Raw genomic sequence first — 57,226 nt, forward strand, 5'->3', positions numbered from 1 at the left:
CGGGGAAATTTACTTCGACGAAAATGAGGAGTATCTATCCGACGCTGACAGCGGGCGTCGCGAGGTAATGCATGAACTGCTCGAAGCGCATCTGCGTCAGCGGTAAATCGCGAAGTCGATCATTGATAGTCTGTCGATGTTCGGGCTGCGCAAGCACCGCGTAGAGATCACTGAAGTTCAGCTCTTTCAACGCGATCGCTTGGTTGGTTGCTGGGTCGAAGAGTTCCACCGACAACTCCAACAGCATCTCGCGATACGCGGTCAGATGGTTCACAACGGAGATGCCCATCAGCACGGGCGTCACACTGTTTTCAACCTGCTCACCGATCCCTGCTGATCCTCCGCTTCCTTTTGCCAGAAACTCCAGCGCGGTCCACCAATTCACGAGTTTGTTCTCGAAACTTGTCGTATCCGCGCCGGTACGATAGAGGCGGAAGGCAGCGAGCACACGTTCCCGCCCCTCGGATGCGAAGCGCTCGCCGGTGACCAAGCGACCGACGTTTTGAGCAAATACGTCTAGTTCCGCTGCGCTGATCGAAGACTGAGGGTTCGGAACCACCTTGGGAATCGGCAGCAATCGTAGATCACCCCCTGTCGCCGGCGCGATGACGAACTGGTCGGACACCGTAATGTTGGCGCGGTCGTACTCGAATCGCACCAGATCAAGGACGCGATTGATGCGCTCATGGAGCAGTTGACCGGCGGTACGCGCGTCGATCGCGTCGGCTTCACCTTGGGCGAAGAGCCGATGCCCCTGTTCTTTCATGCCGGGGAAAACCGAGACGCCCTCAGGTGCGCCCTGATGGAACGCGATGTCGCCGATCTTCGCGGGAAAGGACCTTGAGTCGGTCACGCCGTCGATCGCAAAGCTTGCGCGCCACGTCCGCCTCTCATCAGTAATAAACCGCGTGAGCAGATCAAACTTCTTGGCGAACACGTAAGCTTTCTTCGGGGGCTTCAGCGGAACGAGCACTTGCCGATAGAGCTGAAACAGTCCCTCAATGCTCTGGCCTCGGGCAATGAGCCGACTGATCAGGCTCCCGGTAAGCGATCGGATCTCTTGGAATCGATCGGACTCTGGGCGCGTGTCTGGGGCCAGTGTGGCGTCTTTAAGCCCACGGATCACCTCGTCAACGTAGTGCTGATGCAGCAGATGCAAATATTCGCGCAGATGCGATTCGAGCAACGCACGCCCTTTTTCGAAGGCACCCTTGTCCGCCTTGTCACCGAAGGACTTGGCAAGCAACGCTCCAATATTTCGCGTTGCGTCCTTGAAGACCGGCCGCGTCAGGACTGCCTCGTTCTCGAGGATGCCAATCGCCTCCCGCGCGACCATCCGGACATCCGCAGTGCTCGCGTGAGACAAATTCATGAGGCGCGTGAGCTCTTCAAGGATATTACCGCGTGCATGACGCGCACCCGGTGTGAGTCCAGCGAATAGGCGTAGGTCATGTTGAACCACACGCTCACAAACACGGACTGTTCGCGGGTCAGCGGAAATTTTGCTATTCTCGGATCGTGCTTCATGCGTTCAGTCGGTTTTTTTGCCTCTCGTCGAGCGGCGAACACTTGCGTCGTTTTGCCCGCACGGCGAGGTCGGTTTCGGTTGACCAGGGAACTTTGGGCGGTTAGAGTACGTCCTACCCAAGCAAGCCCGTCTGGCAGTTGTTGACGGCACGGTTACTAAGGGGTCAGGGGTGTGGGTCTGGGCGGTGTCCCGCTACATTTTCTGTTCCCCAACCCTTTCAAAGGCCCGCCAATCGGCGGGCCTTTTGCATTTGTTGGATGAAATTGTGCCAGAACGAGGGCAACGCGGAGGGCCGTTTCGACACGCCTCTCTCTGCTGTCCGCCGTGAAACAGACGCAAGCGTCATGGCGCAGCCCCTTTGGTTTTCCGTTGGTAGTAGCCGGCGATCTCTTCCAGCATCCGCTTCTTTTCCGCCTGCACGTAAATCGTCGTCGTTTGCAGGGAGGCATGACCGAGCACCTTCTGCACCACATCGACCGGGACCTCGTCGGCGACGGACTGGGTGCCGAAGGTGTGCCTGAATGCATGCGCGTTGACCTGGCCGAGCCGCATCCGGTCTTCCGGATCAAGCGTGTCCATGGTCTCAACCAGCTCGTTCAACATCCGGCAGATCAACCGGTTCAGGCCATCGGCCGTGTAACCCGCCTCGTTCGACTGGATGGGTCCGAGGCCTTGCCCCGCCCGATGCCGTTGCTTCGATGCTTCGGTCCAAGGAATGAAGATCGGCGCGATCAAGGGTCCGCGCGGGACATCACCCTCGATGTCCGCGTCGAACAGCTTCCGTCGATCCGCCCAATGCGCGCGCAGGGCGTCGAGTGTCGCGGCACTCACCGGAACCGTTCGCTCGCGCTGCCCCTTGCCGACGACGGTCAGTTCCCACACCGGTCGATCGAGCGTCCCGTAAATCGATGATTTCAAACTGTCGCACCGGGCGTTCGCCGCTTCTTCACGTCGTAGGCCAGAGTCGCCCAACAGTAAAATTGCCGCCCGCACGGCGCGCCACTGAACGGCGCCTTGGTCAGCCGAACGCGCATCCAACTCGACCCGCAGCTTGCGCCACAACGCGGCCGGCAAAGCGCGCTCGATTTTCATGGGGCTCGCGCGCTTGACCACCACCGGATCGTTGACCGCCTTCCAGGGATTGCCGGCCAGATATCGCACATCGACCCACCAGGCGAAGGCGGTGCGAAGCGCCCGAACGGCATAGCGCTGCGAGTCGGCCGACAGCGATGCCTTGCCATCAGCCGTGGCGGAGCTTGACGAGGCGAAGGGCCGCCAGCGCGGCGAGTGCCGCGCGAAGCGCTCGCCCACGAAGCGCGGATCGGGATCCTTCAGGAAGTCCTTGTATGCCTCGCAGTCATCGACCCGCAGATCGCTCAGCGCCTTGCCGCGCAACACCACCGCCCACAACAGGAAGCGTTCCAACACCTTGGTATAAGCCCGCAGTGTTTTCGGCTGATCCCGAAAGCGATTCAGATACGCGCGCACCGCATCGAGGTCGTGGTTCGCCTGGATGTAGCAGAACGCGGTGGAGCGGTTTTCACCCTTCGCGCCGGACAGCGCGTGCGGCACCGCCAACCGTTCCAGCGGCCCCAGCGTGAGTCGACCGGGTTGCTTCCCCTCCCTGCGCTCGCTCGCAAAATCCGGCACCACCTCGACGAGCTCGTCCGCGACCAGCGGCACGCCATCGTGCTCTGCCGAGTCGACGTCGAGGTCGACCGTGAGCTGCAGGGCCGCCTGCTGCTTGCGCAGCCAGCTGACGATCGCCCGCGCCCGACCGCGACCGATGCGCGGGATCGAGCGCCACCAGCTGGGCCCTCGCCGGTTGCAGAATGCGACCAGCTCACCGAGCGTCGTGATCCCCTCCCCTTTCAGGCGCCGCGCAACGCGCGGACGCAACCACGCACCGATCGCGTGATCGGCGTGCGGCGCGGCCGCGGCGAGCTGCGCGGCCTCGGTGACCATGCGGAACGTGACCGCGGTGAGCTTCGGCTGGCCGTGCTGCTTGATCGACGCGCGCAGGTGCTCGGCGAGTGCGGTCGAGCCGTGGGCTAGCGCGAGCTGCACCAGCGTGTCGCGCATGCCGGTGAGATAGCGCTCCATCGCCGCGGGCGTCGCCGCATGCGGATCCTCGTCCGGGTCGTAATAGGTGCGCGCGATGATCGCCGGCGCGATGCGCTGCACGTACGCGCGCAGCGCCGTGAAATCCTTGGTCGTGAAGCCGCGCGGGATCGCGACGTCGGCGACGTCGGTGACGGTGTTGCCGGAGAGAGTGCCTTTTCCGGAGGAGGCGCGACGCTCAGCCATATCCGCCCTCTGCGTCTTCATCGGGTTCGTCAGCGTCATCATCATCGTCGTCGCCGGGGCCCGCATCGGTGTCGGCGTCGGAATCGGCGTCGTCAGCCCCGCCCATCTGCGGCATCCGATCCGCGTCCGGCGGACGGACGTGCACGCCGAGGTCGGCGAGTAGCGCGTGGGTCTCCGCGAGAAACACGTCGGGCCAGGTCGCGCACAGAAATTCGAAGGCCACGCGCGCGTCGCGCAGCACCTCGGCCAGTCGCGTGTTCTCCGCCGTGCGCGCGGTGACGTCGAAGTCAGTTTCGGCGCGCGCGCCATACATCACCCGCTGCACCAGCGCGACCGCCCCGTCATTGGCGATGCAGTCGATCACCGGGAGAAAACGCGTCTCTTTATATAGAGCGGCGCCGTAAGTCTCGGCGAGCGCGATCACGACCGCGAGTTCCATGCGCGTCGGCCTGAGCGGCAAGCCTCGCGGCAGCGATGGCACCGCGTGGTGGTGGGCCGTGAGCCCGGCAGCCGCAGCGGTGCGTTTCAACGTGATCGCCTCGTCGACGTTGAGCACGACGCGGGCGACCGCGACGCTCGGCGCCTCGGTCGGCCAGCGGTGCGAATCGTCGTGATTCGGGTCGTGATCGAGGTGACGATCGGCGTCGGGCGAACCGTGTCGCGCGCGCTGGCCGTTTTTCTCGTCATCGTCTGCAAACCCTTGTGCCACGGGCCCTCCCCTGTCGCGCGTCTTGGAACAACGCCGATTTTACTCTTGAAACGCTATCCCGATAATAGACATTATAAGGATTGCCAATCAAAACTAGTGTGGCCGTGTTTCGATTGTCACCGCGGCTAATGAATGCTTGAAGGCAGCACAGCTGAGGGTACACGCATACGCGCGGCACCGTGCGGTCTTCCATGTTCGCTGACGACGCCCGATCAGGGGCACGAACTTGCGGATCGCGGTGTTCGTCGATATGTGGAGCAGGTGCGACACGCCCAGGCTCTCGGGCGTGTCGATCGTGAGTTGTGACGAACCTTCTCAGCCGAACCTTCCAGCCACTGCCTCAGCTCAACGACCGTAGAGGACTGGACCTCGCCCGCGGATTTTGCACAACGCTGCGGGCGCTATGTCTGTTGAATGCGTCAGTGATTGCCTCTTCCATGCGACCGCCGGCAATCAAGCCATCATGCTTGGATTGCTCAATCAGGTGTTCAACTGTCGGGCCGCGCATCTGACCGTTACAGAGAATTCCTCGTCCTCGTCAGCTTCGATGTTGAATAGATACAGCGACACTGTTTGGGTCGCATACACTCCCCGTCCGCGTAGGTTGAGAGATACTCCAGTCGTTCTAAGAAACGGGCGGCCACGCCCACGCCTATTGCAAACTCCATTACCGCGGCAAAACGCTCCGGGGCCATGATTCTGAGATCCATTGCAATCCCTAAGTATAGGTGACGTGTTGACTACAGAGTCGCTTGGTATTCGGCGAGCGACTTCTCGATTCATGGTCGCAATGGTGAGGGTGAGTCGGAAATGGCGCGCCTCTCGGTAGCTGCCGAACACGACTAGTGTTCAGGGCGGCTGAATGTCCGAGGTGTCTGAGGCTGCGTGGATTGGCCGACGGAGTCGACCGTGTGTTCAAGTCGTCCAAGGTAGTTCGCTCCGCCTTCTCGCGGCGCAAGTGTCCGGCCATGAGTCGAACCGTGCGAGGCGCTGGGCGTCATCCGGATGCGTGATTCGCGGTCGAACGACCGCAAGCACGGCGCTATAGAACTCGTACTTGTCGGTCTGCCAGGTCGTTGGTTCTGCATAGACCGAACGGGTCGGCCCCCAGAGCGACGCAATCGGTGATGCAGGCCAGGTTTTCGGTGACGGCGTTGCGAGCAACGGTGCCGCTTTACGCACGGCACTCGGATGGCTCACGAACGCTTCAGCAATCAGTTTCGCGCGCGTGAAGGCCGGTTGGAAGAAGCGCCGGCGCCCATTGCACTAGATCTTCGACTGGACGACAGTCGTTACGTCGAGGGGCTTCGAATCTGCTCGTACCGACGGAGAATGGCGTCCCGATCGTTGTTTGGCCTGTCCATGTCGTATAAGTGAGCCATTCGAGTTGCTGCGTCGTTTTTTTGATTGCTCCGCCTGTGTATTGATAGTTACAAGTTCCGTAGCGAGAAATACGAACAGTCGTCGCGGCGGGTAGACCAAGTCCGTTTCGGCCCGAAGATGCTATGTGAAACGAATTTTTTCGAGAACGCTTCAAAAAACCGTGAAACATCGGCGCGCTTTCACGCTCTTGGCCCCACCGGGTAACGGTTTGGGGGGCCTGAGTATTTGCCCCAGACTGTTTCACGCCCGCCGGCACAGCGCACGTAGCTTGCTGAGGTGCTCAGAGACGCTCATGGTCAGTTCTCGCGGGCGCGCGAGCGACGAGCGTTCAATCTCGCTCGGGCGATGAGCGACAGCCACATCAAGGTGCGAATGGTTCGCACCCTCCTCGGGCGTGATCCTCCCTTCCGTGAGTGCTGCGACAAAGCCCACAGCCCACTGCCCTGCTGCACGACGCACCACGCCGTCCAGAAGGCTTTGGACAGTCAAAGTCGTACCGGCATCGGCAACCGTGTAGCGCATTTTGCGGCCGGGGTCGAGGAACGACTGGCCGTCAAGCGCGCGCACAGTCACGTCAGCGTTTGCTCGCGCCCGGTCGGCTTCTCGTACGAGAGCCAGTGTCTCGGCCTTCGCGCGCAGCTGGTGGCCGAAGTCGGTGGTGCTCGATAGAAGCGTGCGCAGGTAGTTGATCGGGCGCTTGGCTTGCCGCAAGTGCGGCCAGCAGACTTCCACGACATCGGACAGACGCTTGCCGGACTCGCGGGCTTCGCGCATCAGTTTAAAAATCAAGAAATCCAAAAAGCCCAGGGACCGCAGACGCTGGAGGTCCTGCGGGACGTGCCCCGGTTGTCTCTTTTGAAAAGCGTTAGGGTTTAGATCCTTAGTATTAGCACCGTCTGCCACATTGGCAGACGGATGCGCAAAACGTTGCGAAACCACAAGCGCATCCTGCTCCTCCTGCGGGTGGCCTGTGGTCTCCTCGCGGGTGTCTTCGATCAGTCCGAGAAGCATCGTAGCCTTGGGCGTGAGATGCAGATAGGCGCGTCCGAACAATCCTGCTTCGACGTAGCGACGCTGCGCGGGGCGCTCGATCAGGCCCGCTTGCTCCAGATCGGCAAGGCTGCGATAGAAGGTGCGCTCGGACTGCATGGCGCGTTCGCTAAGAAGTGTGCGACGGGCAAAGATTTCAGCGAAGGGCTTTTGCGCATCGACGGTCCGTGCCAGTGCGGCGAGTACTGCTCGCGCCCGGGTGGAGATGCCGTCGAGCTGAGCCGCTCGATGAACCGCGCGAAGGATAACCCAAGGCAGATTCGTATTGTCTGTAGAAAAGGCATGGGTTTCAGAAGGGTGTGAGTCACCCTCGCCAGCCGCACAGGGTGCGAACGCGATACGCATGTCAGCGTCCATTTTCAGAAAATGGATGGAATTAACTTGACTGACTTTCGCGTTGCGCTACACTCCGAGTTGTCTAGGCTCTTTACCGATTTCCAGTCGGTGAGTGTCGCGGGGCGCGGTTTCCAGCCAAGCCCTCATTCAAAAGCCTTCGGTTGGCGCCGAAGGCTTTTGTCTTTTCTGGTCCCTACATTTCAGGCCCTCGATGTATCGTCGGGTTTCCCGACAGCAATAAAATCAAACACTTACGCTTTTGCTTCCGCGCGCGACTTGGCGATGGTCTCGAGATGCTCGCGGATCACCTTCTGAACTTCAGCCGCTTCGGCTTCGTCCTTGAACTCCAAGCGCATGACGTTTTTTACGAGTCGGACGTCGCACCACGTGGTCTTGCCTGCCTTGATCTTGAATGTCTCGGGTGTTGCAGCGGGCTTAGCCGGCGCGTCGGTGGCTCGCGCGTATTTCACGGTCTGCCCTTGATCGAGCTTTTTCTCTGCCAGGAGTTTGACCGCGGCAATTACACGCTGGCCTTTCCCCGCCTCTGTTAGTCCAGCGAGTTCTTTGACCGCACTGCTTCCGATCATCGACTTGTTCGCCTCGATCACAGAAAGCGCTTCCGCCGGCAGACGGTCGAACGCGAAAAGTTCGCTCACGAATTGCTTGCTCAATCCCGCGCGCTCGGCGACCTCTGTCTGCGACAGACCAGCGTGACCTTCCTGGAATCGCTTCAGCCCGACGTACTTCTCGTAGTCGGTCAGGTCGGACTGCATCAGGTTGGCGAAGAACGCGCCGGTGGTTGCCTCGACCTCGTCGTCCGCGGTGCCCAACACGCAACGGATCGTAGGTTTGCCGAGGTCCTTATGAGCGTCCCAGCGATGATGGCCGGACCAGATGTCCCACTCTCCATCAGCGCGCGGCAGCACCACGACCGGATGCACGAGCTTGTTGTGTCGCAGGTTCTCGCGCAACTCCGCGTATTTCTCAGGAGCCATATACCGACGACGCCCGGCGACCTCGTGAAGCTTCTCGACGGGTAACTCCCAAGCCTCACCGGAGGGTGCTGCAGATTCCAGAGCCTGGATGCGGGCTAGGGCGTCGGCGAGCTTGCTCTCAGCTTGCGCACGCCTCTCGTCGGACTCGAGAATCCGATTCTGGGCGTTAAGCAGGCGTCCCGGTGACGTCCGGGCGGCTTCTGGCACAGGAGTGTTGGATGGTGGGCTCGGAGGTGATGACGATCCAGAATCGGGTACCGTCATCTTGTCGAACAACCGATCCTTAAACCGCGACATGAGCGACCTCCCGCTTCCAAGCACGTTCGAGATGTGAGTTCACAAACTCGGTAAGTTGATCAAGCGGCTCACGAATCCGCGCGTAGCTGCCGCTGCCCCAGTCCGACTTCGTAGTGTCGTAAATGGTGCAAAGACCCGCGGCCACTGTGGTCTGCACGGAGGACTCGGGCACCACAAACGGCAACAGGCGCTCGCCATAGGCGTCGGCGAGCCACTGTCGGACTTTCCTGGATAGCTCCGTGTTACGCGCTTTGGTCAACAAAATGTTCACGAAGTCGTACTGCTTGGACTCTTCAAAGCCCGGTACGCCCGAAAGCGTCTCAGCCGCCAGATCCCAAAACTGCGTGGAACTGGCGAAGTCCAGACCTTCAGGCGGGCAGGGCATCAGAATCGCATCGGCAGCCACTAAGGAATTGAGCGTGATGTACGAGAGCGAAGGCGGGGTGTCGATGATCACCGCGTCGAACTCAGCGGCCACTGGTTCTAATCCGGCGCGCAGAATGTCCCACCACTTAAAATGAACCCGCTTCTCCAGCGCCTCTGCGATCTGTTTGGGGATCTCGAACTCGGCGTCGAACAACATCGTCGAAGCCGGCACCAAATCGAGGTTTTGCCAGTACGTTTCCTTAACCGCGTAGTGCAGTGTCGGATGGTCACGGTAAATCAGTGGCAGGATCGTGTCTTTGTCCTCGATCTCCGCATCTGGCGCATATCCACAGAGTTGGGTAGCCGAACCTTGTGGATCACAATCGATAACCAAAACGCGGCGACCGCTGAGTGATAGGGCCTGGCCCAACGCGACGGCGGTCGATGTCTTGGCGACACCCCCCTTAAAATTGGCCACCGCTATAATCCGGCCTCGAACGCCTTCCGGACGCGTCGCGCGCTTGGTCGTGCCTCGCACCCATGCGATTGCGTCGGCCAAGGAATACTCTTTGGCTCGCTTGTTCTCCGGCTGATGGCCGTTAGGCAACTCGCCCTTGCGCGACAGATACTTGAACTGATCGCGCGAGAGGTTGCAGAGTGAAATAATGTCGTTCGATGAGAAGACCGGTGCTCTTTTTCGCGGGTACGGTTCGAGCAGCAAGCCACGCCGATGACTGAACGCGCGCTGACTGCGTTCCTTGATTGACAGAAGGTCGGCGATCGATGTGGGCGCCTCGTCGATCGCAAGCGATTTGGAAATGAGGACGTCGCTCTCGGACATTAATTTCCCCTGAGTTTTGGGTGATCACCCTCAACTAGGATCAACGCATTCAAATTGAGGGTGATTTGATTCAGACGGAGCATATTCGTTAACTGGGTTTACTTCAAGTAAACTCTTAAGAGTGAACCTTTGGCGTTGCCAGCCGCTCGACGGCGGTTCTTGGGTGATCTAGCTCTTGACGTCTTTTGTCCCGTCTGCTAGCACGCTCGTTTTCTCGCCTCACAGGCTTCGGTCAAGGTGCTATAGACTTCCGGTACGTGGTCGATCTCCCAGACCCCGCAGATATGTGCGAGCTGGTGGATGATTAATCGGACGGCCGCGTCTTCGCTTGTCGAGACATTCTCTCGGTGGCAAGCGTTAATCGCGCGGACAAGCGTCCGGGTTACGCCGCTGGGGTTACTCGCGCCTTGCTGAATCAGTAGCGCATCTGCAAATCGGTTCGGTGCCACCTCATCGATTTCGCTGGGCATCTGGTCCTCTGTCTGAGTAGTGAATGGGTTACGACCGGGGTAGGGCGCTCAGTCGTATACCCTTTGGGCCAGGGATAAAAAACCGACGAGACATATAGGCCTGCTTAGCAGAAGGCGATTTCCGGACTAGGAAAAGGAGGGAGACTCGGCTCGGACAATGCCGTTATAGTCGAGCTCTTCATAGGAGCGAACATGAAAGAAGAACAAGCTGCCCGCGCCGTTCTGGCCATTCTCAAAGAGCAAGGCTTCGTGGGCGGAGATGTTGCCCACGCCGATGACATTGTTAAGCCCTGGGTAGCCTCCGGTGGCGGTGTCTCGGAACTGAACAACGCCCTTGAAATTTGTAAAAAGAGCGGCTGGCTCACGCCTGACAATCACGGATTCGTCGTCACCGCCGCTGGAACGGCTGCCTAAGGGCATCCGGCGCCGCGCTGTCATCCCTTACATAACCAGCTTCAGTACAGTCGATTACTTCAATGACGGACACACCAGCTCGTGCAGGCCTAACTCCAAGTGAACAACGACGACAAGAGGTCATCGCCATTGAGCGATTTGCGTTTAACGTCACCTTACCGATTCTTCTTGAGGTCGGCGCCGACACGGTTTTGCGGGCAACTGGGACGCTGTTCAGAATTGCGCAACGACGCTTTGTCATCACGGCGCGACACATCTTCGATAACGTAGATCATGAAAAGTTTGGATACCCCGAGAGTCCTCTACAAGGCGGGACGTCCACGTTCGGCACGGCCAATTACATCTTGCCAAAGGAAGAACATGTTGACGTTGCGGTGATCGAGCTACTGGACGAAAAGACGATCCAGTGCCTCGACACAAACTGGCAATACCTTTCGCTTGATAACGTCGCGCCTGTCTCCGGAAGCACGAGTGACAATGCCTTCTTCGTCTCCGGCTACCCGGGATCACTGACGGAGATGGATCGGGGATGGGTGAAGGGCAGGCTTGTCACCGCCTATACACAGCGCATGCGGTCTGTGCCGTCCGGGGCGGAAGACCCCATAGTCCCCGGTCTGGACCTCTTTTTTGACTACAGTGGCGAGGCGACGTCTGTAACGGGGCAACCGATACAAACACCAGAACTTCCGGGAGTGAGCGGGGCGTCTATCTGGGAGGTCGTCGACAACGTATCCGGGGTTTGGTCACCCGAGGCAGCCACACGCGTCGTGGGAGTCCAATCGGCTTATATCCACTCGAAGTACATTCGAGCAAAGAGCTGGCTGGCCGTCGCGCAAGTGCTCGAGCTGGCAGATGAGCAACTCGCGGCGGCTGTCCGTAGCAAGCTCGCCTGACGACGGCATAAAGCGCGCTCCGAAGAGCGCGCTGCAATTGCCTATAACCCACTCACGCGCCGGGGGCGGCTGGCGGCACGTCTTCGTCCTTAGACCGTGGCCTGAGTTGGCCGACGATGTAATAGGCGAGAAATGCGACCGCAACAGCAGTTAAAGTAGACGTCGGCTCCGGCGGCTTGGCCTCAAACATTTTGAAGATCGCCTGGATGAGAAAAGGCGCGCCCGGCCAAAAATAGCTTCGCTTCGCTCTGACGACTTGGACCGCGAAAAGGGCCGTGACCGTTATCATGAATATCGACCACATCTCTTAAGCTCCCTGACGCATCTCTGCACTATTCACGTCTGCTCCTTTCGACTTGGAATCAGAGTGAAATAGGACTCTGACAGAAGGGATAACGGTCACCGAAGCAGGAACTTAAGCGCTATGGTAGAAAGCGCTGACCGTGCGTTGGAGCGTGGGTCTGAGGCCGCCTTCCACTGGCCGCGCAAAGACCGAAAAGAGCTTGGAGACAAAATGAAAATCGAAGTCGTACGTCGCATGAACCTAGCAAGGCATCATCTTGAACTCGCGAACGTGAGCCTGAGATCGGCTAATGACTTGCATCTCTTTTCCGCCGTCAACTTGCTGCAAGACGCGGTCGAAGCGTTTCTGCTAGCCATTGCCGATCATGTTGACGCGCCGCTCGATAAGAATACGCCGTTCGACAAGTACTTCGTTTTGATCGATCAGAAGCTCGCCTCACCGTTGCCTTTCAAAATTCGTCTCATGCAACTTAACCAACTGCGGGTTAATTCCAAGCACCATGGTCTTCAACCAGCGCGCGATGAGTGCAACCGGCTCACGTTGACGGTGCAGGAATTTTTCGATTCGGTCTGCGGTACCGTCCTGGGCGCATCGTTCTCAACCATCAGCGCGATCGACCTTCTCTTGGATGGGGAGGCGAAGGACGCGCTAATCGCCGCGCGCGATGCGCGGGCACAAGGCGATTTGCGGGAATGTGCGATCCAGTGTCGACAGGCTTTGTACGTCGAAATCGAAGGCCACTACAGCGTCGAGGCCTTCAAGTCGGGACAGATGGTGGGGCTGCTAAGCGGCGGGTGGACGGACGCGCCACAGTACGCTCGAAACAAAGCCTATATCGACAAGTACGTGAACGATCCGACCGATTACACCGTGTACATTCGTAGTGAAATAGACCAGAAGCTCTTGAAGTACGGGGCCGATCCCACCACTTTCTGGAATGTGCACGCACTGACGCCCGAGGTGTACCGCACTAAGGACGAGTCACGTTGGATCGTGAAGAATGACTTCGCTAAGCTCGATGCAGCCGTGCTGGCGGACAACATCGAGTACATCTTCAGCTCCACGCTGGACATCATCTTGTCGATACATCGAACACGCCAGCAGATTAAGCAACTGCAACCAGGCAAATTCGTGGTCGAATTGACGCAGGACTGTGTCCCAATTTACGAAAAGGCCGACGTCAACTCGAAGCACGTGTTCGACACCCCTCGTGGCGAGACGCACGTCGAGGCCGATTTTCAAGTCGAAGGACTGAACGGGGATGGCGACTACATCCACGTCTCGTTCTTCGGCGACAAACAGATCGTCTACGGATATATCGAAGCCCGATTCGCTGTCTGACCCAGCGGCTAGAGCACAACGACACATCCCACGGATCCTCCTACATGCAGGTATCGGAGAGCAGAATGGACGAAGTGCTTGCGGCGCGATACGCGCAGATACTGGAAGAGTTCGACCCGGCGTTCTACGACCTCGACGAAGCGCGGCTTCGGAAGCTCTCCACGCCTTTTCTTGTGAACGGTCCTAGAGACGCTACCGCTCGGAAGGTCATGGTCATTGGTCGCGAGTATGGGGCAAGTGGATGGAATGTGAAAGCGCACGAAAAAGGGGCGCGCGCGTACGTCCAAGCGGCACTCGCCCGACATCGCGAAGTCTTCGACGGTTTTCTTGCCGGTAGTACCGGCCCTGGCCTTAGCTTTCCGAACTTTCTGCGCGACCTCGCAAAGTGCCTCGGCACCGCCGACGGACTTATCTACTCAAATCTGCTTTGTGTTGACTCTCGCGGCAAATCGCCCACGAGGTCGAAGTACTTCCCTAAAATCGCAGACTTATCCAAGCGTTTGCTGGACGTACAGATCGATCACTTCAGACCCGATGTGATCATCTTCGCGAACGGCACGAGCGGTGAGCAGGTGCGCATCAGACGCAAGTTCTTTCCAATCAAAGGAAAGGGAAGGGTGTTTGTGAGCCGTCGCCACTGGATGGACATCGGCATCGAGAAGGGCCAGCTCGAAGAGTTCGAACTTCACGGCAAGTTTCTATGCTACCGGATCCAACACCCCGCAAACTGGAGAGGGGATGCCGGCGTGCAGGCCGCGCGCGCACGACGACATCTGCTGGACCTCCTGTCCGCGGGAGCACCGCAAGCGCATGCAGCTGTCGACATCGCCGATAGCGAGAACGCCTGTCCCGCCAACGCCGGATAAGCCATGAAACAACGTGAGCGGCTGAAGCTCTTGGAACGACGACATGCGGCATCGCGCGCCGTCGTCGTTCATGTTGGTCGGGACATTAAACCGTCTTCGGTCGACCGACGGTCGAAAATGGTTGCAATCTACGCGCATCACAAAGCCCTATTCAAACGGCTGGAAGAGGCTTAGCGAAAAAAAAAGACGTACCTCACAAGTACGTCCATACATCCCGCTCGAGTTCGCCATAGAGCGAACTCGAGCGGGATGAGTCGAGACAATCGGCTTAGTGCACGATGCCGGTGTGACGATCGCGGGTGATGCGCAGGCTGCTCATGGCCACCAGTTTCGTGACGGGGGCGAGGTTCAAGAGTTTGCCGGGGTGATTCACACGCAGATACCGCAGATCGTTGTAGATTGTGCCCGGGCACACGCTCAGGAACGCGGCGATGCGCTTGCACGTGAATCCCTCCGCACGCATGCGGGCCGCCCAGAGACGACGCTCCTCGGGGGTGAGCCAAGGCATGCAAAGCTCATGGCCGTCCAGATAGTGACGAATCTCGGTCCGGCTGCCGATCGAGGCCGTCACGATGCGATGTTCAGAAACTGATCCAGTTCGATGATCACACGGCGCTTGCAGGCTTGTCCCTTCACGTAGCTGTCGTCGAGAAACTGCTTGATGCGGTCAGTCATGGTTTTGCGCCCTATCCTCGTTAGTCCCAGACGCGCGCAAAGCTCACCGCCGCCACGTAGCGCTTGCGGCTGCTGCTATACGTGACGTTGTTGGGAGCGAGGTTCTTGTAGAGACTGATATCGGCGCTGGCCTGCGGAATAGAGATACCGAAATACTCGACGAGCACCGAGCGATCGAATTCGCCCAGCGTGGCCAAAAGTACGTCGATCATGCGAAGACGCTGCAGCACAGCGTAGGGGAGGGTGAAGCGGCCTTTCATGGGTTGTTTCCTTCACGTCTGAATTGTTCAAGGCTTATGTGTAGGCATGGTAAAGAGCGACACCACAGCAATAGCGTGTGGTGGGAAAAACAGCAGTGCTTGGATCAGGCGGCGACGGCGCGCCGCAGTGAACCCGGCTGGGCGTTTACGGAGAAGTTGTCGTACAGGAACAGCTTGACCGCTGTCTGTGTGTCATTGGCCAGCAACTGCGTGATGGCTTTGCACAGCTGGTGCGTGAGTTCACCCGTGGGCTCGTTCGCACTGAGGTAACAGTTGCCGGGAGGATGCTGCCTCATTGATGATCAGCAGTTAGCGGCGTGTGCCTTGCTGCCACGCTCCGGCCTGTCCCTCAGCCAGCTACGGCTTCCGTATGCAGGTGGGGGCACTCTTGCAGCCGCTCGCCAGCCGGACGTCAATTCAAAGTAATCCTTGACAATCTGATGTTCATAGAAGGGCGGGCGTGAGCCCGGCGCAGCGAACCCTTGAGGCGCTTTGAATTGACAAGCTGGGACATGGCTGGATGCGGCAGAATGCAGCAACCAGCCATGCAACACAAAGCGAACAATGACGAATCAACTCTTTGAAGCCGCCCTGGGAATCAAGGCACCGTGGTACGTGCAAGGTGTCGACTTTGATACGGCCAAACGTAAGCGGTAATTCCTCCGCATCTGCGTGATCTGTTTCAATATGTTCTACGCACCAGCCAACTAAAAACTGGCCTAACGTAGCACAGATTCAATTCCAAATAACTTATACGAGAATGCTCGTACGCTCGTATAGTTTCGAGAAGAGATGAAACAACAGTGCGCCACCCGTTTGAGTGAATGGGAGATAGCCCAGCTCGTCCAGAACGATGGCGTCGACGTACATCAAGCGATTCGCCAGCTGTCCCGGTTTGCCGGCGGCCTTCTCGGCTTCGAGCTGATTCACGAGCTCAACGGTGGTAAAGAATCGAATTCGCTTCCCGTGATGCTGTATCGCTTCGATGCCGATGGACGTCGCAAGATGCGTCTTTCCTGTGCCCGGGCCACCGATGAACACAATGTTTTGCGCGGATTCGCAGAATCGAACAGTATGGAGTTCTCGCACAAGAGCTTCATCGACATTCGCCTGCGCGAAGTCGAACCCGGCAATGTCACGATGGGCAGGGAAACGAGCTGCGGCCATTTGGTAGTTGATTGACCGGACCTGCCGCTCAGCAGTCTCCGCCTTCAGCAGCATCTGCATGAATTGCTCCGGGTCGAAGTCGTTGTGACGCGCCTGCGCTACCAGTTCGGCCATGCTTGCGCCATTCCGTGAAGCTTCAACGATTTGAGAAGTGCAGCTGTTTCATTCGACATGACCAATTCTCCTCATTGCGCGTAACTCGCAGCCGCTCGTAACGGCGAACGTCTGCAAGCGGTTCGACCTTGAGCGTGATTGCTGTTCTCACAACGTCACCCGGACGCTGCGACGGACTTTTTAGTCGAGCAAGGATGTTGAGGACATGGTCACCGCTCGGGCGTCCGGACTCGAGCGCTAATTCCACGGCGACGAGCACGGCTTCCAATCCATGAACGGGAGTCGCAGCGAGAACCTGAACCATCACGCGGTCGCCACCGGTTTGCTTCAACAAGTATCTCACGCGTGTGGCTCCCGCCTGACCTCGCCGCGAAAGACGTGCCGCTGCCTGAACGGCTTTAATCACCGCGCCAACGCGCTGCGCTTGCTGAGCCCGCTTTCCGTCGCGGCGTCAAGGCGATCAGCATGTGCGCATATCCCAGATCCGTGGCGAACTGCCGAGTTGGTCACCCGTTCCTGACAGTCCTCTCGATCCCTTGGCCCCTTTATCATGACGAGTCCGCCAAATGGCCGAAGAGGTAAGAGGTCGAATCAGCTAAGCACACGGGAGATCCGTCGCGCGCGACGTAATCGAAAGTTACGCAACTAACTATCTTCCGGCGACACGACCGCCTATTCGCTCCCACCGAAGGATGGCATCAGAAAGGAGCGTTGTTGTTTACACGGGGCGTCGGAGGAAAAAATGCGCGCCGTTCCGGCGCGTGAGTTTGTCGCAACATGACGAATGCTTCCGCTGGAGCGGAATTCATTCTGACCCGAAGGCTTTTCCTGCAACTTCGTGAATGGTTGAGCGCGCATGACGCAGCGCGCTCAGATCACATGCCGATGACCAGTTTGCTTCCGATGAAGCCGCCAACGATGCCAGCGGCTAACGCCAATACGGCCAGCATCACCACGAGCCGGCGCGCCTTATGTTCAAATGCGGCATTCCCGGCAACAAGTTGGACGGCGCCACTGTTGAGCTGATTTCCGATCTGTGCGGCCGCAACGCGGCCCGCCTCCATGAGCCTGTCGCTATTCTGCTCGATCACCGACTCAAAATTGAGCTTCGCTGCGAGAAACGCCTTGCCTGCCGCGTCGGTAGTTGCTCGCTCGATCTTGCCGGACAGCGCTTCATCAGCCTGTTCAAAGCGGCGCACAAGCGCATCGGCATCCTGCAAAAGCTCCGCCATCAGCGCTTCGCGAGCGGTGGATACGTTGCCACCCATGACGTACCCCCCCGTTACTTAAACAGCACCTTGTATACGTCGTCCAGGTTCTTGTGCGCGGACTTCGCGAGCCGCTGCGCCGAAAGCATGCTGACTGCACGCGCTTTCACGTCTTCGTCGGTCGCTTCGCGGAGGAGGGCCCGGTAGTCAGTCGCATCCGCGACGATCTCCGAAACATTCTTGTTAAGCACACGCAACCGCTCGAAAATCTCGTTTCTAAAAACCGCCGCTTCCGGTTTCAATGTGAAGCACTTGCGCTCCGCGTGAAGGCCAAAAACCGTACTGAACAAGCGCGGCACATCGCTCGCATCTTCAAGTTCGACCTTGTTGAACACCACACGGATTTTCTTCGGAGGAACGCCAAGCCCGGCCAGTGTCTCGATGGTGTTGACCGTGTCGATCTGCTGTTTCTTCTCGCTCACCGCAGGCACGACAAAATAGTCGAACTCCTCGTGAGAGCCGTCGAACTGGCTCATCTGTTTGATAAATTCCTCGACGTTCGATGCGCCCACATCCACGATGGCCGAGTCGAGCGTCATCAAATCCTCCTGAAGTCCGCCGTAGTCCTTGCCCTTGAGCCGTTCGGCGTTGGAGCCGGATGAGCCCGCATTGATCGTTTCGACCTCAAATTTCGGCGCATTCATGCGCGGTGCGAGCAGATTATCGACCAGCGTGGTTTTTCCCGGATTGCCACTGAAGTTGATGACGGCGACTTTCATGTGCGACTCCTTCGTTGCTGTTTGGCTAGGCGTTCATAACGTGCGAGCTTCTCGGCTTGTTCTGCCGGGTCGGGTTTCATCAAGCGGTCTAGCTCCTGCATCGAGATCGGCCCGTGTGAGGCTACTTGTGCCGATGAATCTGAATCAGTTATCGAAGATGAGTCAGAGTAGTGTCGTTGTGACACTGGATCGGTGGCGCTGGAACGCTGCGCATTGGATTGAATTTTCTGCCCTGTAGTCTCTCGCTCGACCTGCTGCTTCTGCCGGTATCGGTACAAGTAGCTCTTCAATGTGGCTTCGGTCAAATCGATCCCACTCTCTCTCAAAGCCTTCAAAATATCCGCGATCCGCACGCCCGCTGAGATCCTCTGTTCGATCAACGGCATTACTTCGCGTACTTTTGCCGCTTTGGTCTTTGGCTCCAGCGCCGTCAAAGCCTGCATCACGTCACGTTGCGGCATTCATGCATCCTCCGAGCTATTGATACGCAGTCCTGCTGCATCTGATACGCCTTCTTCATACTAGCAACTTGCTTTTGTTTTGCAACCTTTCTGCCGCTGCCTCGCATCTTTTTCGCCTACGCCCTTCGGGCTAGTCGACTATCACGCCCTTAACCCCTGGAGATCCCTGTCCTTAACAGGCCAGAAATCTCAATACACTTCACGCACCCCCTTCGGGGATGCAAAGCCTTGGTTTTATGGGCCTCAAATCAAAAGTGACACTACTTTGGCTCTATAGCGTTGCTATAGGAATTCGCAGGAGAGCTATGTGTTTGCTCACTTGATACCTATAGACAATACTATAGGTAAGAAGAATGAGTTACTCTATTTTCAACAACAGGGATAACCACGCATGAGCACAGGCAAATCGATCCCAGTCTGGTTTTCAGAGGAGGATCGCCGCAGGGTCGAAGAGGCCGCGGCATTGGCGGGCTATAAGCATTTGTCGAAATATATTCGCGATAAGGCGATGAGTCGTGACAGCCAGCGCGAGGTCGCTCGCGACAGCATGGAAGCATGGGCTGAGCGGCAAGAGCTCAACGGTCGGCTCGCGGAGATTGAGCGTAGCCAGACGACTTCACACACACTGCTGGCCGCGCTGCTCTTCCTGATGCGCAAGAAGGCGACGACCGGCGAGTTCAATGATCTCGTCCTTGCATGCAAACACGCCGAGATAAGTACTGCTATGCCGGCGGAATTGCTCGCGGCTTCATCTCCCGAACTCGTTTCGCTGATCGCTCGCTTGACGGAGGAATCGTGATGTCAGGCCTGACCGACCCGATTGAGTCCATCGAATGGATCGACGCCGATATTCAGGCGGCTCTCAACTCACCCAGCATGAGCTACTGGCTCCGCGACGCGCTGCTCAGCGCGTTGCGGCGCGATTGCGTTGACGCGGCTCGCGATGCACAGATCCTGGCCACGTGGCTCGACAGGCGATGTGATGCAGTCCTCAGGCGCAGCAGGAGCTAGGCCGATGCAGAAACACGAAGCGGAAAACGCGACTTTGCTCTTTGGCGTCAGCTTACCGATTGCCGGGTGGCTGGCCGGCACCTATGCCGCGGACGTGCCGCTGCGCCCGCTCCCGGAAGCGCTCACCGCAGCGCTCCATATGACGCCGCACAACCCGCTCCTTGCAAGCGGCGTCGTGCTCGGTCTCGGCCTGGCCGCAACCACCGCGTATTTGCTGCACGAGTACGGCGACGACGGCTTCCGCGGCGCCCGATACCACCGGTGGCTGCGTGGTGCGCGCATGGCGAACTGGCATGGTGTCAAGCAGCAGGTGAAGGCCGCGAATCGCCGCGAGAATCGCCGCCTTCGCTCTGAACTGAAGCGCGCGGCAGCACTGGAGCCAAAGGCGGGTGCCTCAAGTTTGGGTTCAAAAGCGAGGGCAGCAGACTTGCCGCCCATCATGATCGGTCGGATGCCGATGCCATTGCACCTTGAGAACCGGAATACGCTGATTTGCGCGACCATCGGCGCCGGTAAGTCGGTCGCCATGGAATGCATGATCGCATCGGCCGTGAAGCGTCGCGACAAGATGGCAGTGGTGGACCCGAACGGCACGTTCTATTCGAAGTTCAGCTTTCCCGGTGACATCATTCTCAACCCGTTTGACCAACGATCAGCCGGCTGGACCCTCTTCAACGAGATCCGAGGTGTCCATGACTTCGACCGGATGGCCCGAAGCATCATTCCCCCGCAGTTGGATCCGACCGATGAGCAGTGGTGCGCGTACACGCGCGATGTACTCGCCGACACGATGCGCAAGCTGGTCGAGACCAACAACCCCGACCAGGACACGTTGGTCAATCTCCTAGTGCGCGAGGATGGCGAGGTGATTCAGGCGTTCCTCACCAATACTGACTCGCAGGGTTACTTTCGCGAGAACGCGGAAAAGGCGGTCGCCTCGATCCAGTTCATGATGAACAAGTATGTGCGGCCGCTGCGGTTCATGTCGAAGGGCGAGTTTTCGCTTTACCGGTGGGTGCACGATCCGAACGCGGGCAACCTATTCATCACCTGGCGTGAGGACATGCGCACGACACAGCGCCCGCTCGTGGCCACATGGATCGACACAATTTGCGCCACCATCATGAGCATCCCCGACAGCGTCGTACCGCTCGCGCGCCGACTCTGGCTCTTCCTCGATGAGCTGGAGTCCCTCGGCAAGCTCGAATCCTTCGTGCCGGCCGCAACCAAAGGCCGCAAACACGGTCTGCGCATGGCAGCATCGATTCAAGATTGGGCCCAGCTGGACGAAACCTATGGCAAGGATGCTGCGCGAACCTTGCTCGGATGCTTTCGCAATTACCTCATTTTTGGCGGGTCGAACGCGCTCAATACCGACAAGGCGAGCGAGATCCTCGGCAAGCATCAGGTCGAGCGCGTCCAGATCACCACCAACGCAGGCGGCGGTGCCGGAGGCGGCGGCGGAGGGCGCAGCCGCAACGTGGTCACCAGCCCGCCCGAACCGGTCGTCATGGATTCGGAAATCTCCTTCCTGAAAGACCTGGAGGGCTACGTCATGTTTGGCGAAGATTTCCCGATTGCCAAGATCAGGCTGCCCTACGTCAAGTATCCGCATCGCGCCACCGCAATCGAGATCAAGTGACGGAGGCGCGGCCATGCTCAATGTGACGCCCATTCGCGGCAACAACCAATACGCCGCAGCACATTATTTCTCGGCCGCCGACGACTACTACGCCAAGGAGAACCCGGGCGAGTGGCAGGGCGAAGGTGCCCGGTACCTTGGACTTACCGGACCAATCGAACAGGCGCAGCTCTCGCGCCTGTTGAATGGACAGCTTCCTAACGGCGAGCGCATCCAGACGACGTTCGACCCCGTCGACAACAAAAAGCGCATGGGGCTCGATCTCACGTTCTCGGCCCCCAAGTCGGTGTCGATGCAAGCGCTCGTCGCCGGCGACCGCGAAGTAACCGCAGCCCACGACCGTGCCGTGACGCGCGCGCTTGAGCAGGTTGAGCAACTGGCCGAGGCGCGCAAGAAGGTCAAAGGCAAGAGCTACCGTGAGCGCACCGGCAACATGACCATCGCGAAGTTCCGGCACGAAATGAGCCGGGCGAAAGATCCCCAGTTGCACACGCATTCGGTCGTGATGAATATGACGCGACGCGCCGATGGCGCATGGCGCGCACTCTCCAACGAGGACATATTCCGTGTTCAGCATGAGGTTGATGCAATCTATAAAGCCGAACTGGCAAAGGGCCTGCAGGCGATTGGCTACGCCATCCGCCTCGTCGACGACAAAGGCAACTTTGAGCTGGCTCACATCAGCCGCGACCAGATCGAAGCGTTTTCAGCGCGCAGCCGTGTCATCGAAGAGGCGTTGGCGAACGAGGGCAAGACGCGCGCGAGCGCAAGCACGCTCGAAAAGCAGGTCATTGCGCTTGCGACGCGCCCGCGCAAGGACGAGTCCGACCGAGAGATCGTCAAGCAATATTGGGTCGAGAAAAGCCGCGAGCTCGGTATCGACTACGGCTCGCGTTCCCAGCTCGACGGGCGCAGTTATGACGCAAGGGATGGCCGCGAACACCGAAGGCAAGCTGAGATCGCCGACACAAGTGGCGCGGCAGCAGGACGGATGAACAGCAGCGTTGATGGTCGCGCCGGGAAACGCACTGACTCCGGCGACCGCGACCGCGTTGCCGCTACGAGTCTCCCGGCGGGAATTACGCCCGCGCAGGCGGTCGTGCAGTACGCGATCCATCACCTGACAGAACGTGAAGCCGTCGTGCGTGAGAGTGTCTTGATGGCGACCGCGCTGCGTCGGTCCGTCGGATTGGCGGGTCCCGGCGAGGTACGCGCCGAAATCAACCGTCTGGTCGGGCAGGGCGCGTTGATCGAGGCGGTGCCGGCCTATCGCTTGGCGGAACGAAAGGACGGCCCCGCACTCTCGTCCGCCGGTTGGAGAAATTATCTGCAAGAGCTCAAGGGGTGGTCGAACAAGCAGGCGCAGCAATACATCAATGCCGCGATCGAGCAGGGCTCGCTCGTTCCCGCCGAGAAGCGTTACACGACACAACAGGCGCTCGCCCGCGAAAAGGCCATTCTCGCGATTGAGCGCACCGGGCGCGGCGCTGTGACACCGATTTTGGCCATCACCACCGTCCGGTCAGCACTCGAAGACTCCACGCTCAATGCGGGGCAGCGTTCGGCGGTCGAGGCCATTGTTGCCACGAGCAACCGATTTGTGGGCATTCAGGGCGATGCGGGAACCGGGAAAACCTACACCGTCAATCAAGCCGTCGCGCTCATCAAGCAGGCATCGTCCTCAGCGATGCGAGAGGGCTACCGCACGGTCGCGCTCGCGCCATACGGCAATCAGGTCAAGGCGCTCAAGAACGAAGGTCTCGAAGCGCACACCCTCGCCAGTTTCCTTCGATCCAAGGAAAAGCCGGTGGACAGCAAGACGATCATCGTCTTGGATGAATCGGGCGTCGTCGGCGCGCGCCAGATGGAGCAAGTCATGCGAACGGTTGAAAAGGCAGGTGCGACAATGGTGTTGATCGGCGACACCAAACAGACCGAGGCGATCGAAGCAGGCAAACCATTCGCCCAGCTTCAACACAATGGCATGCAGACCGCGCGCATCAGCGAAATACAGCGACAGAAAGATCACGAACTGAAAGCGGCCGTCGAACACGCGGCCGAGAGCCGTGTTCACCAATCGCTCGCGCATCTCAAGCATGTTGAGGAACTGAAAGAGCCAGCGGACCGACACCGCGCCATTGTGAATGACTACATCAAGCTCACCGAAGCTGAGCGCCGTGAAACCCTGATTGTCGCCGGCACGAATGAGGCACGCCGGGAAATCAACAAAATGGTGCGCGAGTCACTGGCGCTCACCGGCAACGGACGGGAGTTCGAGACCCTGACCCGTGTGGATATGACGCAAGCGCAGCGCCGCTTCGCGCCGAGCTATCAGCCCGGCATGGTGATTCAGCCGGAGAAGGATTACGTGAAGGCCGGGTTGATCCGCGGCGAAACCTATCGCGTCGCCGAAGCACTCCCCGGCAATGCGCTAGTCTTGTCGCGACAAGATGGCACCACGGCTACGATCAACCCGCGTAAAGTGACGCAGCTCAGCGTCTATCGCCTTGAGCGAGCGGAGTTGTCTGTTGGAGATACCGTACGGATCAACCGTAACGATTCGGGCCGTGATCTCACCAACGGTGACCGCATGCGCGTAACGGGCGTGATCGGCGGTGTCGTAAGCCTCGAATCGGTCGAGCAACGCAATGGTCGGTCAGTGCGGTCGTTGGAGCTACCGATCAGCCGACCGCTTCACCTGGAGCACGCGTATGCTTCGACGGTCCATAGTTCGCAAGGCCTGACCAACGATCGGACTCTGATCGCGCTCGACACCAAGAGCCGCACGACGTCGATGAATCTGTATTACGTCGCGATCAGCCGAGCGCGGCATGAGGCACGCGTCTACACCGATTCGATGAAATCGCTGCCCGCTGCAATCGCACGCCGCTTCGACAAGACGACAGCGCTGGCCATTCAGCGAGAACGCGAACTGCAGCGCCGCGGGCAAGACATGCAACCACGAGGCGCGGCCGAGGGGAAGCAAGCGTTGGAACGTCAATCGCTCGGAGATCAACGCAAGCAACCGGCCAACGGTCGCAAGCCCTCAGAATTTGGTCGATTTGGATAGTCTTCGCTTTGACAGACGAACACTTGTTGATGGGTGCCCCGCCAAGTACTTGAGAGCGTCCGCTATTCCTTGGAACGGTCGAAGGGCAAATGGATCAAGTCAACGAAGCACCGCGAGATCGGCTTAATCTTGATCGCGCAGGCGATCGCAAGGGCGCCGACCACGAAAATCGCGATCCAACGTCCCGGGTCCGGCCAGCTGGCAATCTGCCCCAACATTTTTGTGGCAATAGAGGCGATAAGATAAGTGACCACAAGGAAGGCGATCACATCGGCGAGACGGATAAAAAGCGGTCGGGTCATCTTTCGTGCTCGGTTTATAGGTTGGCTCAGCGCCGCTGAGTTTGTAGACCTAGCGTCTTTCGCGAACCTGTTATGCGCACGGCGTTTGCGCGAGTTTAGCCAGTTGCCGAACATCCGTTTAATATCCGTCACCAACGCACGCGCTGTTGCCACCCGTTGTCGATATAGACGTCGATGGCGCGCGGGTTTTGCGATATCTGCCAGAGCACCCTGTCGAACACGGCAACGGTATACGTGTTGTCATAGTTGCCCACGACGTACGATCCGATTCGTTGACCGACACACGCCCGCGCGCCCGAAGCGAAGCCGTTACCGAGCGATGACTCTGAGACTTGCGGCTGGTCATTCAGCGTGTATGAGCCGTCGCCTCCAAACCAGCCCCCTTTGTTACCGCTCGGCCTTTTTTGGCCCTGTACGACGTAGGCACCGCGTTCGGCGGGGAGCAAGGGTGCAGGGCAAGGATCATACGGATCATAGACTTGACGGGCGTAGCTCGATCCATCATTGCCGTCAGCCTGATCGCAACTCGGAAATGGTCGCCCCTTGCTCAGATCGTGGTAGAGCTGGTTGATGGGAGGTACGCACTCGTCAACGCCTTTGGGGCCGCCGTTGGATGCGGGGTTCGCCAGGCACAGCAAAACTTTGCAGCCATATTCCGAAGCCTGCGTCGACATCGACGCGCCGAGCACAAACAAGGCAACGAGGGTTTTTTTCATCGTTTCTTCTCCCGATGGCGCTTTTCTCGCGAGCGAGAGAAGCGTCAATCTACGAACTGAACAAACGGCGCAGCTTCTTGGGTGGTCGATGACGGTGATCGCTGGACGGGGACAGGTTGCGTTTCGTGTGGTGACGACCTGGAGATTGGACGAGTTGGGTTCGCTTCGACCGCTGAGCCTTTGGTCGGTGTCGCGAGCCGCACTTTGACAGTCGGATCCCTGCTGGTATCGTCGACCGGCAAGGCGGAGGCCGGGTCGAGCCGCGACCGGTCCTCCGCAAACATCACCCATTGTGCCGACGTGGCCGCTTGCTTCACAGGTTTTGCGTTTGCCGTCGGCCGCACTGGAACGCCTGCATCGGCGCTATCTCGCTTTACTGCTGGCACGACGGGGATCGCCGTGTCGGTCGCGTTTGCAACAACCTTTTGCACGTAGCTCGGCTGACCCGCGCGATCTGGTCGGAAGCCGCGCGTGAAGTTGCCTGAGTAGTAGCAACTGAACGTCGCGCGCAGCGCCTGCTGATCGTCTGGAATCCGAGCCCGCGCTCGCTGGTAGCAATCTCGGAGAATCGCACCGCCGGCCCTGAGGTTGCGGCACGGCTCAAATACCGTCTCGTAACGCTCGCCGTACTTCGCAAGGTTGAATCGATTAACCTGTCCGAGGCCCATCGAAAAATTGAATCCCTGGCGCTCGAGCGCTCTGGCCGTCGCGACCGCTTCCGGCAAGTTGCGCGGCTGACGCTCCAGCCGACCGCCTACAACGCCAATCGCGAAGGGATTGCCTGCCGATTCGGTGGTCACTACGCCCCTGAGCGTGCTCGGATGCACCCCCGGGGCGCACTCGGCGGCCAGCTTGTCGAACGGCAGGGCCGACGCTGGCGTCTGCGCGGTAGCGATCCGGGAGAGGGCGATCAGCAGGCCGATCGACAGCAATGTTGCGGACAGATCACGCGCCTGCATAAAGGATCTCCGATATGTAGCGGCCGTTGCGCTCGGTGTATTTCCATTGCACAACAACGTCGATACGCCTCTTGACGCGCTCGATGATCTGTTCGCGTGTCATCGAGGTATGGCCGTCCATCAGCTCGCCGAACCGGTCGTACATCTCGGCGGGCGAATCCGTGTGGATGGTCGTAAGCGATCCTTTGTGGCCGGTGTTGAGCATGTTCACGAACTCAACCGCCTCCGAACCGCGGATCTCACCCATGATGACCCGGTCAGGTGTGAGCCGCATGCACGAACGAAGCAACGTGGTTGGTGTCACCGCAGCCTGTCCTGACGCTTGATGGCGGGCGTAGGACAGTCGCACGCAGTTCGGCTGCGCCGGCTCGATTTCTCGAGAGTCTTCGATCGTGACGATGCGTTCATGTCCGGGTATTTCCTGGACCAGCGCATTGAGGCATGTGGTCTTGCCGCAATAGGTGCCGGCAGAGATGACGATGTTCTTGTGCGCGAGGACGGCGCCGCGCAGGAACGTGTCCCACTGCTTCTCGCGGTACATCTCCTCCAGCCGTGCATCCGAATACGGCTCGTCGACTACGTCGCCGTTCACGAAGCGGAACGCGCCTTGTTGCATGTATTTCGGCAGACTCATCCGAACGAGCGATTGCTTGCGAATCGTCATCGCGATGGTTCCCTCCGGCACGACGGGCGGGAGGATCATTTCAGCCCGATAGGTTCCGCGCTCGAAATCCGGAATACCATCATCAAGGTTCACAGGGATTTCAGCCGAGAGAATCGGGCTCTCCCGGTCCACCTCAAGGCTCTTGAAGGAGGCGGTGACATCGGCCAATGACGACAGAAGCTGATACGACAGGCCGGGCACTTCGATCTTTTCCGCGTAATACGAGTCTTTCTTTCTGAGCCAGAGTTCGCCGGGCTTGTTGACCTGGATCTCGGTCACCTCTTTGTCATCGAGATAGTCCGCTAACAGGGAGAGCTTGGCTCGGAAGGAGGCAATCTGCGACATGTCTCCTCCTCATTGAATAAACGTTACGCCATCGACGTGCTTCGCCGCGTCGATTTGCTCCTTGTAAATCGACGTGAAGTCCAGATCCTTGTTCACGTAGATTCGCACGCGGGAGCCTGCTGGCACTGTGACGGTGGGTTGGATGTTGATGTACGGAGAAAGTACTTGCTGCGACGACTGAGCCGCGGCTTGCTGGACCGACTGCCGGTATTGTGAGGCGGAGTTGTACTGGTCACCCGAACTGACGCCCGCATTCGACGCGCCGGCACCAATAATCGACAAGAGCGCCGACATGCCGAAGATCTCAGCAAAATGGGTGTCAACGATTCCGCCCATACCCGCTGTTCCAAGTTGGTCGCTGCCAGCGCTGTCAATGGCAACTTGCACGCCGTCCGGACGACGCAGTGTGTTCCATACGACGAAGACGCGATCCTGGCCTTTGCGCAACTCCGCGTTGTACGTGCCGCACACGCGGGAGCCCCACGGAATGAGTTTCAGCCGACCTTGTGCGCCATAGACGTCGCGTTGCACAAGCGCGCACAACTGGCCCGGGAGATCGGAAATCGCCCGCGGTTCCAGAACCGCTTCAATAAACTCGCCTTGCAAAACCTTGTAGGGAAGGTTGTCGATCTGACTTGCCATGCTCACCGGGACAGCGTTGCCACTTACCGCGCGCGCGAAGCGCGAATTGGCATCTTGCGGACCCTGATCGCTCGAGCCGCCTCCTAACATCCCGGTGTTCTGCCGAACTTGGTTGCCTGCATCAGGCCCAGACTGTGATTGAACGCCTGCTGGCTGATTCGCGCTGTTTGGCGGGATGATGGCCGACTTCATGCGAGCTTCCAGCAGACGGCGCGCTTGCTCTCGACGCTGCATTTCCATCTGCTCGCGCTGCGCTTTCATCGGGTCATCGGCCTGCACCGTGCTTGCCGGTGTTGGAGCGGGTGCTGCGGCGACAGAGGAAGTACTCGCCGCTTCATGATCCTTGAGTTTCGGCACAGGCTTCCGATCTGGGATGGAAATATCGCTGCTTGCCGCCGACTTGGCCGTGTCACTGCCGCTGTGCTTGGCCAACCACACCGCCGCGATGGCGCCGGCCGCGATCACGGCGATGGCGATGCCACCAAACCGCTTCTTTCGATTGTCGACGACCATCGACGCATTCGCCTGCTTCTCCCACTCGCGAACGGCCGCCTCGCGGTCATCTGGCGTATTGCTGTTCGGATCTGCCATATCAATGCTCCACTGTTCTGAGCGCCGAAGCTGCGCTCATATCAGCGCGGCGATATGGATTCGCATTGTTCTGTACGCAGAGGTGGGCGTCGCCGTTGCGCAGCGTGAAGAGGCTCGCGGTGCGCTTGACGACCATAAACGGGCCTTCCCGGCGCGGACTGACCGCGGACTCAGTACCGTCCGGGCCTACGGTGTAAAACGAGGGAATCTCGGCGTTCTGATCGAACAGAAAATAAGTGAACTGCCCATCGTCAAAGGCGCGTTTGAGCGGAATGGCGGTTTTGTCCCCCGACACGCCGTAGTCAATATTCAGTCGCGCGGGATCAATTCCGGTGCTCGTGCTCGCGTCAGTCCGGCTGCCGCCCGCGTAGCCGCTCAGGTTCGCATTTTGGTTCGAACCTGAATTCAGGTAGACGAAGCGCACGAGAAACGTCTGAGTCGTGCGCGCCTTCGAGCTAGTGAGCTTGAAGTAATAGGTGCGCTTGTCGGTCACGACCGTTAGGTTGGTTGCCGCATTCGGCTCGACCGGCTTGATGAACAAGCGATTCTGGTAGGGCACTGTCTGCCATGCGATCGAGTCACCCAACGAGACGACCTTGACGATCTCGTCGTTGGCAAACTCGATGGAGGTTTGGTAACCGTATGTGCCAACCACCTCGTACACTTGATTTGGGTCGTACGGAACCTGCTTGACGCGATCATCAGTTACAAGCGCATGCGGGAGTTTGGCCGCAAGTGAGGAGGCAGGAATCAGCGAAATCGTCACGCTGCTGATCATGGCGAAAGCGATGGGAGCGGATTTGAAGTTCATGGTCTGATTCCTTGCACGAAGCACTTGCCGACGGCGCGTTACTGGCGGCTCAACTCTTGATCCTTCCGATACCCCGTCGTGGCATATCCGAGCGCGTTCTCCCAACGGTCGCCCAACGCGAGCGGTTTGAAGGTAAAGGTGTAGCGCACGAGCGCCGTGTAGTAGTCGATCTTCGGCGGGCTGCCGGGCTTTTCGGTGATGGATTGAAAGGAGACTTGATAAGCATCCTTTCCGAGCGATGTAATACCCGTGATCTTCGGATAGCGACGGCCGCCTTGGCCGAGCTGGTAGTAGGGGTTGTTAGCGTTATCCGCACTCGTTTCCGCGTCATACTGTGCGGCGACCGATTGCGTCGAATGCAGGCGACACAGATCGGCGAAGCGTTGCCGCCAGTCCGGGTCAAACGTGTTGCAATACATGATGAAGTCGTACACCTGGCTCTGGACAAAGCTTTCCTGGCCCGAGATGGTTTCCTTGTTGACAACTTGTTGCTTCACCACGTGCCCATTTGCATCGAGCACGGACACGACCGGAATGACTGTGTGAATGTTGGCTAGCACGGTGATCGCGCTAGCCATTCCGCCGACCACAAAGAGAAGCAAGCCGATGAAGAGGTATGCACGGTTGCGCTCTTGCTTGAGTTTGTTCGAGCCGCCAAGCTGCATCCGTTGAGTGTCAGTGTCGCCTTTGAACGTACTCTTGCCGAAGCTCATTTGAGCGACCCCCTGGTTATCGTCCGAGCAGCCATCATCAACAAAGACAAGCCTTGTACAGATGCACCGCCGGAAAGGGATGCAGCCCAGCCTTTGACTTGCAGCATGAAGATGATCAATACACCTTCAACGATGTAAAGATATGCAACTTGCTGTACGTTGATAAACGCGGCATCCGTGACGCTCGAGGCCTTTCCGGCTTCGTCAATCGCATCTCCAAACGCGAGAAAACCAAAACGGACGATGGCTATAACCAAGATATAGATAAGGCAGAAATTCAACATCTTGCTCAGCCAATTGATGGCCCACTGCCGTGTTTGTTCAAAAAAGAAGAAGCCAGCGAAGACCGGTAACAGAACCATCGTAATTGCGAGGCCGAACTTTGCGATCGTCATGTAGACGAGCGCAAGCACAAACAACACGCAATTGATTAGGAAGAGACCGAATCCCTGCAGAATCATCCCGAATTGATACCAACTTACGTTTTGCATCAACGCCGAAACCTGGCCAACGTTGTTATACAGTGCGTCAAGCATTGATGCCGTCGATCTGCCTGACATGATGGTCGAAGCCACTCCTTCCATGAACGACGTAAAGAAGCCATAGATGCTTTGGCCCATGCCTCCCCAGTTTAACGCAGAGAATACGGCGGCGGTCATGAAGGCTTTTGCAAGTAGGGCGTTCCATCGCATCGGCTCGTAACCGCCATATATCTTGTAGCCGTAAGCCGCCCAGTAGACCACGGCGAGCAGATAGACAGGCGTAGATATCGCTGCAGCAAGAGCGGGGTAGGTCTGCGTCAGGAACGAATGAGTTACGCCATCGGCGGCGCCAATCATTCCTTCGAGGGTCATTGTCGCCATGGATTGCTCGAGCCGTAGAGCTGCTTGAAATGTGCAACTACATCGGGTGCTTGAATATCTGCCTCGGTCAGCGTCACGCCGGTGTCTGCCTTGACCTGTTCAATCACCTTGACGACACAGCCAGGAATCATCTTCCCGCCGAACGAAGGATCTTTCGCGTACAACTCTGCGAAGCAATGACCCGGATACCATTTGGCAACCGCTACCTTGTCCGCTCCAAGCAGTGGGTTCCCGCTGCCTTTTTCAATTGTCGGCGTCGACGATGGGGTCATCTCTTGTGGGGCCATTGTGGAAGGTACGGCAGGCTCTCGGCTGAGAGTCTTGAGGAGACCATAGCCACCGACGAGTACCACTGCTGTACTCACCAAAATCCATGTCCAAAGCTTCCTAGACATCTCCATTCCTCCCATAGCTAATTGCGTTGATCGGTTCGAAAGAGCAGGCGCACGGCGATCTCTCGAGCTTGCTCGACGTACTGGTGCAGCTAGAGAGCACTGCGCCGATCACCAAAACGACAACTAAGCGGATGCTGCGTTTAATAAGCCACAGCGGGAGCCATACCGAGGCAGTGCAAATTTTCAGAACTAGGATGAAAGGCTTCATTCTTTTCCTCCTTCTGTGGCATGTTCCTTCCTACGCGAAGGATTGGCTATTTCTTCCATTGATAAAACTTCTGATTTCCGGCAGTAGCTTGATTCTGTTGATTCACCAGATTCGCCTGCAAATTCATGTTCATTGCGTTGAGCTTCGCCATGGCGCTCGACAACATGCCGTTTTCGCTGGCGATGCGGTTCTGCAAGTCTTGCGCATCTTTAACGTTGGTCGTTGTATCCACCTGCTGACTCAGCACGGACAGGTTGTTGAGGTGCGTCTGGACCTCGGAATACAGTGAGTCCCCACCCGCTAAAGCAGCCCGAACCGAATCTGTGCTCATTTTGTACGTGGTCGCATTTTGCGCACTAGGATCCGCGAACACGTCCTGCGGCAGTGTGTTGATGAGCTTTTCGTAAAAGTTTTGTCTCGCGCCGAAGGTGCCGCTCTGCTGTTGCGAAACGACCTCTTGCCACGATCCTGGTACAACCGATGCCGCGTTGATCGACTGATTCAACCCAATCGACCCGCGACCATAACTTCCGGTGACAGCTGCATATTGATCTTTCAGAGTTCTGTACTGGTCCTGCAGTTGCGAAAGTTGCTGCTGGAGTTGCAGAAAGGTCGCGGCATCGAACGTGGGAATTCCCGTGGCGTAAATGGGCACCGAAGCGCTGAGTGTGACGCCGAGAGCGATGGCTAACAGAGTGTTTCGCACGGTCACGCTCCTTCCCGCTTGAGGTTGTGGGTGTTCTCGGCGACCGCACGCCGCATAAAAACGGGTACCCACTGTTCTGGTTCGTCGGTCTCGAGTTCACTGATGATTCGCTCCATCAGCGCAACACCCTTGTCGTTCGACGACAGGACAGGAATAAATTCACGCATATCGGACAGATCGAACTTGACCCGAATCGACTCGTGGCCGCGCCGTATCAAAAACTTGAAGCTCTCGGGCGGAGTGTCGTGAACGAAGTCGAACTCGCCGATCGTGAGGCCGAGACGGTCCACCAGATCGGTCTTGCTCGCCTCACCATTCGGAAGGAAAATCTTCGTTGCAGTTTGCTTCTGGATCGAATCGGTTTCGCAGTAGAGGTATTTCGCGTCGGGCGTGACGAAGATCAGCAGACCGTTCTTACGGCGAATTTGCATGATGTAGCTGTCAATCTTCTCGCGCCAGTACGCGTGTTCGACGAGATTCTGGCCTTCCTCCAGCACGAGGATGAACGGCTCACCGTTCATGGAGTGCTCGATGCGGTGAAACGGATAGCTCAAGACGACAGGCAGCTCGGGCCGAGCAACCCCGTCCTTGATAAGCTGCCGCATTTCGAAGCAGTAGTGCCGGCACTGCGTGAGGTTGATGCTGTCGTTCTCGTTGTCGAACACGCGCCAGTTGGCACCTGCTGAACCATTTGCGCCATGCCAGATTCGCATGTCCTTCGCGAGTTCGCCCTGACCAAAGCACCATGCCACGTTGCGCAAACGTCGGTCTTGGAAAGGCAAGACGTCGTAGTTCTCGGTGACTGCCCGCTTGAATCGCTCGATGTCGTCGGGAACGAGCTTCCCGCCATAGCACGTGCGCATCAGTGTCATCAATTCCACGAGGTACAGGCGATTCTCCGGCGAGTCGGGCAACTTGAAGGGATTCCAACCGGTGTTTCCCTGAACCGACAGCGTGGTATGTGCCGCACCCATCGCTCGCATGAACACCTTCGCACCCTCGCGGTTATCGAACCAAAACACGCGAGGCCGGGCCTTGTCTGCCATGGCGATCAGTGCCGACAGTAGGGTGGTCTTTCCCGCTCCAGTGTCTGCGGTCAGGGCCAAATGGCCCGCGACCATCCCTTCCATCTCTCGGTGGAAGTTGAAGTAGTAGGCGGTGCCGCTCTCTGTTTCGAAAGGCATGATCGCAGGCCCCCACAGGTTGCCGTCAATCTTTCCAATCGCGTAGTTATGCAGCGATGCAAATCCTGCGAAGTTGCCTGACTTGATCTTCCCGCGCCGGCCGATGAAGTGCTGCGCCTGGCCAGGAAGCTGGGACCAGAAGAAGGTCTCGACCGCAAACCATTCACGCACCGCCTTCACGCCGAGGTTGACGAACGATTTCTTGAGCAACGCGACCGCGTTATCAAGATCCGCAATCGTTTGCTTTTTGTTGTCAACTGGGTCGGCGTGCGACATTGCGGCAGGCACATGGGCGAGGATCGTCAGATGATGGAGGCCGTTGACTGCTCGACCGCTCGTGAGATCGCGCAACCCATCAGTGATTTCCTGCTTGTCCTCTTCTGCACCGCCGTCCCGGTCGTTGACAACGAGACGTCGCCGCTCTTGTTTCATATCGTGCTCGGCGGTAATACGGTCGCTGAAGAAAAACGACTGCGTGACGATGTACTCGACGGGTTGCTTCAAGAACTCGTTAAGCATGTTTGACGGCGTGCGTGCTGGCCATTCCGCCATGCTCAGCATGGCACCGGCCCGCGTTGCGCTGAGGTTCTGCACGGCCATCATGTTGCCTACCACCTTGAAATCGAGCCACGACACAGCAAGCGTCCGGTCGAGCTGCAGGTCCGTGATAGGTACGCGTTCGTCTTCCAGATTGATCAGGTAGTGGAAAAACCCAGCAATCTCCGAATAGTCTTCGCCGAGATAGTCCTCTACGTCTTCGCGGTCGTACACCTGACAAACGCCGTACTGAGTCTGAAACTCTTTCCAGCTTAGTTTGAATCGCTGGATCGCGACCTGAGCATCCGCCGCACTAACCTGTTCACTGAGAAACGCCGGTCGGCGCCGGACACAGAGCTTTCGCGCACCGTAGCCGGACAGGGTCTGCACGACAAGATTCGTAGCTTCGTTCAGATCCTTCGCTTGATCGTCGAACGACTCCTGGTCTTCGGACGAAATCTTCGCACCTGAGGCGAGCGAGAAAACACGGTCCAACAGTCCAGGCGCGCCTTGCCGAAAGCGATTCCTAACGATGCTGATGTAAATCTTGTTGACGTAGAACGAACGCTTTTCATAGCGCTTGCGCCAAGCTGCGTTGAAACGCCGTGCGAACCATGTACCGCCATCACCTTCCGGGTACTGGTTCACCTTGCGACGAATTAGATGGACGTAGACGCCGCGGTCGCTGTTCGCGATCGAACGCAACACGGTATTACGCCGCCGTTCGAACTGCTTGATTTGGACCGCGCTAAGCGAGTCGAAATACAGTCCATCAAGCTCAATCACCTGAACTAAACCGTCGTCTTTCGTGATGATGGTTTCGTCGTCATAATGCACGGTATAAGGAATCATGTCGCTTGCTGCCATTTCCTTGTCGTCGAGAGCCGCCCCGTCCGGTAGCGGCATCGACAGCGACATGTCGAACTTCTCTTTCAGAACGTCAACGAGGCGCATAGCGTCGGCATCTCCAGAAGCGCTTGTTCGGGCATGCCTTTAAATGCGTTGCGGCAGCCAAGATGTCGAACAAGTAAACGTCTTTGAGACAGATTAAGTAACTGGCAAGGAGCAGAAAGGGTATGACCATTGCGGGCAACACGGACCGTGAGATCATCGCGGCCATGCTAGGAATGTAGAAGCTCATCCCCAGACTTGCGAGCGTCAATCCACCGACCATCGTGGGGCGAGTCATCGCAGCGACAAGCGCTTCCCCCTCATCGTCGTGAGAGTCCTCGACCCCGCTCATACGATCGTTCCAGCGGAGCGTGCCTTAAGATCAGATACGATGTTGGGAGCAAAGAAGACGAGGCCAATGCCGAGGCCCCAACCGCCAAGCGTCATGAGGTCGATGCGGCCGGTCTTCCAGCGGTAGCCTTGGATTGCCAAGGTGATGATGCCGATGTAGTAGCCCCACTCGTAGATCAGCAATTGTGTGACTGACCTTAAGAAAGCAGTGATTCCGCCAAATGTTCCCGATGCGTCTTGAGCGTGTGCGAGTTGCGGAAGAAAGAGGAGGGCGATCACACAGGCATTAGCCGTCAAGTCGAGCACCCTGTCCAGTCGATCGGTTTGCTGGGTTTCGGCGGCTTGGTTTGAATTCTGTGCTTGCATTTTCGGCCCTCTCATGAGATGAACCTTAAGGTTCGTTAGCTTTTGAAGAAAATGAATAACGTATAAGCAGTACTAATATATGGATTGACCCTTATCTCGCTTGGCAGGATTTGGTTAGTCGTGTTTTGTTTGATCCAACTCGATCGTAGAGTCGGAGTGGACGTGAGTTGTTTCTCGCATACGGATCCTAAGCTCGACAACCAGTTGAGCGTTTCTCGATCGCTCTTCGGCTTTGGCGCGCGCGCTGAGCCACTCGTTCAGCTCCTTGGGAATTCGATACTGCGATCGAACAGATTCGCCCATCCTCGCTCCCTCTCCGTTTTTGTCACTATCCAGTGACTTATAGTCACTATACGGCAGTGTCTGGGTAGTGTCAAATTTAACTATGGAAGATACCCACCGCTCTCAATATCGCTTACCTTGGCCGCTCTACGAGGAGCTGAAAGCGGCGGCGGAGAAAAACCGCCGCCCGCTGAACGCCGAACTCGTAGCCCGTCTTGAATCAACGTTTCCTCAGCTCTCGGTAGGCGCTGGCACCGATGTATCGACCTTGCACCTCACTATTTCCCGAATGTCCCTGGCAGATCTCATGACGCCAGCCGAGATCACGATGTTTGCGCAACGGATGGTCGACATCATGAATAACAAAGGCGGCACCGATGACGCACCTCAATAGTGCCTATGATCAGACAAAACCTCGAAATTGTTCGTAATGTAGTGCCACTTACTTTGTAAGAATTTGTGTCGTTGCTGTGCATTTAAACGGCTGCCGCGCAACCGGCCCCCGACGGCATATGTGGAACTATTCGAAAATGGTGCTGATGTTGATCGCAGATCAGGCCGAGGAGTGTCATACGCGCACTTGAAGAGGACGACGTATTAGTTCTACCGCGTGATTGCCAGCACGTGCAAGGGCTTGACGGTGCCACCGAAAATGCGGAGGGAAACGGGACTACCAGACGGAGAGCGATCTTCGATTACTTGCTGAATTGGTGATGAGCCGCGATTTCGACCGGCAAGGCGTTGTGTCCGATCCTAAGGAGCGCGTACAGGCACTTGAGCTTCATTGGCTGGACTGGCTGCATGAGTCTGCTGCGAACGGCAACCTTCGCAAGAAGACTCGCCCCGTTCATCGAGCAGGAGTCGCCGCAGGGGCAGCGAGGCGACGCACTTCACAAAATGCGGCTCCGTTCTGCAAGGCGAGCTTACGGCGCTCGAGTCGCGCGAAGATCGCTTCGCTTCAAGTGAAGGCACCGCGGTCTGTCGCGCGGCCACCGCGGCGTCGCGGCATATCGTTGACCCCAGTACTGTTGCTGTGTCCGGCCCGTGCTGCAGCCGCTAGCAACGCGGCGAAACAGAAATATCGTGCGGGGAGAATGTCTGCATGCGCTATCTGGCAGGTGCAGGATCCGGCGAGTCGACGGACCGGCATCGACAGTACGAGGGAAATGGAATGAGAAGAAGGTCGGCGGAGAACAAGTTGCGAGTCGTTGCGGTTCGCATCGACCCAGTAATCGAGCAGCGCCTCCGAGTGCTGGCGGAGGTAACGGGACGCAAACAGTCGTTTTTCTTGCAGCGAATGATCGAGCAGGGGCTTGACGCGATGGAAGACATTTGGCTGTCACCCGAGACGCTGGCCAAAGTTCGGAATGGCGAACTGTCGGACTTGGTTGGGGAGTACGGTACGACTTCAGATTTATTCGACCTGGAAGCGGCCGATACCGGATCAACGTAAATGCGGTTTCGTTGCCGCAGCCTGCAGCGATGAGTAGTGAGCAATAGAAATGGGAGAAGGGATGAACAAACAAGAATTGGTTGATGCAGTCGCATCCGAAGTTGGGGTCAGCAAGAGCGCAGCGGAAGAGGCAATCGGAGCTGTGTTGGAGACGATCTCGAAGGAGGTAGCGGCAGGAGGCGCGGTTCAGCTTGTAGGGTTCGGCACGTTTGGCCGTGGAGAGCGCGCCGCACGAACGGGTCGTAATCCTGCAACAGGCGAAGCGATAGAGATTGCTGCGGCGAAGACCGTGAAATTCACGGCCGGCAAAGCTTTTAAGGATGCGGTCAACCGGTCGTGACCTGGCGCGCGGTTGTTATCGAGCCACTCAGAAAAGTTGGCCGCCAAGCGGTTGCAGACTGGTGGGCTTGACAGCGCTCAGGCGCTGCGAGCCATCCGGATGAATCGATCTCGATCTGATCATCACGCGTTGACCTCGTGCTTCACCCAAAACTTCGGCGATGCGATCGCCATAGCGTGCGATGGTGCCGCGCGGCGGCTTTCGCCTTATGATGTTTCGGTTAGGAGAGGGCATAGACAGATCTTGCGGCTGCTGCGACGTCGGCTCTACTTTCCTGGCGTTACGTCAACGCCGATGCGGTCTGCAAGGTCCAGCAGTTCCGCGTAAGCCTGCTCGTCTCTTAATAGATTTCGTGGGCTGCCGACCTGCTGCAGCGTCCCCTGCGGAACGCGATCACCAAACAGCACCACGGCGCGCGCCGTGTCGTCCTGGCGCGAAATCCAGGAGAGCCCTTGGATGTCTTCGTGTTTTGCATGAATGGCTTCAGCCCACAGACGCGTGTTCGGGTATTCGTTCTTCTCTGTGTCGATCAACTGCTTGCGCTGCACGCCGAGTTTGCGTAGCGCGACGCTGCTGAGGTCGGCAAGCTTTAGGTCGCGCTGGACCTGTACCTGGGAATGCACTTGTCCTTCGAGCTTGTCCTTGGCGTAGTTCTTATAGCCAGGCGCGTGGGAGACGTCGTGGAACACCGATTCCATGGCGGCTGCGTCGAACGTGATCGCCGCGTAGATGGTAGGAATTGCGTTGCCTTTGTTATCGCGGATTGGACTGAAACGCGCATTGCCTTTCTTTCCCGGATTGAACTCGCCAGCTTGGTACTGATCGGAGTGCACGCGGTGCAGCACCTGCTTGCTTGTTAGAGTCCATGGCGTAATATGAAGCGTCGCCGGCGGCGCCGGGGTCGGCGACGACGTTGAATTCGACCGGATCTTGCTAGCGTCACCATCGCCCGAAGGCGCGGCCGTACCTGCCGCTGACGAAGGCGTGCGGGGTTTAGCCATGCAAGACGCCTTCCACTTCGTCCTGGGCAGCGGCGACAACTTGCTCTGGTTCGACCGCAAGTACATCCTGAGGGCGTCGGCCGCCCAAGAAGCTGTTGGCCGAGAGGAACCAGTAGGCTAGCCCCCAACTATCCTTCTTGTCGCCGAAGACATCCAAAACGAGTTTGAGAGCTTTACGCGGTCGCCATCCGGCCTCGGGATCGAGCCCGTAACCCGGAAAGTAGTCGATGCCGTTGTGGTGAATCGCGAAGATTCGGCGCTCGCGCTTCCACTTGTTGGGCTGGGTGCTGGGATTGGTTGCGCTCAAACCAGCGAATTCGGCGACCCTGGCCGCGGTCAGCCAGTCCGCTCCTTCCAGCACGGCTTTGCGCGAACGCGCGAGCATTGCTGCTTCTTTCAGCAAGTTCGGTGTCGGAGGCGCCTTGGGTACGATGGCATTGACCAAGGCCCTGAGCGTCTGCTCATTCTGCTCGCTTAGAGTCTCGCCAATGAACGAGACGACCGTGGATAGCGCTTGAGCTAGCAGCACAGCCTGCTGAATACCCGCATGAGCCAGAGGCACGACGATGACCTGTTCAGCCTTGTATTGCTCGAGCCGCGTTCGCACCTCCTGTGGGGTGCCTACCAAGGGGGCAAGTTCGGTCGGTTCATGAAGAGCAGGCATGGCAGGCCCCTGATGGATTATATCGAGTATCAGTATCAATAATATCCGAAATAATCTCGTGCGTCACCGACGATGTAACCGGCGAAGCGCTTGTGCCGCGCGGGAGGCCGTCATATCGCTGAATAGCATCATGTATTAAGCGATTCACGAAATGTTGATCATACAATTTATGTTAAGTTCGCGATAGGCTGCGGCAGCCGTCAGTCGCCGGCCAAGCTGCTTCATTGGTCCTCATCAGGAGTGAGCGCCGCTTCGTAATTTTGGCCGTCGTAGAAGACATGACACCAACGATCGAGACAACCTCCGCGTCCAGCGTATACGCGATGATGGCTCGCTTGCTGAAATGAGTGACGCGAAGTCTGGGCAGCAGATCATCGCGTGCGACGCCCCGTGCCGGGAACGTCTGAAGCTTCATGCAGATATCGACGATCGAATCACGTATCGTTCTGCCGTGATCGGAGTTTTTACCAGTCGCCTTCAGACATCGCCGCCGTCAGTCCTCGTCATTACTGTCGCCGCTTCGTCGACCATGGTGGAGACCTGCGCGCTCAAATCGTTTACAACGCCGCGGCAGACGCTAGCTCAAAATCGGGGCAAGTTGTCGCACGCTCGTTGCACTGACGACGACGGTCCCTTGACAGACTCATTGCGCTGCGTGTCCGGAACCCGGATCTGTACCGGCCCGGCCGTATCGAGTAGAAGCGACAGATATTGCACGTGTTGCACTTATTGCACTTATCGAGTATTCTGGTTAAGAAAATCAGACAGGGGCGTCCCATGACGACGATGAATCGAATTCGCGAGGTGTCTCCACCTCCGATGAGCCAGCATGATCTCGAAATGGCGCGGGTTGCGCAGCGTTGCATTATGGAAGCGCTCGATCACTCGCGTGCGGCCACGATTACATTGACGACCGACACGGGCGAACATCCGTCTATCGACGTACCTCCAGCGGCGCTCAAGCTAATTGGTCAGCTTCTGGGCGCAATGAGCGAAGGCCGTGCGATCTCGGTCGTGCCAAGCCAGAAAGAGTTCACGACCGTCGAAGCAGCGCACTTCCTCAACGTTTCACGGCCTTTCGTGATTAAAGAAATCGAAGCGGGAAGACTCCCGCATCGGATGGTCGGGACCCATCGGCGAGTTGCTTTCGGAGATCTGATGGCCTACGCCAATCAAATACGCGAGCGGCAAGAATCTGCATTGGACCGTATGGCAGACAACGCACGTGATCTCGGCCTGGATTACTGATGGCGGGGAATGCGCGCTACACAGCCATACTTGACGCTTGTGTACTCTACTCCATCGCCCAGACAGATGCGCTGCTGAGTCTGGCGACCGCTGGGCTTTTCAGCGCGAAATGGTCGAGCAAGATCGAAGAAGAATGGATGCTGGCGCTTGTACAACGGCGCCCGGACTTGAAGGACAGGCTGTGGGTACGACGCGACGCAATGCGCGACGCCGTACCCGATTGGCAAGTGCTTGATGAAGCGTGGTCTCCGCTGGTCGAAAGTCTCAATCTCCCCGACGCCAACGACAGGCATGTTCTAGCGGCCGCCCTAGCCGGTCATGCGAATTGCATCGTCACCGCTAATGTCCGCGATTTCCCTCAAAGCGCTGTAGCGCCGTACGGAATTGAAATCGTACACCCCGATCGATTCATCGTGAACCAATGGGATCTTGAGCCGCTAGTCGCGATCTCATCATTCAAACGAATGCGTGCTCGACGCAAACGACCACAAAGTTCAGTGGACGAATTCGCGACAGTGCTCGAACAAAATGAGCTGCCGATGACCGCTCAGAGAATTCGTGAAGCTGGCGAGCTGATCTAGACCCTGCGGCGCTCGTGCAGAGACCGCTGCTCCTCCGTAAATATCCGAAGCATTCGCCTCGGATTTAACATTTCGCATTACGTACGAATGTGTGGCAATGTTGCTTATGTCAATTGATGGTTGCGGTGGAAATGTGTTCCTTCGGGTCAACCGCTGTTTGACATGACGATTTTCCGAAACCTGCCTCCTGCGTTGCGCGATACTTCGCGATAACACCGGACCCGCGATGATGCGCGCGAGCATGGAGCCGGCCGTATGTGAAGACGTGGGCGCAGAAGTATCGCGACCAGGGGCTTGTCGTCATAGGCGTGCTTGCACCGGAGTTTGCATCCGAGCGCAACGTCGATATCGTGAAAAAGGCGGTTCCTGATCTCGGTATCGACTATCCCGTTACGATCGACAACAAGTTCGCGATATGGCGCGCGTCAAACAGTTTGCTGGCCGGCGCATTATTTCATCGACGCCAAGGGCGATATCCGCTATCACCACTTCGCCGACGGCCATTATGCAAACTCCGAGCAGGTGATTCAGCAACTGCTTGCCGACGAAGGCCACAGCGCCGCGGCTGCGATGGCGATGCGCGCGACGCATGGCACCTTCGCGGCATTAAGGAAGCGCTGTCGCGCTATCGGGGCGGCGCGGCCGGCACGGCGCAGATCGATCGCTTGAGCGAAGGCGATACCGGTCATGCGGAATCGGTGCGGATGCGCAGGTGTCGTCCGGCAAGCTGCTGCAGATCTTCTTTTCGGTCGCGCACAATCCGACGTAACTGAACTATCAAGGCCCCGATCACGGCACGCAATATCGCTCGGCCGTATTCCCGACGAACGCAGCGCAGCGCGAAATCGCCAATGCGTATATTGCGCAGCTCGACAAGGCGCATGTGTATGGCGGCAAGATCGTCACGAAGATCGAAGACTACAAGGGCTTCTGTCCGGCCGAACGCTATCACCAGAACTATCTGACGGAGCATCCGGAAAGCCCTTATATCGCGATCAACGATCTGCCGAAAGTGGCGAACCTGAAGCAGATGTATCCGGACGCCTATCGTCAGGACGAGGTGCTCGTGACGGTCGCATCCAAATAGGCATCGACGATCGCGAGCACCTCGGGCATGTTGCGCCTGCCGAAGCCGAGGCGCACATGCTCGTCGCCGTGATCGACCAGCGTCGAGGGCAAGAGCAGCACGCCCGTGCGTTCGAGCAGTTCTGCGCAGAACCGCTCGGCGCTTTCGCGCTTCAACCGCACGAAACCGATCGTGCCCGCGCGCGGACGATGCCACTCGAAACGATTCGCATGGCGCGCGAAGAAGGCGTCTAAGGGTGCCCTTGATTTCCGTGCAATTTCCGGGTTAGAACGCTCTCGGCGTGGCGGGACTTTGCAGTCCGGCCCCAAAAATATTACCCATCAAATCAAATAGTTGCTGTTTGCCGGCCTGGAAGGGACCTATTCCAAACACGAGGGCGTGTTCAAGGTCTCCAACCGCGGAATGACGTGAAAATTCATGGCTAGCATGATGATGGGTGACACCGCCTTATTCCAGGACGAAGTCAATCCGGTGATGAGCGCTGCACTCGATGCCGGCCTCCAAGTGACCGCATTTCACAAACACTTCTTTTTGATCAGCCAAAGGTGTTCTTCATGCATATCGGCGGTCACGGCGACGCCACCAAGCTCGCACAGGGCGTCAGAAGGGTCTACGACCGAATCGCGGAGGTCCGATCCGCGCACGCTGGTCCCGAAAGCGTCTTTCCCAGTCTGATCGCCAATCCGGGCAGCATCAGCTCCGAGCTGCTCGAAGTCAACCGGCCCGTCTGTCAGGCCGTGGAAGGCATCAAATTTACTCAATAAAAGCAAACAGTTCATCGGTTGTTGACGCCGGCCTCAGCGAATAGTCCCGATTCCCTGATCGCCCGCATCATCGCGTGGACTCGGGTGGGACAAGTACAACGTCACGGACCACCCGATCGACAGTGGTCGAGCGCATGACAGTCTGCCGCCGAAGACCGAGCAACGCGATGATGATCGATGGATCTACTACATTTTTTGTTTCCTCGATCGTGACTACGTGCGCCGGGCGATAAAGAGTCTCCCGATACAGAGCACCGTACCACAGCGGCGCGCGGTCACTTGCGTCGCGAATGATGAAGTGTGAACGCCAAAGGCGTAGCACCAGACGGCTGCGCGATGAGTCGGGATCGGTCCGCACGAGAGCAAGCTGCGAGGGTTCGCCCGCCGAGTATTTGGGCAGCACCGGCAACCGGTCGACTTGTGGCTGTGACAGCAACCAGCCGAGTGCCGAGCGCGCCGTCCAGGCGACAGCGGGCTGCCAGCCGGCCTGCTTTAGTGCGCTGATGATTGCATCATTGCTTGCCGCCCACTGTAGCGGTAACGGTTCTTCCTCATCACCGCCGATTTCCATGCGCCGTGCCGGCAGTAGTTGCCAACCATTGTCGAGCCATTGCCCGATGGACAAACTCAGGGCAAGCCGCGCGATCGGTGAACCACTCGCCTTAACGGGTTGCGTGTGGCCGGAAATATACCCCGCTCCGGCAACCGCGAGCGTTCCGGTGATCAGCAGCGCCATCGCCTTGGGAGACACATCGTCGTCCACATGCCAGGAGGTGTAGGTGCCGGCAAACAGTGAAAGCCACGCGAGCCCGAGCGCCCAGCCGCCGAGAAGTCCGGAAAGCCAGGCCCGGCCGAGATAGAGATCGGCTATGGAGCCTATGACGATCCATAGCGCAACCGCCGTGGCGACGCCTGCACGCCAGCGCAAGGTTTGCTGGCGGCATAACAGCCAGCCGGCGAAGGCAAAGATCAGCAGACTGAACGCTGCGCGGCCGTCGGGCAGCGGGGTGTGAGGGGTACCGGGAATCCAGTCGACAGGCCGCGTGGACTTGAAATTGAACCCGAGAAACGGCGACAGCACGACCCCCACGCCAACCACGACAATCCACCAAACCGCGGACTTCCAGCTTCGCTTCCATATCAGCCAAACAAGCACGACAGCTGAAACTGCGTAGACCACCGAGCGGTCATTCAACGCGGACAGACCGGTCATCAGCGAGTCGATCGGCGCGATGTGGAGTGACTGCAGGAAAGCGTAGAGCGCTGTGTCGGCCCGCATCAGTGGATCATTGGCGACTACGTCCTGCAGCACACCGCCAAAGAGCCACACGCTTCCGATAAAAAGCAGCACCAGCGCCGCCAACGTGGGGAACTCGGGCGAATCGAGATCGACGATCTTCCGCAACTGTGTTCCCAACCACGGAAGGCGGCGGGCCCAGTGCCGCGTCACTCGCGCCGCGACGCGTTTTGTCATCGGAAGGCCTCGCTCGACCATCAGCCTGACGAGACGCACGATGAGCCAGAGAAGCAGAGCCAAAATAACGAAGATCGCGGCTAGGCGCGCGCTCACGGCTTCGGCCAGGGACGCGGATGCGCCGAACAGGATGCCCGGGGCGATATGCGTGGGCGCCCAGGCGAGCGCCGAGACCACATTGATCGGATAGAACTTCGCGCGAGCCATCCGGGCCGTGCCTACCACCAACGGCACGATCGCCCGCACCGGAGCGAAGAATCGGGCGAACACGATGCTCTTGCCACCGTGCCGCGCGACGAACTGTTCGCCGCGTAACCAGGCGGCCTCATGGCCGTGCGATCGCGACCAGGCGCCGACCTGGGTGTGATAACGCCGCCCCAGTTCGTAGCTCAGGCCGTCCCCGGCGATGGCGCCCAGCGTAGCCACGCCGATCGTGAGCCAGCCGTCCACCGCGCCGGCGCCGATCAGCGCGCCCGCGGCGAACATCACGACCCCGGCCGGCACGAACGTCCCTATCGCTGCAATCGACTCCGTGCATGCCGCAGCGAACACCACGGCGAGCACCAGATGCGGACGTTCACCGAACGACAAGAGCAATGCGTGGATGGACATGGCCGCTCTCCGATCAGGCAGCTGCAGGGCCGGGTTCGGTCAAGGCATCCCGCGCGAAGCGGCCGTAACGCAATGCCAGCGTCGGCAGCACGATCAGGTTCAGCGCCGTGGAGGTGATGAGCCCGCCCAGGATCACGATCGCCATCGGCCCCTCGATCTCATTGCCGGCCGCGCCGCTCGTCACTGCAAGCGGCAGCAGGGCCAGCGCGGTCACGAGCGCGGTCATCAGGATCGGCACGAGCCGCTCCGCCGCGCCGCGCACGGCCGTGTCAGCGTTCCACGGCAGTTTATCCACATGAACAAGGTGCTCGTAGTGGCTGATCAGCATGATCGAGTTGCGCAATGAAATGCCAAACAGCGTGACAAAGCCCACCATGCTGCCAAGCGACAGGTTTGCGCCCGCGAGCACCACGCCCAGCACCCCACCCACGAGCGCAAAAGGCAGGTTGACCAAGACCAATAGCACGCCGCGGCTGTTCCTGAGTGCAAGGAAAAGCAGCAGCGCGATGCCGATGAGCGACATCGCGCCGTACACCAGCAGGTCATGCTGCGACTGCGCGCGCGCCTCGCTTTCGCCGGCGAATACTGCGTAAGTCCCCGGGGGCATGTTGATCTCATGGTTCACACGTGCCTTGGCTTCCCTAACGAAGTCGCTGACCGGGCGGCTCCCGAGACCGACCGACACTGTCTGCATGCGCCGTCCGCCATCGCGGGTGATCTGATAGCGGCCAGAGATCTGGCGAATGGACGCAAGATCGTGCAGCGGCACGGCAAGCCCGTCCGGGTTGCGCAGCATCAACGCGCCGACGCCATTGAGCGTAGCGCGTTCGCGAGGCGAGAGCACCGCCACGACGTCGTACGTGCGGCTACCCTGATAGATCTGTGAAACGGTGGCGCCCTGATAGGCGGACTGGATCGCATCGAGCACTTCCACTGGCCTGAAACCCCAACGGTTCAACTGGTCGAGCTTGAGCCTGACATCGAGTTCGGGAATGCCGGGGGGCGATTCCACCCGCACGCTTGCGGCGCCACGGATTGATCCAAGCACGTGGGCGATCTCCTGCGCCTTGCGATCAATCACATCGAGGTTGTCGCCGAATACGTTGACGACGACCGGCGCGGTCACGCCTGAAATGGTCTCGTCGATGCGCTCGACCAGAAACGTGTTCACAGAGGTGGTGAGCCCGGGGAAACGCGCGAGCGCCTGCTGGATGCGATACAGCGCCCAGCTCTGAGCGGACGCGCTCATCGGCTTGAGATCGACCTCGAACTCGGAGAGCTGAACACCGACCGGGTCAACGACCTCGTTGGCGCGGCCCGCCCGCTGCGCGACAAGCCGCACGCCGGGCACCTGCATGAGGGCGTGGGAAACCTGCGTGCCAATGCGCATCGACTCCGCGAGTGACGTGCCGGGAGCCAGGCCCATGTGCACGATGTAATGTCCCTCGCGCAACTCAGGAATGAAGTTGCCGCTCATGAACGGCACCGACACCAGTGCCGCCACGCACGTCAGTGTGACGACGATGACTACTGTCTTCACCCGTTGCTCGACTTTCAGCAACAGTGCGACGTAGCGAGCCTTCAGGCGGGCGATCATCCGTGGTTCGTGTTCCGGCAACGGGCCGCGCACGAGCAGGGCGAGTGCCATCGCGGGGGTAAGCGTCAGCGCCACGCAAAGCGAAGCGAGCACGGCGAGGATATAGGCGACGCCGAGTGGCGCAAACAGCTTGCCAGCGACGCCCGAAAGCGTCAGCACGGGCAGAAAGATCAGCATCACGATGAAGGTGGCGAACACCACGGCGCTGCGGACTTCGAGCGACGCGCGCAGCACCACGCGAAACGCGGGCAGCGGCTTGGGCAGGCTGCGGTTTTCCCGTAGCCTGCGGTAGATGTTCTCGACATCGATGATCGAGTCGTCGACCACCTCGCCGAGTGCGATGGCAAGGCCGCCGAGCGTCATCGTGTTCAGGCTCACGCCCAGCGACGTCAGCACGATGATCGCAACGAGCAGCGAAAGCGGTATCGCCACAGCTGAGATGACGGCAGTGCGTGCGTTCAGCAGAAACAGGAACAGCACGACAATGACCAGCACCGCGCCGACGATCAACGCCATACGCAGGTGACTGACCGACGCATCGATAAAGTTGGCCGGGCGGAACACGTCTGCATTGACATCGACACCCTGTTTTTCGAGCACCGGCTGCAGGCTCGATAGTGTTTTCTCGATGCCCTTCGTGACGGCGAGCGTGTTGGTGCCGTACTGACTCTCCAGGACCAGCATCACGCCAGGCTGACCCATGATCGAGGCCGCGCCCACAGCGGGGGCGGGCGCCCACGTCACCGTCGCGACATCGCCGAGTCGAACGGCGGCGCCGTTGCTCCAGCGCAGCACGATAGCGGCAAGCTTGTCGGGTGTCGTGACCTGGCCGTCCGCGTTGATGGCGATGCGCTGGTTGTCGTTCTCGATAAACCCCGCGCCGCGCACCCCGGTGGATACGCGCGCCGCAGCCAACACGTCCTGCATCGTGAGGCCATAGCGCAATAGCTTTCCGGGATCGACCTGGATCTGGAGCTGACGGGTTTGTCCGCCGAAGACGATGGCGTCCGCCACGCCGGGCACGCTGAGCAACTGCGGTCTGATCGTCCACTGCGCGATGTCGTACAGCTCCAGCAGGGAATGCTTCTGCGAGGTCAGGCCGATCGTGCGCACGACACTGGTCGTGGTGGTGAGCGGCAGCAGCTTCGGCGGTAAGACGCCAGCCGGCAGGCTTGCCGCCAGCGCGCTCACCCGCTCGGATACCAACTGGCGGATCTGCATCACGTTCGCATGTTCATCGAAGACCAGCGTGATGGCAGACAGGCCCTGCATCGACTTGGAGCGCATCGATTGCAGCCCGACCATGCCGCCCAGGGCGTTCTCGACAGGCTGTGTCACGAGTGTCTCGACTTGCTCGCTGGTGAGGCCCGGCGCTTCGGCCTGGACGATACTCATCGGCGGAGCGAACTCGGGAAACACATCGAGCTTCGCGCGGGTGAGCGAGTAAAGACCGTAGCCGGCCGTGATGAGGGCCAGCGCATAGATCACGCCGCGAAAGCGCAGCGAGAACCGGATGATTGCGTTGAGCATGAGCGGTCTGTTGGATTCGTTTCTACCGGGCGAAACAACGGGTCAGTCATCGCATTCGGGCGGATCCTTGCAGGCCGTCGCGATCCCTTGAGGCTTCAGTTCCTCGGAAAGCAGCAACTGGGCGCCTTGCGTGACGACGCGGTCCCCGGTATGAAAGCCGGAATACACGAGAAAGCCCTGATCGCCCTCGTCGCCGGCGGAGACATAGCGGCGCGTGAAATGATCGGGTGCCGTCTGCACGTAAGCCCACGGCTGTCCGCCGTACCAAACGACGGCCGACTCGGGAACGACGAGCCTCTGTGAGGCCGGCGCCGGCATTGGCACATGCGCGCTGGTGCGGGTGCCGACAGGCAACGCTCGATCCGCTGCGTAAAACCAGGGACTGCCTTGTATCGACGGATCGGCCAGCGGCGACGCCGACAGCTTCGTCGCGGTGACATGCTCGCCGTCGGGAGCGTCCACCGTGATGCGCGCTGGCGCGTTACTCTGGAGCCCCGCGGGCAGCGTCACACGCAACACCGCCGTGCGGCCGGACAGCAACCGTTGAAACAGGTCGGATGTTGGCGCGATCGACGCTCGAGCGAGCGCATCACCGAACTGCTGGCGCAGCGTGGCTTCCAGCCCGCCGACTGCCGCGGTGGCCGATTGCAGCTTCGCCTGATCCGCCTGCATCCCTGCTCGCGCGTCCTGAAGGCTCTTCTGTGAGACGTTGCGATCATCCTCGTACAGCACATTGCTGCGCTCATACTGCGTATGGGAATTACCGGCCTGAGCGGTGAGCGTATCGAGATCGGCGCGTGCGGCGGCCAGCCGGTTATGCAGATCGAAGAGCGGTTGAAGATCGACGACCGTCGCCCAGGCGTTGGCGTCAGGCTGCTTGGTAACGAGGGCGAGCGGGGCAACCTCGATGTGGCTTGCTTGCTGGATCGCCTGGCTGACGGCTACCACTGTTTCGCCATTGACCGTCTGAACACCTGCCTGGGGCGCTGCTTGTGCGGTCGTGATTGTGGACGTTGGTTTGGGGTAAAGGTTTTGATAGATGTACCAGCACGCGCCGGCGGCCAGCGCGAGCGTGATGGCACAAAAGAAGAGCAGCCGGTATCTCATCGCCGTGGCTCCTGTTGGGTCAGTGATTCGTTCGCTGCCTCGGGCTCAAGGGGGCGCTGCATGGCATCCTCGAGCACACCGGCCGCCTTTTGGGCAGCGACGACGGCATCCAGGTGCGTCATTTCGTTTGCCTCGAAGTCGGCCTTGGCCTGCGTGAGCGTCAGACGATCGATGTTGCCGGCGGCGAAACCTGCCAGCTGACTGTCCAGCTGACGCCGTGCGGTGGTGAGATGGCGTGCAGAGAGCTGCACGGCGTCAACGCTCGCCCGATAGTGGGCGAGGGCACGATCCAAATCACCGAGAATCGAATCCTGCAAGGCCGCCGTGCGTGCCGCGGCTTCGTTGCGCTTCGCCTCGGCCTGCGCGATGTTCCCCTGGTTCTGGTCGAAGATGGGAAGCGTGATGCCCGCAAGTCCGAAGCCGATTTTGTGCGTACCGGTGTCGTATGTATAGCCGGGTCCGAGATGGATATCGGGATACTGTTTGGCCACTTCGAGCTGAAGCGCCGACTCGGCCGCCGCGTATTCGGCCAGCGAGGCAAGCAGATCAGCACGATGGAAAATAGCGTCGCGTTGCGCGTCAGCGGCAGGCGGCGCTGACGGTGCCGTACCGAACTCGTCGAGGCTGAACTGGGCGCCGTCGAGCGCGGCCACCGGCACACCGATCGCCGACGCCAGTTGCGCAAGCGCATCCTGCTGCGCGCTTTGGGCCGCAGCCAGATCAGCCCGCGCCTGTGTTGATGCGAGAACGGCCGCGTCGACGTCCGGTCCTGAGTTTTCGCCGACTGATCGGCGCTTGCTGACCATCCGAACGACCTGCTGCAGTGCTTCTGCCTTGCGCGACAGATCTACACCGCGCTCGCGCGCGGCGTACAGGGCGAGTAGCGCATCCCGAACTTGTCCGCGAACTCTCCATGCTTCGTTGCCTATTGAAAGGCGTGCGGCGTCCGACAGATGCGACGCCTGATCGACACGGTAGCCGCGCTTGCCCGCCGTCTCGATTGGAATATCAAGGGCAGGGCCCCAGATGAAGGGCGCGCCCGGACCAGGATTGGGCGTGGCGAACTGGAACGGCAACTGAAGGACCGGGTTCGGCATCGCGTCGGCAACCTGAATGCCGGCTTTCGCGGTGCCCCATTGAGCGCGTGCGACATCGAGCGCGGGACTGTAGTACCACGCTGCGAGTGTCAGCGTCCGTTCGTCCCATCGGGCGATCGGCCATGGCTGGACGTCGTGACCGAGTGCCTTCGTGAGAAACGCGCGCAAGTCCTCGCTCGCGAGTGAGCGCTGCTCAAACTGTTGGGCCAGTTGATCAGGCGCGATCGGCCGTGCGTGGTAGGACGCACAACCGGTGAGTAAGGTAAGGACAATCAGTATCGCGCGGCGCATTCCGGCATCCAAGGGTCTCCCGGCCGCCGGGGCGGACCGCTCATGACCCGGATGCTACGCACCCAGTTGTGAAATTTTCGTCAACAAGGTGGCTCTCAGTCCTACGCGGCGCTCGCGGGTTCCGCCAGGGGCAGGCTCAGCGACACGCGCGTGCCCTGATGCTGCTCGCTTTCGATCCGGATCGCCCATCCATGCCGGTCGCAGATCTTCTTGACGATCGACAGGCCAATACCGAATCCCTGCCTTTCGGACGGCGTTCGCGAGGCCTGATAAAGTCTGTCGAAAACGTGCGGCAGCGCATGCTCAGGAATGCCCGAGCCGGTGTCTTCGATGTGCAGCCGCCCGTGCGCGTAGGAAAAGCGCACACAGCCACGATCGGTGTACCGCAGCGCATTGTCGGTCAGATTTGACAGGACGATCGCCAAAGCGGAGCCGTTCGCTTTGACTCGAACCCTGCTATCGACGTCAATCACCGTCTGCACGCCGCTGGCGGCAAAGCGCTTCACAAATGGCGCGAGCGTGGTCCTGATCAAGCGCGTGAGATCGACCGGCTCGACGCCCTGAGCAGAATCGTCGCGGGCAAGCATGAGGAGCGCGTTGACGAGTTCGTGCATGCTGTCCGCCGCGCAGTTGATCTGGGCAAGCCGGGCGCGCGACTTGCCGCTGATTCCCGGATCCTGTTCCAGCAGTTCGCAGCTGGTCTTGATCGCCGTGAGCGGCGTGCGCAGTTCGTGGCTCACGTCGCCGGTGAACTCTTTCTCCCGCGCGATCATTTCCGCCATGCGCCGATGATAGTCGTTGAAGGCCTCGACCAGCCCGATGAGCTCGGCTTCGTCATATCTGCCTGGATTGATCAAAGCCGTGCTTTCGTGCCGCAGCGCCTTGACCTGGCGGGCAAGGCCCGCGACCTGCCGCACCAGCAGTCCCGCGACGCCGTACGAAAGCCAGACCGTCAGCAGCGCAAAGAGGCCCGTGCCAGCCATCAGCACGTTGATCATCTCCTTGAAATGCTTTTCGTAGGCGCTGAAGTCGTAGACACGATAGAAGCGCGCCCCTCCGATCGCGGCGATGGCAACGTGAATCTCCCGACCGCCGACGATGATCTCATGCGTTCCGGCTGGCATCATGGCGACGCGAGATGGCAGCGCCTGCGATGACTTGTCCGCTGCCGACACGTAGCCGCCGAGGCGCTGGTCGAAGGGCGGCAACAGTGACGGATTTGCCTGGTAGCTTCGCAGCACGCTGACCATATCATCGTGGATCAACGCGGCAATGAGCCTTTCCTCTTGCGCTTCGGCAAGTACCCTGACGCCCAGCGCCTGGGCGATGAGCAGGACGATCGTCAGCGCCGAGAAAACCAGCGCGACCTTGAGGCGCAGGCTACTTCGCATCGGTGTCGCGGGCGACGAGCCGGTAACCGAGCCCGTGGACGGTTTCGATCAACTCTGCCTCGCCTCGTTGCGTCAGCGCCTTGCGCAGCGTGTAGATGTGCGCGCGCAACGTGTCGCTGTCAGGCTGCTCGTCGCCCCAGACCTCTGATTCAAGCTCGGCCCGGCCGAATACCCGGCCCGGCGCTTGCATCATGATTCGCAGCAGCTGCAGGCATTTCGGCTGCAGCTTGATGAGTCGGCCCGCACGCTCGACCCCAAGCGATGTCAGATCGAGTCGGACATCCGCAACCCGTAGTTCTTGGGCGGCGACTTCGCCTCTGTAGCGTTTGATCAGCGCACCGAGCCGGGCGCCCACTTCTCGCAAGGAAAACGGCTTGACCAGGTAGTCGTCGGCCCCATGCATGAAGCCGGCGAGCCTGTCGTCGAGCGCGTCCCTGGCCGTGAGCATCAACACGGGCGTATCGCGATGCGCTTCTTCGCGCAGCTTTCGGCACAGCGTGAGGCCGTCCATGCACGGAAGCGACAAATCGAGCAGGATGGCATCCCACGAAACGGCGACCGCCATCTCCAGACCAGCCTGACCGTTGGAGGCGTAGTCGACCACGTACCCGTTCGCTTCAAGATAGTCGTACAGGTTCGCGGCAATTGACGCATCGTCCTCGACAACAAGCACTTTCATCAGCTTTTGGTCACCGGTTATTTTCTAGCAGGCCGTTGAAATATCCGTCGTTGGCGCGCTAAGGCGCGTTGCGACGGATGCTGAACTCGCATTTCTGAATCGCACAAAAGCCTTTGTGAGCGTTCGAGGCTGCTCGTGAGTTCACGAAACCGACCCTATCGATGCTTCCTGCCGTTCAAGCGGCAAGTGTTCGCATACGCGTCAGGTTGTAGCCAACCTGGGTCAGCACGAAGAGCTGGTCTACGCGTTCAAGTCCCCGACACATCGCTTGTCGAATTCGCCCGACCGTCTTGCCCCATCCAAACACCTGCTCAATCCGTTTACGTTTTTGCTGGCTCACCGCGTAGCTTGGCCAACGTGTAGTTCGCTCATCAATCGCTGAGCCTCCTGAGCGCCCTTCGTTTTGCGCCACATGAGGCGTGACGCGATTCGAGCGACAACTGGCTACGAAGCCGGCGGTGTCATAGTTCTTATCCGCACCGACCGTGATGCCGCTCGGTGCGACACTCGCAGCATCGGCAAGCATCTGCGCCGCGCAGTCTCGCTCGGCGGTGCCGGTCGCCAGCGTCACCTGCGCGTTGACAACCAGTCCGTGTCGGTTATCGGTCAATACATGGCCCATATAACAGAGCATCGCTCCCGTTCCCTTGCTCTTGCGAAACAGGCGCGCCTGCTCGTCCGTCGTGGACTGGTGCGTTTCGTTACTGCGTTTTTGCCCATGCCAATTGTCATTCGGTGCGGGCGGTTCGTCTGGAGGCGCATCGTCGCCGCTCGGACTCGCCTTGGGCACGAAGCTCTTATGCCCGGCCCACGCCTGAATCAAAGTGCCATCGACGCTGAAATGCTCGCCAGAGAGATAGCCTCGCTCGCGGGCCGTCTCGACCGTCTCGTTGAAGAGCAACACCAGTACATCGTGTTCGAGCAAGCGGTCGCGATTCTTGCTGAACGTCGAATGGTCCCACACCGTTCCGTCCATCGGCAGACCGACGAACCAGCGGAACAACATGTTGTAAGAAATCTGTTCCATTAACATCCGTTCGCTGCGAATTGAGTACAACACCTGCAGCAACAGCGCCCGAACTAACTTCTCCGGTGCAATGCTTGGTCGGCCACCTCTCGCGTCTGCCTCGTACATTCGCGCGAACACATCATCCATGCGCTTGAGCGAGTCATTGAGCCATGTACGAATCGGACGCAACGGATGGTCCTTCGGCACGAAATCATCAAGCTTCAACACCGTGAACATCGACTCGGTAAAACTATCGCTGCCGCGCATCCGTTCCATCTCGCTCTCGTGAATGACATCAGATTCAACGTTCACCCTTTTATTCAGGATGACCGTTCGACGAGGTATTTCAACGACCTGCTAGTTCGATTTTGACAGCGACGTTAATTTTTAGCCTGGTTTGGATGTTGTGGTTCTGCATGAGACGGAGTGTGCTAAGCCACATTCGTACCGCGTCTCTCTCACCAGTTTCAAAAGGCGTTGTCTGCGCCGCTGCCTCGGCGCAGGGAAGGTAAGATCCGCGGAAGGACGTTTTTTGACTTCAAAGCCCAGTGCGTTAGTGCTCCTAGTACGTGCAATCCGACCAATGCAGCCAAGCCATATGCTGCTAACGAGTGAAGTTCCCCCAGCCACTTCGATAAATCACGGCTCTGTTGGACAATGATCGGTAGAGAAAAAAAGCCGAAAAAGCGCGCGGCGTGGCCGGCGGCATTAGTCTTCATCCAACCAAGCAACGGAATAGCCACCATCAACACATAAAGCACATGATGGACCGCTTTTTCGGCAAAGCGAGCGGCTGTACCAACAGCGTTGATCGACCGTGGCAGCATATGTCGCGCCCTGAGCCGGTTTGCAAGGCGGACGGCCGCAAGTCCAAGTATGAGAATACCAATTGACTTGTGAAGCGCAATTAGATTTTCATGGTCGTCTAACATCAGGCCGATAAACAAATTGCCAATAAGTGCTACCGCCACTAGCCAATGCAGAAGAATGACCGACAGAGGATATCGCGTAACCTTTTTCATCATAAGTTACCTCTTCGCATGGGAGACTTATGCGAATCAGCTAAGCAATTTGTGGTAGCGCTTCTTCGTACCGTTGATTTGGAGCAGTGCTCGCTTTGCGTCGCTCATATTGTTCGCCTGGATCGCCTTCTCGACCTGTGCCAGTTCCTCCCGCAGGGCCTGCATGCCTTCGTCGTACGTGCGCTGATCATCGTGATAGGACTCGCGGCTCGCCTGCCGCGCGTCGCCTTCGAACCTCGTCACATAGCCCCGCAGTTCAGGCATTGTGGTACTCGCCAGTGCGCCCTGCATCGCGCGCTTCATGTCCTTCATCAGCGTCTTGATTTCGCCAGCGTGCGCTTGTGGCGCGGCGGCAAGAAGTGAGGCACACAGCAGCGCGCAGAGGTTCATGTAAAGCCGGGGTTTTGCCATGGCGTTCGATCCAGTAACAATAGTAAGTCTGACGGCTTTCAAAACCGCAGGCTAGTAGAGCGTCAGCACTGGCCTGCAATCGTAAAGAAAGGTGTGACCGTCGGAATGCGTGCTCGTGAGGAGGCAGTCGCTCCCGCCAAGAGAAAATCATCTATAGGGTTGTTTCTTTCAAGTTTGTTTCAAGACCTGGACGCGAATGCCTGAACGAATTGGTCTCGCTCGAGCCCGGAATGTGCCACGAAGCGAGTGCGCAAACCCGTTGATCCAAAAAGAGCCCGGCGGATGCCGGGCATAAAGGACAGCCGTGCCGTTTTAATGTCACGACTGCCGCGTGGCTTGACGAAACATACCGTTCACTATCCATCCGCCTTGTTTCTTGCCTTCACCTACCTTGTGCCGCGCCACCCGTCGTCGCCGACCGTGGAATTTGCAAGAGTCGATTTAGTTGTCGCAACGCCCACGATCCCATCGGGACGGTACCCGATTACAGATGTCCACGAGTGGGCTCAACCGTCGCCATACTGCAGGCCGATAGTTAACGAAAGCTTAAGCGAAGCCATGCCGCTAAAACCAGTTGCGCGCTACTTCCGCCGTGGACTTGGTCTCGGATGTCAGCGCGTATGGGCTCTGGCTGGAGAATCCGACCGCCACGCTGCAAAGTCGGTTGCGCAAGTTTCCTGGACCGACGGACAGCCGTAGGTGAAGCGAGCCCGGCGGCGATGTTAACTGTTCTCACGCAAGCGCGGCTCATCGCTTCTTTCTGCAACGCACACATGCGGAATGCGCGCGACTGGGAAGCAGACGCGTACGGTCAGGCCACGACCTTCGAGGCCATGTGCCAGAGTGATCGAGGCATGATGCTGTTCCGCGATGCGGCGGACAATCGAGAGACCCAGGCCGCTACCTGTTGCTGCGTGGCCGTTCCCGCGGTAGAACCGCTCCCATACGCGCGTATGGTCCACCTCTGGAATGCCGGGCCCAGTGTCGCGTACCTCCAGCACCGGCCGACCCTCGTGACCGTAGACTTCTACGTCGACTCGCGAGCCAGCTCCTCCATACCGAATCGCGTTGTCGACGAGGTTGTTCAACAGAATACGCAAGTTTTCTGCGTTTCCGCTGACCGTCAATTTTTTACCTTCTGCGAGACCGAGGTCGACATTGTTGGATTCTGCGAATTTGGATCGCTCGCTTACAACGGAGCGAGCAAGAGCAGTGAGGTCGAATTGGCAGGTCTCAGCGAGCTGCGAGTCCGGCGCGAGCCTTGCCAGTGTCAGAAGCTGCTCAGACAAACGCGAGAGGCGAGTGGCACCCATTCTGAGTTGGGCAGTGATTTCCTCTCGCTCGGCGACGCTTGATGCCCGCTCCAACAACTCAGCTTGCAGTCCAAGACCCATGATGGGCGTTCGAAGTTCATGTGCGGCATCAGCAATGAAGTGTTTTTGCGCGGTGAATGCGTGATCGAGCCGAAGAAGAAGATCGTTGAGCGCATCGACAAGCGGTTTCACTTCACCGGGCATTGCCGCGGTGTCGATTGGCTGCATATTGTTCGCGTCGCGCCGTTTGAGATTTGCTGCGATCTCGCGCAGAGGCCGCAAACCGTAGCCAATCCCGAACCAAAGGAAGAGGGCGAGCAGCGGTATCAGCGACAGCACGGGCCAAAAGAGATGCATCGCGATTTCGGCGACTGCTTCCCAGCGGGCCTTCCTCAACTGCGCAACACGCACCAACACGTCACCTTCTCGCGTAACGAACGAATGCCATAGTTGCCCACCCACCATGATATCGGCGAGGCCGGCGCCGGCCGGCGGCGGCAAACTCGAATCGGGATCGCTGCTGAAAATCGGTGTAGAGCCGC

Annotated in this window: 52 protein-coding genes and 5 pseudogenes (1 of these 57 cut by a window edge); 16 read left to right on the plus strand and 41 right to left on the minus strand. The window is 58.8% G+C overall.

Annotated elements, in window-relative coordinates; all coding sequences use genetic code 11:
- Window positions 1-34: 34 nt before the first annotated feature.
- The 6 genes from BG60_RS29575 to BG60_RS29600 form a co-directional block, all read right to left on the minus strand.
- Window positions 35-1,372, minus strand: coding sequence for a hypothetical protein (locus BG60_RS29575; protein ID WP_034473690.1), 1,338 nt, complete (start codon window positions 1,370-1,372; stop codon window positions 35-37).
- Between the two features lie 498 nt (window positions 1,373-1,870).
- Window positions 1,871-3,835, minus strand: coding sequence for a site-specific integrase (locus BG60_RS29580; RefSeq protein ID WP_008345259.1), 1,965 nt, complete (start codon window positions 3,833-3,835; stop codon window positions 1,871-1,873).
- Window positions 3,828-4,544: a hypothetical protein gene (locus BG60_RS29585; RefSeq protein ID WP_008345260.1), complete on the minus strand. Its 717-nt coding sequence runs from the start codon at window positions 4,542-4,544 to the stop codon at window positions 3,828-3,830. Before BG60_RS29585 ends, BG60_RS29580 begins: the two co-directional genes overlap by 8 nt.
- Window positions 4,545-6,167: 1,623 nt before the next feature.
- The gene (locus tag BG60_RS29590; protein ID WP_034473697.1) at window positions 6,168-7,322 is read right to left on the minus strand and encodes a hypothetical protein; all 1,155 of its coding nucleotides are present in this window, start codon (window positions 7,320-7,322) and stop codon (window positions 6,168-6,170) included.
- Between the two features lie 242 nt (window positions 7,323-7,564).
- Window positions 7,565-8,605 carry a ParB/RepB/Spo0J family partition protein gene (locus BG60_RS29595; RefSeq protein ID WP_235366323.1) on the minus strand — a complete coding sequence of 347 codons (1,041 nt, stop codon included), beginning with the start codon at window positions 8,603-8,605 and terminating at the stop codon, window positions 7,565-7,567.
- Window positions 8,592-9,812 carry a ParA family protein gene (locus tag BG60_RS29600; protein WP_008345263.1) on the minus strand — a complete coding sequence of 407 codons (1,221 nt, stop codon included), beginning with the start codon at window positions 9,810-9,812 and terminating at the stop codon, window positions 8,592-8,594. Before BG60_RS29600 ends, BG60_RS29595 begins: the two co-directional genes overlap by 14 nt.
- A 662-nt stretch (window positions 9,813-10,474) precedes the next feature.
- Between BG60_RS29600 and BG60_RS38390 the strand changes: the two genes are divergently transcribed.
- Window positions 10,475-10,696 carry a hypothetical protein gene (locus BG60_RS38390; protein WP_144403805.1) on the plus strand — a complete coding sequence of 74 codons (222 nt, stop codon included), beginning with the start codon at window positions 10,475-10,477 and terminating at the stop codon, window positions 10,694-10,696.
- A 62-nt stretch (window positions 10,697-10,758) separates the two neighbouring features.
- Window positions 10,759-11,589 carry a hypothetical protein gene (locus BG60_RS29615; protein WP_034473692.1) on the plus strand — a complete coding sequence of 277 codons (831 nt, stop codon included), beginning with the start codon at window positions 10,759-10,761 and terminating at the stop codon, window positions 11,587-11,589.
- 52 nt (window positions 11,590-11,641) lie between these two features.
- On the opposite strand, the gene BG60_RS29620 is transcribed toward BG60_RS29615, so the two are convergent.
- Window positions 11,642-11,893: a hypothetical protein gene (locus tag BG60_RS29620; protein ID WP_008345267.1), complete on the minus strand. Its 252-nt coding sequence runs from the start codon at window positions 11,891-11,893 to the stop codon at window positions 11,642-11,644.
- Between the two features lie 210 nt (window positions 11,894-12,103).
- On the opposite strand from BG60_RS29620, the gene BG60_RS29625 reads away from it, so the two are divergent.
- Both BG60_RS29625 and BG60_RS29630 read left to right on the plus strand, forming a co-directional pair.
- Window positions 12,104-13,234, plus strand: coding sequence for a hypothetical protein (locus tag BG60_RS29625; RefSeq protein ID WP_144403806.1), 1,131 nt, complete (start codon window positions 12,104-12,106; stop codon window positions 13,232-13,234).
- Window positions 13,235-13,299: 65 nt separating this feature from the next.
- Window positions 13,300-14,100 carry a hypothetical protein gene (locus BG60_RS29630; RefSeq protein ID WP_144403807.1) on the plus strand — a complete coding sequence of 267 codons (801 nt, stop codon included), beginning with the start codon at window positions 13,300-13,302 and terminating at the stop codon, window positions 14,098-14,100.
- Between the two features lie 268 nt (window positions 14,101-14,368).
- On the opposite strand, the gene BG60_RS29635 is transcribed toward BG60_RS29630, so the two are convergent.
- From BG60_RS29635 to BG60_RS29665, 8 genes and pseudogenes are all read right to left on the minus strand, one after another.
- Window positions 14,369-14,671: a helix-turn-helix domain-containing protein gene (locus tag BG60_RS29635; protein WP_033537004.1), complete on the minus strand. Its 303-nt coding sequence runs from the start codon at window positions 14,669-14,671 to the stop codon at window positions 14,369-14,371.
- Between the two features lie 124 nt (window positions 14,672-14,795).
- On the minus strand, window positions 14,796-15,035 hold the full coding sequence (locus BG60_RS29640) for a BrxR family helix-turn-helix transcriptional regulator (RefSeq protein ID WP_008345271.1): 240 nt from the start codon (window positions 15,033-15,035) through the stop codon (window positions 14,796-14,798).
- Between the two features lie 104 nt (window positions 15,036-15,139).
- Window positions 15,140-15,331 (minus strand): hypothetical protein, encoded by a 192-nt coding sequence (locus BG60_RS29645; RefSeq protein WP_008345272.1) that lies wholly within the window; start codon window positions 15,329-15,331, stop codon window positions 15,140-15,142.
- Between the two features lie 457 nt (window positions 15,332-15,788).
- Window positions 15,789-16,375, minus strand: a pseudogene (locus tag BG60_RS29650) (ATP-binding protein); the annotation flags it as partial.
- Window positions 16,339-16,650, minus strand: a pseudogene (locus BG60_RS37280) (hypothetical protein); the annotation flags it as partial. The pseudogenes BG60_RS37280 and BG60_RS29650, both read right to left, overlap by 37 nt.
- A 541-nt stretch (window positions 16,651-17,191) precedes the next feature.
- The gene (locus BG60_RS29655) at window positions 17,192-17,584 is read right to left on the minus strand and encodes a hypothetical protein (protein ID WP_008345274.1); all 393 of its coding nucleotides are present in this window, start codon (window positions 17,582-17,584) and stop codon (window positions 17,192-17,194) included.
- 14 nt (window positions 17,585-17,598) lie between these two features.
- Window positions 17,599-18,303, minus strand: coding sequence for a StbB family protein (gene stbB / locus BG60_RS29660; RefSeq protein ID WP_008345275.1), 705 nt, complete (start codon window positions 18,301-18,303; stop codon window positions 17,599-17,601).
- A complete protein-coding gene (locus BG60_RS29665) occupies window positions 18,300-18,764 on the minus strand; it encodes a hypothetical protein (protein WP_008345276.1) in 465 nt (154 codons plus the stop codon). Before BG60_RS29665 ends, stbB begins: the two co-directional genes overlap by 4 nt.
- 391 nt (window positions 18,765-19,155) lie before the next feature.
- Between BG60_RS29665 and BG60_RS29670 the strand changes: the two genes are divergently transcribed.
- From BG60_RS29670 to mobF, 4 genes are read left to right on the plus strand one after another with little or no spacing between them, the layout of a single operon-like run.
- Window positions 19,156-19,563, plus strand: coding sequence for a hypothetical protein (locus BG60_RS29670; RefSeq protein ID WP_008345277.1), 408 nt, complete (start codon window positions 19,156-19,158; stop codon window positions 19,561-19,563).
- Window positions 19,563-19,775: a hypothetical protein gene (locus tag BG60_RS29675; RefSeq protein ID WP_008345278.1), complete on the plus strand. Its 213-nt coding sequence runs from the start codon at window positions 19,563-19,565 to the stop codon at window positions 19,773-19,775. The genes BG60_RS29670 and BG60_RS29675 overlap by 1 nt, the downstream gene beginning before the upstream one ends.
- Window positions 19,776-19,779: 4 nt before the next feature.
- Window positions 19,780-21,417 (plus strand): type IV secretion system DNA-binding domain-containing protein, encoded by a 1,638-nt coding sequence (locus tag BG60_RS29680; RefSeq protein WP_008345279.1) that lies wholly within the window; start codon window positions 19,780-19,782, stop codon window positions 21,415-21,417.
- 13 nt (window positions 21,418-21,430) lie between these two features.
- Complete coding sequence (gene mobF / locus BG60_RS29685) at window positions 21,431-24,487, plus strand: MobF family relaxase (protein WP_008345280.1); 3,057 nt, start codon at window positions 21,431-21,433, stop codon at window positions 24,485-24,487.
- Between the two features lie 62 nt (window positions 24,488-24,549).
- Here mobF and BG60_RS29690 read toward each other — a convergent pair whose 3' ends face one another.
- From BG60_RS29690 to BG60_RS29750, 13 genes are all read right to left on the minus strand, one after another.
- Window positions 24,550-24,789 (minus strand): hypothetical protein, encoded by a 240-nt coding sequence (locus tag BG60_RS29690; protein WP_008345281.1) that lies wholly within the window; start codon window positions 24,787-24,789, stop codon window positions 24,550-24,552.
- Window positions 24,790-24,917: 128 nt separating this feature from the next.
- Window positions 24,918-25,505, minus strand: a complete 588-nt coding sequence (locus BG60_RS29695; RefSeq protein ID WP_008345282.1) for a hypothetical protein — start codon at window positions 25,503-25,505, stop codon at window positions 24,918-24,920.
- Between the two features lie 44 nt (window positions 25,506-25,549).
- Window positions 25,550-26,464, minus strand: a complete 915-nt coding sequence (locus BG60_RS29700) for a lytic transglycosylase domain-containing protein (protein WP_008345283.1) — start codon at window positions 26,462-26,464, stop codon at window positions 25,550-25,552.
- Window positions 26,451-27,473 carry a P-type DNA transfer ATPase VirB11 gene (gene virB11, locus BG60_RS29705; protein WP_008345284.1) on the minus strand — a complete coding sequence of 341 codons (1,023 nt, stop codon included), beginning with the start codon at window positions 27,471-27,473 and terminating at the stop codon, window positions 26,451-26,453. The genes BG60_RS29700 and virB11 overlap by 14 nt, the downstream gene beginning before the upstream one ends.
- 9 nt (window positions 27,474-27,482) lie before the next feature.
- On the minus strand, window positions 27,483-28,706 hold the full coding sequence (locus BG60_RS29710) for a TrbI/VirB10 family protein (protein ID WP_008345285.1): 1,224 nt from the start codon (window positions 28,704-28,706) through the stop codon (window positions 27,483-27,485).
- Window position 28,707: 1 nt separating this feature from the next.
- On the minus strand, window positions 28,708-29,517 hold the full coding sequence (locus BG60_RS29715) for a TrbG/VirB9 family P-type conjugative transfer protein (protein WP_008345286.1): 810 nt from the start codon (window positions 29,515-29,517) through the stop codon (window positions 28,708-28,710).
- Window positions 29,518-29,555: 38 nt separating this feature from the next.
- Window positions 29,556-30,230, minus strand: a complete 675-nt coding sequence (locus BG60_RS29720; RefSeq protein WP_008345287.1) for a VirB8 family type IV secretion system protein — start codon at window positions 30,228-30,230, stop codon at window positions 29,556-29,558.
- Window positions 30,227-31,093 (minus strand): TrbL/VirB6 family protein, encoded by an 867-nt coding sequence (locus BG60_RS29725; RefSeq protein ID WP_008345288.1) that lies wholly within the window; start codon window positions 31,091-31,093, stop codon window positions 30,227-30,229. Before BG60_RS29725 ends, BG60_RS29720 begins: the two co-directional genes overlap by 4 nt.
- Window positions 31,081-31,488, minus strand: a complete 408-nt coding sequence (locus tag BG60_RS29730) for a hypothetical protein (protein ID WP_033535951.1) — start codon at window positions 31,486-31,488, stop codon at window positions 31,081-31,083. The genes BG60_RS29725 and BG60_RS29730 overlap by 13 nt, the downstream gene beginning before the upstream one ends.
- A 254-nt stretch (window positions 31,489-31,742) precedes the next feature.
- Window positions 31,743-32,408 carry a TrbJ/VirB5 family protein gene (locus BG60_RS29735; RefSeq protein ID WP_008345290.1) on the minus strand — a complete coding sequence of 222 codons (666 nt, stop codon included), beginning with the start codon at window positions 32,406-32,408 and terminating at the stop codon, window positions 31,743-31,745.
- Window positions 32,405-35,077, minus strand: coding sequence for a VirB4 family type IV secretion/conjugal transfer ATPase (locus BG60_RS29740; RefSeq protein WP_008345291.1), 2,673 nt, complete (start codon window positions 35,075-35,077; stop codon window positions 32,405-32,407). The genes BG60_RS29735 and BG60_RS29740 overlap by 4 nt, the downstream gene beginning before the upstream one ends.
- Window positions 35,064-35,366 carry a VirB3 family type IV secretion system protein gene (locus BG60_RS29745; protein ID WP_008345292.1) on the minus strand — a complete coding sequence of 101 codons (303 nt, stop codon included), beginning with the start codon at window positions 35,364-35,366 and terminating at the stop codon, window positions 35,064-35,066. The genes BG60_RS29740 and BG60_RS29745 overlap by 14 nt, the downstream gene beginning before the upstream one ends.
- Window positions 35,363-35,731 carry a TrbC/VirB2 family protein gene (locus BG60_RS29750; protein WP_033535953.1) on the minus strand — a complete coding sequence of 123 codons (369 nt, stop codon included), beginning with the start codon at window positions 35,729-35,731 and terminating at the stop codon, window positions 35,363-35,365. The genes BG60_RS29745 and BG60_RS29750 overlap by 4 nt, the downstream gene beginning before the upstream one ends.
- A gap of 385 nt (window positions 35,732-36,116) precedes the next feature.
- Here BG60_RS29750 and BG60_RS29755 point away from each other — a divergent pair, with 385 nt between their 5' ends.
- From BG60_RS29755 to BG60_RS29765, 3 genes are all read left to right on the plus strand, one after another.
- A complete protein-coding gene (locus BG60_RS29755; RefSeq protein WP_008345295.1) occupies window positions 36,117-36,407 on the plus strand; it encodes an Arc family DNA-binding protein in 291 nt (96 codons plus the stop codon).
- A gap of 708 nt (window positions 36,408-37,115) precedes the next feature.
- Window positions 37,116-37,466 (plus strand): type II toxin-antitoxin system RelB family antitoxin, encoded by a 351-nt coding sequence (relB, locus tag BG60_RS29760; protein WP_326929436.1) that lies wholly within the window; start codon window positions 37,116-37,118, stop codon window positions 37,464-37,466.
- Window positions 37,467-37,527: 61 nt separating this feature from the next.
- A complete protein-coding gene (locus BG60_RS29765) occupies window positions 37,528-37,806 on the plus strand; it encodes an HU family DNA-binding protein (RefSeq protein ID WP_008345297.1) in 279 nt (92 codons plus the stop codon).
- A gap of 266 nt (window positions 37,807-38,072) precedes the next feature.
- Here BG60_RS29765 and BG60_RS29770 read toward each other — a convergent pair whose 3' ends face one another.
- Together BG60_RS29770 and BG60_RS29775 are read right to left on the minus strand one after the other, a co-directional pair.
- The gene (locus tag BG60_RS29770; RefSeq protein ID WP_033535948.1) at window positions 38,073-38,807 is read right to left on the minus strand and encodes an RES family NAD+ phosphorylase; all 735 of its coding nucleotides are present in this window, start codon (window positions 38,805-38,807) and stop codon (window positions 38,073-38,075) included.
- Entirely contained in the window at window positions 38,800-39,471 is a 672-nt protein-coding gene (locus BG60_RS29775; protein WP_033535955.1) for an XRE family transcriptional regulator, read from the minus strand. The genes BG60_RS29770 and BG60_RS29775 overlap by 8 nt, the downstream gene beginning before the upstream one ends.
- Window positions 39,472-40,248: 777 nt before the next feature.
- Here BG60_RS29775 and BG60_RS29785 point away from each other — a divergent pair.
- The 4 genes and pseudogenes from BG60_RS29785 to BG60_RS29795 all read left to right on the plus strand — a co-directional run.
- The gene (locus BG60_RS29785) at window positions 40,249-40,719 is read left to right on the plus strand and encodes an excisionase family DNA-binding protein (RefSeq protein WP_008345300.1); all 471 of its coding nucleotides are present in this window, start codon (window positions 40,249-40,251) and stop codon (window positions 40,717-40,719) included.
- A complete protein-coding gene (locus BG60_RS29790) occupies window positions 40,719-41,300 on the plus strand; it encodes a PIN domain-containing protein (protein ID WP_008345301.1) in 582 nt (193 codons plus the stop codon). The genes BG60_RS29785 and BG60_RS29790 overlap by 1 nt, the downstream gene beginning before the upstream one ends.
- 251 nt (window positions 41,301-41,551) lie before the next feature.
- Window positions 41,552-41,885 (plus strand): annotated as a pseudogene (locus BG60_RS37295) (thioredoxin domain-containing protein); the annotation flags it as partial.
- A gap of 8 nt (window positions 41,886-41,893) precedes the next feature.
- Window positions 41,894-42,387, plus strand: a pseudogene (locus BG60_RS29795) (peptide-methionine (S)-S-oxide reductase); the annotation flags it as partial.
- On the opposite strand, the gene BG60_RS37300 reads toward BG60_RS29795, so the two are convergent.
- Entirely contained in the window at window positions 42,351-42,548 is a 198-nt protein-coding gene (locus BG60_RS37300) for a hypothetical protein (protein ID WP_033536599.1), read from the minus strand. The pseudogene BG60_RS29795 and the gene BG60_RS37300 sit on opposite strands and share 37 nt — an antisense overlap.
- 184 nt (window positions 42,549-42,732) lie before the next feature.
- On the opposite strand from BG60_RS37300, the pseudogene BG60_RS40220 reads away from it, so the two are divergent.
- A pseudogene (locus tag BG60_RS40220) lies at window positions 42,733-43,100 on the plus strand (DUF1259 domain-containing protein); the annotation flags it as partial.
- A 118-nt stretch (window positions 43,101-43,218) separates the two neighbouring features.
- Here the strand turns inward: BG60_RS40220 and BG60_RS29810 are convergent.
- From BG60_RS29810 to BG60_RS29855, 10 genes are all read right to left on the minus strand, one after another.
- A complete protein-coding gene (locus BG60_RS29810; protein ID WP_008345306.1) occupies window positions 43,219-45,237 on the minus strand; it encodes an LssY C-terminal domain-containing protein in 2,019 nt (672 codons plus the stop codon).
- Window positions 45,238-45,250: 13 nt separating this feature from the next.
- On the minus strand, window positions 45,251-48,364 hold the full coding sequence (locus BG60_RS29815) for an efflux RND transporter permease subunit (RefSeq protein ID WP_033536598.1): 3,114 nt from the start codon (window positions 48,362-48,364) through the stop codon (window positions 45,251-45,253).
- A 42-nt stretch (window positions 48,365-48,406) separates the two neighbouring features.
- Window positions 48,407-49,471, minus strand: a complete 1,065-nt coding sequence (locus BG60_RS29820; protein ID WP_008345308.1) for an efflux RND transporter periplasmic adaptor subunit — start codon at window positions 49,469-49,471, stop codon at window positions 48,407-48,409.
- A complete protein-coding gene (locus BG60_RS29825) occupies window positions 49,468-50,859 on the minus strand; it encodes a TolC family protein (protein ID WP_034473695.1) in 1,392 nt (463 codons plus the stop codon). Before BG60_RS29825 ends, BG60_RS29820 begins: the two co-directional genes overlap by 4 nt.
- 101 nt (window positions 50,860-50,960) lie before the next feature.
- Window positions 50,961-52,250 carry a sensor histidine kinase gene (locus tag BG60_RS29830; protein WP_008344694.1) on the minus strand — a complete coding sequence of 430 codons (1,290 nt, stop codon included), beginning with the start codon at window positions 52,248-52,250 and terminating at the stop codon, window positions 50,961-50,963.
- Window positions 52,240-52,929, minus strand: a complete 690-nt coding sequence (locus BG60_RS29835) for a response regulator transcription factor (protein ID WP_008344692.1) — start codon at window positions 52,927-52,929, stop codon at window positions 52,240-52,242. The genes BG60_RS29830 and BG60_RS29835 overlap by 11 nt, the downstream gene beginning before the upstream one ends.
- Window positions 52,930-53,104: 175 nt before the next feature.
- Window positions 53,105-54,205 carry an IS5 family transposase gene (locus tag BG60_RS29840; RefSeq protein WP_033537294.1) on the minus strand — a complete coding sequence of 367 codons (1,101 nt, stop codon included), beginning with the start codon at window positions 54,203-54,205 and terminating at the stop codon, window positions 53,105-53,107.
- Between the two features lie 200 nt (window positions 54,206-54,405).
- Window positions 54,406-54,963, minus strand: a complete 558-nt coding sequence (locus BG60_RS29845) for a cytochrome b (protein ID WP_008344689.1) — start codon at window positions 54,961-54,963, stop codon at window positions 54,406-54,408.
- 33 nt (window positions 54,964-54,996) lie between these two features.
- Window positions 54,997-55,371, minus strand: coding sequence for a cytochrome b562 (locus BG60_RS29850; RefSeq protein ID WP_008344686.1), 375 nt, complete (start codon window positions 55,369-55,371; stop codon window positions 54,997-54,999).
- Window positions 55,372-56,093: 722 nt separating this feature from the next.
- A protein-coding gene (locus BG60_RS29855; protein ID WP_051078923.1) for an ATP-binding protein crosses the window boundary here: on the minus strand, window positions 56,094-57,226 show its 3' portion. The gene runs 253 nt beyond the window's last position; the window shows 1,133 of its 1,386 coding nt (coding positions 254-1,386); the start codon falls outside the window, past its right edge — the gene reads right to left on this strand; it ends in the stop codon at window positions 56,094-56,096.

This window comes from Caballeronia zhejiangensis (genome assembly GCF_000698575.1).
Lineage (GTDB): Bacteria > Pseudomonadota > Gammaproteobacteria > Burkholderiales > Burkholderiaceae > Caballeronia > Caballeronia zhejiangensis.

Coding starts and splice junctions, on each gene's coding strand:
- stbB (WP_008345275.1), bottom strand. CDS start 18,303: ATGAAAGTCGCCGTCATCAACTTCAGTGGCAATCCGGGAAAAACCACG.
- BG60_RS38390 (WP_144403805.1), top strand. CDS start 10,475: ATGAAAGAAGAACAAGCTGCCCGCGCCGTTCTGGCCATTCTCAAAGAG.
- BG60_RS29655 (WP_008345274.1), bottom strand. CDS start 17,584: ATGGGTGGCAACGTATCCACCGCTCGCGAAGCGCTGATGGCGGAGCTT.
- BG60_RS29630 (WP_144403807.1), top strand. CDS start 13,300: ATGGACGAAGTGCTTGCGGCGCGATACGCGCAGATACTGGAAGAGTTC.
- virB11 (WP_008345284.1), bottom strand. CDS start 27,473: ATGTCGCAGATTGCCTCCTTCCGAGCCAAGCTCTCCCTGTTAGCGGAC.
- BG60_RS29620 (WP_008345267.1), bottom strand. CDS start 11,893: ATGTGGTCGATATTCATGATAACGGTCACGGCCCTTTTCGCGGTCCAA.
- mobF (WP_008345280.1), top strand. CDS start 21,431: ATGCTCAATGTGACGCCCATTCGCGGCAACAACCAATACGCCGCAGCA.
- BG60_RS29765 (WP_008345297.1), top strand. CDS start 37,528: ATGAACAAACAAGAATTGGTTGATGCAGTCGCATCCGAAGTTGGGGTC.
- BG60_RS29600 (WP_008345263.1), bottom strand. CDS start 9,812: ATGTCCGAGAGCGACGTCCTCATTTCCAAATCGCTTGCGATCGACGAG.
- relB (WP_326929436.1), top strand. CDS start 37,116: ATGCGCTATCTGGCAGGTGCAGGATCCGGCGAGTCGACGGACCGGCAT.
- BG60_RS29640 (WP_008345271.1), bottom strand. CDS start 15,035: ATGAAAGGCCGCTTCACCCTCCCCTACGCTGTGCTGCAGCGTCTTCGC.
- BG60_RS29710 (WP_008345285.1), bottom strand. CDS start 28,706: ATGGCAGATCCGAACAGCAATACGCCAGATGACCGCGAGGCGGCCGTT.
- BG60_RS29725 (WP_008345288.1), bottom strand. CDS start 31,093: ATGGCGACAATGACCCTCGAAGGAATGATTGGCGCCGCCGATGGCGTA.
- BG60_RS29785 (WP_008345300.1), top strand. CDS start 40,249: ATGACGACGATGAATCGAATTCGCGAGGTGTCTCCACCTCCGATGAGC.
- BG60_RS29850 (WP_008344686.1), bottom strand. CDS start 55,371: ATGGCAAAACCCCGGCTTTACATGAACCTCTGCGCGCTGCTGTGTGCC.
- BG60_RS29820 (WP_008345308.1), bottom strand. CDS start 49,471: ATGAGATACCGGCTGCTCTTCTTTTGTGCCATCACGCTCGCGCTGGCC.
- BG60_RS29615 (WP_034473692.1), top strand. CDS start 10,759: ATGACGGACACACCAGCTCGTGCAGGCCTAACTCCAAGTGAACAACGA.
- BG60_RS29690 (WP_008345281.1), bottom strand. CDS start 24,789: ATGACCCGACCGCTTTTTATCCGTCTCGCCGATGTGATCGCCTTCCTT.
- BG60_RS29680 (WP_008345279.1), top strand. CDS start 19,780: ATGCAGAAACACGAAGCGGAAAACGCGACTTTGCTCTTTGGCGTCAGC.
- BG60_RS29625 (WP_144403806.1), top strand. CDS start 12,104: ATGAAAATCGAAGTCGTACGTCGCATGAACCTAGCAAGGCATCATCTT.
- BG60_RS29830 (WP_008344694.1), bottom strand. CDS start 52,250: ATGCGAAGTAGCCTGCGCCTCAAGGTCGCGCTGGTTTTCTCGGCGCTG.
- BG60_RS29745 (WP_008345292.1), bottom strand. CDS start 35,366: ATGAGCGGGGTCGAGGACTCTCACGACGATGAGGGGGAAGCGCTTGTC.
- BG60_RS29715 (WP_008345286.1), bottom strand. CDS start 29,517: ATGAACTTCAAATCCGCTCCCATCGCTTTCGCCATGATCAGCAGCGTG.
- BG60_RS29665 (WP_008345276.1), bottom strand. CDS start 18,764: ATGCCGCAACGTGACGTGATGCAGGCTTTGACGGCGCTGGAGCCAAAG.
- BG60_RS29595 (WP_235366323.1), bottom strand. CDS start 8,605: ATGTCGCGGTTTAAGGATCGGTTGTTCGACAAGATGACGGTACCCGAT.
- BG60_RS29675 (WP_008345278.1), top strand. CDS start 19,563: ATGTCAGGCCTGACCGACCCGATTGAGTCCATCGAATGGATCGACGCC.
- BG60_RS29730 (WP_033535951.1), bottom strand. CDS start 31,488: ATGTCTAGGAAGCTTTGGACATGGATTTTGGTGAGTACAGCAGTGGTA.
- BG60_RS29580 (WP_008345259.1), bottom strand. CDS start 3,835: ATGGCTGAGCGTCGCGCCTCCTCCGGAAAAGGCACTCTCTCCGGCAAC.
- BG60_RS29845 (WP_008344689.1), bottom strand. CDS start 54,963: ATGATGAAAAAGGTTACGCGATATCCTCTGTCGGTCATTCTTCTGCAT.
- BG60_RS29575 (WP_034473690.1), bottom strand. CDS start 1,372: ATGAATTTGTCTCACGCGAGCACTGCGGATGTCCGGATGGTCGCGCGG.
- BG60_RS29750 (WP_033535953.1), bottom strand. CDS start 35,731: ATGCAAGCACAGAATTCAAACCAAGCCGCCGAAACCCAGCAAACCGAT.
- BG60_RS29755 (WP_008345295.1), top strand. CDS start 36,117: ATGGAAGATACCCACCGCTCTCAATATCGCTTACCTTGGCCGCTCTAC.
- BG60_RS29770 (WP_033535948.1), bottom strand. CDS start 38,807: ATGGCTAAACCCCGCACGCCTTCGTCAGCGGCAGGTACGGCCGCGCCT.
- BG60_RS29700 (WP_008345283.1), bottom strand. CDS start 26,464: ATGCAGGCGCGTGATCTGTCCGCAACATTGCTGTCGATCGGCCTGCTG.
- BG60_RS29645 (WP_008345272.1), bottom strand. CDS start 15,331: ATGAGGCAGCATCCTCCCGGCAACTGTTACCTCAGTGCGAACGAGCCC.
- BG60_RS29590 (WP_034473697.1), bottom strand. CDS start 7,322: ATGCGTATCGCGTTCGCACCCTGTGCGGCTGGCGAGGGTGACTCACAC.
- BG60_RS29720 (WP_008345287.1), bottom strand. CDS start 30,230: ATGAGCTTCGGCAAGAGTACGTTCAAAGGCGACACTGACACTCAACGG.
- BG60_RS29835 (WP_008344692.1), bottom strand. CDS start 52,929: ATGAAAGTGCTTGTTGTCGAGGACGATGCGTCAATTGCCGCGAACCTG.
- BG60_RS29740 (WP_008345291.1), bottom strand. CDS start 35,077: ATGCGCCTCGTTGACGTTCTGAAAGAGAAGTTCGACATGTCGCTGTCG.
- BG60_RS29840 (WP_033537294.1), bottom strand. CDS start 54,205: ATGCGCGGCAGCGATAGTTTTACCGAGTCGATGTTCACGGTGTTGAAG.
- BG60_RS29825 (WP_034473695.1), bottom strand. CDS start 50,859: ATGCGCCGCGCGATACTGATTGTCCTTACCTTACTCACCGGTTGTGCG.
- BG60_RS29775 (WP_033535955.1), bottom strand. CDS start 39,471: ATGCCTGCTCTTCATGAACCGACCGAACTTGCCCCCTTGGTAGGCACC.
- BG60_RS29810 (WP_008345306.1), bottom strand. CDS start 45,237: ATGTCCATCCACGCATTGCTCTTGTCGTTCGGTGAACGTCCGCATCTG.
- BG60_RS29695 (WP_008345282.1), bottom strand. CDS start 25,505: ATGAAAAAAACCCTCGTTGCCTTGTTTGTGCTCGGCGCGTCGATGTCG.
- BG60_RS29815 (WP_033536598.1), bottom strand. CDS start 48,364: ATGCTCAACGCAATCATCCGGTTCTCGCTGCGCTTTCGCGGCGTGATC.
- BG60_RS29670 (WP_008345277.1), top strand. CDS start 19,156: ATGAGCACAGGCAAATCGATCCCAGTCTGGTTTTCAGAGGAGGATCGC.
- BG60_RS29790 (WP_008345301.1), top strand. CDS start 40,719: ATGGCGGGGAATGCGCGCTACACAGCCATACTTGACGCTTGTGTACTC.